General features: G+C 62.8%; 49 protein-coding genes, 1 tRNA gene and 2 riboswitches (2 of these 52 cut by a window edge). Of the genes, 27 read left to right on the forward strand and 23 right to left on the reverse strand.

The annotated features are described in order from the left end of the window. Positions 1-763, forward strand: partial view of an ATP-dependent chaperone ClpB gene (gene clpB, locus BM177_RS08565; protein ID WP_091681128.1) — the 3' portion only. It extends 1838 nt beyond the left edge of the window; the window shows 763 of its 2601 coding nt (coding positions 1839-2601); its start codon lies off the left edge, out of view; it ends in the stop codon at positions 761-763. A 160-nt stretch (positions 764-923) separates the two neighbouring features. Here clpB and BM177_RS08570 read toward each other — a convergent pair whose 3' ends face one another. After that, positions 924-1952: a linear amide C-N hydrolase gene (locus BM177_RS08570; RefSeq protein WP_244532230.1), complete on the reverse strand. Its 1029-nt coding sequence runs from the start codon at positions 1950-1952 to the stop codon at positions 924-926. A 373-nt stretch (positions 1953-2325) separates the two neighbouring features. On the opposite strand from BM177_RS08570, the gene gyrB reads away from it, so the two are divergent. Both gyrB and msrB read left to right on the forward strand, forming a co-directional pair. Next, positions 2326-4791 (forward strand): DNA topoisomerase (ATP-hydrolyzing) subunit B, encoded by a 2466-nt coding sequence (gene gyrB / locus BM177_RS08575; protein WP_091681130.1) that lies wholly within the window; start codon positions 2326-2328, stop codon positions 4789-4791. Between the two features lie 270 nt (positions 4792-5061). Next, positions 5062-5463 (forward strand): peptide-methionine (R)-S-oxide reductase MsrB, encoded by a 402-nt coding sequence (gene msrB, locus BM177_RS08580; protein ID WP_091681133.1) that lies wholly within the window; start codon positions 5062-5064, stop codon positions 5461-5463. 3 nt (positions 5464-5466) lie between these two features. On the opposite strand, the gene BM177_RS20570 is transcribed toward msrB, so the two are convergent. Continuing rightward, positions 5467-5832 carry a hypothetical protein gene (locus BM177_RS20570; protein ID WP_244532214.1) on the reverse strand — a complete coding sequence of 122 codons (366 nt, stop codon included), beginning with the start codon at positions 5830-5832 and terminating at the stop codon, positions 5467-5469. A 174-nt stretch (positions 5833-6006) separates the two neighbouring features. Between BM177_RS20570 and BM177_RS08590 the strand changes: the two genes are divergently transcribed. Next, entirely contained in the window at positions 6007-6702 is a 696-nt protein-coding gene (locus BM177_RS08590) for an alpha/beta hydrolase (protein ID WP_091681136.1), read from the forward strand. Here BM177_RS08590 and BM177_RS08595 read toward each other — a convergent pair. Then, positions 6699-7466: a class I SAM-dependent methyltransferase gene (locus BM177_RS08595; RefSeq protein ID WP_091681340.1), complete on the reverse strand. Its 768-nt coding sequence runs from the start codon at positions 7464-7466 to the stop codon at positions 6699-6701. The genes BM177_RS08590 and BM177_RS08595 overlap by 4 nt on opposite strands. Positions 7467-8037: 571 nt before the next feature. Here BM177_RS08595 and gloB point away from each other — a divergent pair. Together gloB and BM177_RS08605 are read left to right on the forward strand one after the other, a co-directional pair. Then, a complete protein-coding gene (gloB, locus tag BM177_RS08600) occupies positions 8038-8811 on the forward strand; it encodes a hydroxyacylglutathione hydrolase (RefSeq protein ID WP_091681138.1) in 774 nt (257 codons plus the stop codon). A 13-nt stretch (positions 8812-8824) separates the two neighbouring features. Then, a complete protein-coding gene (locus tag BM177_RS08605; RefSeq protein ID WP_091681139.1) occupies positions 8825-9265 on the forward strand; it encodes a cupin domain-containing protein in 441 nt (146 codons plus the stop codon). A 17-nt stretch (positions 9266-9282) separates the two neighbouring features. Here BM177_RS08605 and phaR read toward each other — a convergent pair whose 3' ends face one another. Next, entirely contained in the window at positions 9283-9891 is a 609-nt protein-coding gene (gene phaR, locus BM177_RS08610; RefSeq protein WP_091681141.1) for a polyhydroxyalkanoate synthesis repressor PhaR, read from the reverse strand. 426 nt (positions 9892-10317) lie between these two features. Here phaR and BM177_RS08615 point away from each other — a divergent pair, with 426 nt between their 5' ends. From BM177_RS08615 to BM177_RS08625, 3 genes are all read left to right on the forward strand, one after another. Continuing rightward, positions 10318-11493 carry an acetyl-CoA C-acetyltransferase gene (locus BM177_RS08615; RefSeq protein WP_091681143.1) on the forward strand — a complete coding sequence of 392 codons (1176 nt, stop codon included), beginning with the start codon at positions 10318-10320 and terminating at the stop codon, positions 11491-11493. A gap of 109 nt (positions 11494-11602) precedes the next feature. Beyond that, positions 11603-12328 carry an acetoacetyl-CoA reductase gene (gene phbB, locus BM177_RS08620; protein WP_091681145.1) on the forward strand — a complete coding sequence of 242 codons (726 nt, stop codon included), beginning with the start codon at positions 11603-11605 and terminating at the stop codon, positions 12326-12328. A 35-nt stretch (positions 12329-12363) separates the two neighbouring features. After that, positions 12364-12798, forward strand: a complete 435-nt coding sequence (locus BM177_RS08625; RefSeq protein WP_244532215.1) for a DUF4260 domain-containing protein — start codon at positions 12364-12366, stop codon at positions 12796-12798. A 25-nt stretch (positions 12799-12823) separates the two neighbouring features. On the opposite strand, the gene thiC is transcribed toward BM177_RS08625, so the two are convergent. The 4 genes from thiC to BM177_RS08645 all read right to left on the reverse strand — a co-directional run bounded on the left by thiC (position 12824) and on the right by BM177_RS08645 (position 18130). Further along, positions 12824-14671 (reverse strand): phosphomethylpyrimidine synthase ThiC, encoded by a 1848-nt coding sequence (gene thiC / locus BM177_RS08630; RefSeq protein ID WP_091681150.1) that lies wholly within the window; start codon positions 14669-14671, stop codon positions 12824-12826. A 57-nt stretch (positions 14672-14728) separates the two neighbouring features. Continuing rightward, a riboswitch (TPP riboswitch) is annotated at positions 14729-14828 on the reverse strand. 131 nt (positions 14829-14959) lie between these two features. Then, entirely contained in the window at positions 14960-15532 is a 573-nt protein-coding gene (locus BM177_RS08635; protein ID WP_091681152.1) for a hypothetical protein, read from the reverse strand. 46 nt (positions 15533-15578) lie between these two features. Continuing rightward, positions 15579-16184, reverse strand: a complete 606-nt coding sequence (locus BM177_RS08640; protein ID WP_091681154.1) for a DUF7676 family protein — start codon at positions 16182-16184, stop codon at positions 15579-15581. Further along, positions 16181-18130, reverse strand: coding sequence for a TonB-dependent receptor plug domain-containing protein (locus tag BM177_RS08645; protein WP_091681156.1), 1950 nt, complete (start codon positions 18128-18130; stop codon positions 16181-16183). Before BM177_RS08645 ends, BM177_RS08640 begins: the two co-directional genes overlap by 4 nt. 110 nt (positions 18131-18240) lie before the next feature. Continuing rightward, a riboswitch (cobalamin riboswitch) is annotated at positions 18241-18431 on the reverse strand. Positions 18432-18598: 167 nt separating this feature from the next. Here BM177_RS08645 and BM177_RS08650 point away from each other — a divergent pair. After that, the gene (locus BM177_RS08650; RefSeq protein ID WP_091681343.1) at positions 18599-19096 is read left to right on the forward strand and encodes a DUF2165 family protein; all 498 of its coding nucleotides are present in this window, start codon (positions 18599-18601) and stop codon (positions 19094-19096) included. Positions 19097-19154: 58 nt separating this feature from the next. After that, entirely contained in the window at positions 19155-19730 is a 576-nt protein-coding gene (locus BM177_RS08655; protein ID WP_244532216.1) for a nucleoside deaminase, read from the forward strand. A 43-nt stretch (positions 19731-19773) separates the two neighbouring features. Here BM177_RS08655 and BM177_RS08660 read toward each other — a convergent pair whose 3' ends face one another. Beyond that, the gene (locus BM177_RS08660; protein ID WP_244532217.1) at positions 19774-20589 is read right to left on the reverse strand and encodes a DUF5765 domain-containing protein; all 816 of its coding nucleotides are present in this window, start codon (positions 20587-20589) and stop codon (positions 19774-19776) included. A gap of 131 nt (positions 20590-20720) precedes the next feature. Next, entirely contained in the window at positions 20721-23741 is a 3021-nt protein-coding gene (uvrA, locus tag BM177_RS08665; protein WP_091681158.1) for an excinuclease ABC subunit UvrA, read from the reverse strand. Positions 23742-23941: 200 nt separating this feature from the next. On the opposite strand from uvrA, the gene dctA reads away from it, so the two are divergent. Beyond that, the gene (gene dctA, locus BM177_RS08670; RefSeq protein WP_175492537.1) at positions 23942-25264 is read left to right on the forward strand and encodes a C4-dicarboxylate transporter DctA; all 1323 of its coding nucleotides are present in this window, start codon (positions 23942-23944) and stop codon (positions 25262-25264) included. Positions 25265-25274: 10 nt separating this feature from the next. On the opposite strand, the gene BM177_RS08675 is transcribed toward dctA, so the two are convergent. Next, positions 25275-25898 (reverse strand): nucleoside 2-deoxyribosyltransferase, encoded by a 624-nt coding sequence (locus BM177_RS08675; RefSeq protein ID WP_091681162.1) that lies wholly within the window; start codon positions 25896-25898, stop codon positions 25275-25277. A gap of 221 nt (positions 25899-26119) precedes the next feature. Between BM177_RS08675 and BM177_RS08680 the strand changes: the two genes are divergently transcribed. After that, entirely contained in the window at positions 26120-26827 is a 708-nt protein-coding gene (locus BM177_RS08680) for a hypothetical protein (protein ID WP_091681164.1), read from the forward strand. A 24-nt stretch (positions 26828-26851) separates the two neighbouring features. Here the strand turns inward: BM177_RS08680 and BM177_RS08685 are convergent, their stop codons facing one another. From BM177_RS08685 to purE, 4 genes are all read right to left on the reverse strand, one after another. Next, on the reverse strand, positions 26852-27712 hold the full coding sequence (locus BM177_RS08685; RefSeq protein ID WP_091681166.1) for a tetratricopeptide repeat protein: 861 nt from the start codon (positions 27710-27712) through the stop codon (positions 26852-26854). 102 nt (positions 27713-27814) lie between these two features. After that, the gene (rpsU, locus tag BM177_RS08690) at positions 27815-28054 is read right to left on the reverse strand and encodes a 30S ribosomal protein S21 (protein ID WP_091681168.1); all 240 of its coding nucleotides are present in this window, start codon (positions 28052-28054) and stop codon (positions 27815-27817) included. 177 nt (positions 28055-28231) lie between these two features. Next, positions 28232-29392: a 5-(carboxyamino)imidazole ribonucleotide synthase gene (locus BM177_RS08695; protein WP_091681170.1), complete on the reverse strand. Its 1161-nt coding sequence runs from the start codon at positions 29390-29392 to the stop codon at positions 28232-28234. After that, positions 29389-29865, reverse strand: coding sequence for a 5-(carboxyamino)imidazole ribonucleotide mutase (gene purE, locus BM177_RS08700; RefSeq protein WP_244532232.1), 477 nt, complete (start codon positions 29863-29865; stop codon positions 29389-29391). The genes BM177_RS08695 and purE overlap by 4 nt, the downstream gene beginning before the upstream one ends. 443 nt (positions 29866-30308) lie before the next feature. Between purE and rimP the strand changes: the two genes are divergently transcribed. The 7 genes from rimP to BM177_RS08735 all read left to right on the forward strand — a co-directional run bounded on the left by rimP (position 30309) and on the right by BM177_RS08735 (position 40857). Further along, positions 30309-31124, forward strand: coding sequence for a ribosome maturation factor RimP (gene rimP, locus BM177_RS08705; RefSeq protein WP_091681348.1), 816 nt, complete (start codon positions 30309-30311; stop codon positions 31122-31124). Positions 31125-31134: 10 nt separating this feature from the next. Next, positions 31135-32742, forward strand: coding sequence for a transcription termination factor NusA (gene nusA / locus BM177_RS08710; protein WP_091681174.1), 1608 nt, complete (start codon positions 31135-31137; stop codon positions 32740-32742). Next, a complete protein-coding gene (locus BM177_RS08715; protein WP_091681176.1) occupies positions 32708-33556 on the forward strand; it encodes an RNA-binding protein in 849 nt (282 codons plus the stop codon). Before nusA ends, BM177_RS08715 begins: the two co-directional genes overlap by 35 nt. Next, entirely contained in the window at positions 33553-36207 is a 2655-nt protein-coding gene (gene infB / locus BM177_RS08720; RefSeq protein WP_091681178.1) for a translation initiation factor IF-2, read from the forward strand. The genes BM177_RS08715 and infB overlap by 4 nt, the downstream gene beginning before the upstream one ends. A 105-nt stretch (positions 36208-36312) precedes the next feature. Continuing rightward, the gene (gene rbfA / locus BM177_RS08725; protein ID WP_091681180.1) at positions 36313-36777 is read left to right on the forward strand and encodes a 30S ribosome-binding factor RbfA; all 465 of its coding nucleotides are present in this window, start codon (positions 36313-36315) and stop codon (positions 36775-36777) included. Next, the gene (truB, locus tag BM177_RS08730; RefSeq protein ID WP_091681182.1) at positions 36774-37676 is read left to right on the forward strand and encodes a tRNA pseudouridine(55) synthase TruB; all 903 of its coding nucleotides are present in this window, start codon (positions 36774-36776) and stop codon (positions 37674-37676) included. The genes rbfA and truB overlap by 4 nt, the downstream gene beginning before the upstream one ends. 124 nt (positions 37677-37800) lie before the next feature. After that, complete coding sequence (locus BM177_RS08735) at positions 37801-40857, forward strand: O-linked N-acetylglucosamine transferase family protein (protein ID WP_091681184.1); 3057 nt, start codon at positions 37801-37803, stop codon at positions 40855-40857. A gap of 120 nt (positions 40858-40977) precedes the next feature. Here BM177_RS08735 and BM177_RS08740 read toward each other — a convergent pair whose 3' ends face one another. The 3 genes from BM177_RS08740 to coaBC are packed head-to-tail and all read right to left on the reverse strand — an operon-like array spanning position 40978 to position 43162. Next, the gene (locus BM177_RS08740) at positions 40978-41427 is read right to left on the reverse strand and encodes an RrF2 family transcriptional regulator (protein ID WP_091681186.1); all 450 of its coding nucleotides are present in this window, start codon (positions 41425-41427) and stop codon (positions 40978-40980) included. Further along, positions 41424-41906 (reverse strand): dUTP diphosphatase, encoded by a 483-nt coding sequence (gene dut, locus BM177_RS08745; protein WP_091681190.1) that lies wholly within the window; start codon positions 41904-41906, stop codon positions 41424-41426. The genes BM177_RS08740 and dut overlap by 4 nt, the downstream gene beginning before the upstream one ends. Further along, the gene (coaBC, locus tag BM177_RS08750) at positions 41903-43162 is read right to left on the reverse strand and encodes a bifunctional phosphopantothenoylcysteine decarboxylase/phosphopantothenate--cysteine ligase CoaBC (RefSeq protein ID WP_091681192.1); all 1260 of its coding nucleotides are present in this window, start codon (positions 43160-43162) and stop codon (positions 41903-41905) included. The genes dut and coaBC overlap by 4 nt, the downstream gene beginning before the upstream one ends. 342 nt (positions 43163-43504) lie before the next feature. On the opposite strand from coaBC, the gene BM177_RS08755 reads away from it, so the two are divergent. Then, on the forward strand, positions 43505-43804 hold the full coding sequence (locus BM177_RS08755) for a hypothetical protein (RefSeq protein ID WP_091681194.1): 300 nt from the start codon (positions 43505-43507) through the stop codon (positions 43802-43804). A gap of 110 nt (positions 43805-43914) precedes the next feature. On the opposite strand, the gene ubiB is transcribed toward BM177_RS08755, so the two are convergent. Continuing rightward, positions 43915-45495 carry a 2-polyprenylphenol 6-hydroxylase gene (gene ubiB / locus BM177_RS08760; RefSeq protein WP_091681196.1) on the reverse strand — a complete coding sequence of 527 codons (1581 nt, stop codon included), beginning with the start codon at positions 45493-45495 and terminating at the stop codon, positions 43915-43917. Positions 45496-45570: 75 nt separating this feature from the next. Further along, positions 45571-46320, reverse strand: coding sequence for a bifunctional demethylmenaquinone methyltransferase/2-methoxy-6-polyprenyl-1,4-benzoquinol methylase UbiE (gene ubiE, locus BM177_RS08765; RefSeq protein ID WP_091681198.1), 750 nt, complete (start codon positions 46318-46320; stop codon positions 45571-45573). A 278-nt stretch (positions 46321-46598) separates the two neighbouring features. On the opposite strand from ubiE, the gene BM177_RS08770 reads away from it, so the two are divergent. Then, positions 46599-47618, forward strand: coding sequence for an exostosin domain-containing protein (locus BM177_RS08770; protein ID WP_091681200.1), 1020 nt, complete (start codon positions 46599-46601; stop codon positions 47616-47618). Positions 47619-47746: 128 nt separating this feature from the next. On the opposite strand, the gene BM177_RS08775 is transcribed toward BM177_RS08770, so the two are convergent. After that, the gene (locus BM177_RS08775; protein ID WP_175492538.1) at positions 47747-49339 is read right to left on the reverse strand and encodes a glycosyltransferase; all 1593 of its coding nucleotides are present in this window, start codon (positions 49337-49339) and stop codon (positions 47747-47749) included. A 96-nt stretch (positions 49340-49435) separates the two neighbouring features. Beyond that, the gene (locus tag BM177_RS08780) at positions 49436-49654 is read right to left on the reverse strand and encodes a hypothetical protein (RefSeq protein WP_175492539.1); all 219 of its coding nucleotides are present in this window, start codon (positions 49652-49654) and stop codon (positions 49436-49438) included. Positions 49655-49765: 111 nt separating this feature from the next. Here BM177_RS08780 and BM177_RS08785 point away from each other — a divergent pair, with 111 nt between their 5' ends. Next, entirely contained in the window at positions 49766-50668 is a 903-nt protein-coding gene (locus BM177_RS08785; protein ID WP_244532218.1) for a DUF6502 family protein, read from the forward strand. After that, positions 50665-52020, forward strand: coding sequence for a DUF5666 domain-containing protein (locus tag BM177_RS20920; protein ID WP_175492540.1), 1356 nt, complete (start codon positions 50665-50667; stop codon positions 52018-52020). The genes BM177_RS08785 and BM177_RS20920 overlap by 4 nt, the downstream gene beginning before the upstream one ends. A gap of 206 nt (positions 52021-52226) precedes the next feature. On the opposite strand, the gene BM177_RS08795 is transcribed toward BM177_RS20920, so the two are convergent. Next, positions 52227-52303, reverse strand: a tRNA-Arg gene (locus BM177_RS08795). A 581-nt stretch (positions 52304-52884) separates the two neighbouring features. Here BM177_RS08795 and ffh point away from each other — a divergent pair. The 3 genes from ffh to BM177_RS08810 form a co-directional block, all read left to right on the forward strand. Next, entirely contained in the window at positions 52885-54495 is a 1611-nt protein-coding gene (gene ffh, locus BM177_RS08800; RefSeq protein WP_091681350.1) for a signal recognition particle protein, read from the forward strand. 122 nt (positions 54496-54617) lie between these two features. Continuing rightward, complete coding sequence (gene rpsP / locus BM177_RS08805; protein WP_091681208.1) at positions 54618-54974, forward strand: 30S ribosomal protein S16; 357 nt, start codon at positions 54618-54620, stop codon at positions 54972-54974. Positions 54975-55059: 85 nt separating this feature from the next. Further along, positions 55060-56975, forward strand: the 5' portion of a protein-coding gene (locus BM177_RS08810; protein ID WP_091681210.1) for an AI-2E family transporter. The gene runs 70 nt beyond the window's last position; 1916 of the gene's 1986 nt are visible here — the first part of the coding sequence; the start codon lies at positions 55060-55062; its stop codon lies beyond the right edge, outside the window.

A 56975-nucleotide genomic window follows, 5' to 3' on the forward strand; every position in this document is an offset into this window, starting at 1 on the left:
ACTGACCAAGGCGCTCGCGGGGTTTCTGTTCGACGACGAAACCGCGCTTTTGCGGATCGACATGTCCGAATACATGGAGAAACACTCGGTGGCCCGCCTCATCGGGGCGCCTCCGGGCTATGTCGGCTACGAGGAAGGCGGCGCCCTGACGGAGGCGGTCCGGCGGCGGCCCTATCAGGTGGTGCTCTTCGACGAGATCGAGAAGGCGCATCCGGACGTGTTCAACGTCCTGTTGCAGGTCCTTGATGACGGACGCCTGACCGACGGGCAGGGCCGCACCGTCGATTTCCGCAACGTGCTGATCGTGATGACCTCGAACCTTGGCTCGGAATTCCTCGTCATGCAGAAGGAGGGCGAGGAGTCGAGCGCGGTCTACAACGAGGTGATGCAGGTGGTGCGGGCGCATTTCCGGCCCGAATTCCTCAACCGCGTCGATGAAATCATCCTGTTCCACCGGCTTCGGCGCGAGGATATGGGCGCGATTGTCGATATCCAGTTCAAACGCCTCGCCAGATTGCTCGAAGACCGCAAGATCGTTCTTGATCTTCAGTCCAAGGCGCGGGCGTGGCTCGCCGACAAGGGTTATGATCCGGCCTATGGCGCGCGTCCGCTGAAACGGGTGATCCAGAAGAACGTCCAGGACCAGCTGGCCGAACTGATCCTCGCGGGCAAAGTCCACGACGGCGAAACCGTCGTCATCGGCGCGGACGACAAGGGCCTCGTGATCGGCGAGACGGCCGTCGATCAGATCGGCTCGATCTGATCGGAATATGCTCTAAAGCGCTTTCCGATCGAATGACCTCATTCGATCGATCAGAAATCGCTTCAGATTCAAAACTTTGAGCATATTCCTATCGATCAGATCGGCTCAATCTGATCGGAATATGCTCTAAAGCCGTGCGGCGCCGTGACCGCGGAGCCGGCTATTTTGGCGCGGCGGGCAGGAACTTGAACGGCGCGGCGGCCTCGAATTTATCGGCCGTCTCGCCGGAAAACACTTGGCCCTTGTCGATCGTGAGTTTCTTCACCGGCGCGCCGGGCTTGAAATCGACGTTGGCGAGCGACACCCAAAAGGTGTTGGGCCGTGTGGCGGAGTCGAAATAATAGACCAGGTTTTTCTGGTCGGCGATCGTGCGCCAGATCGTCGAGGAGATGTTGGGCTGATCGGGCGTCGTAATTCCGAGCGGAACGCTCACCGCGCGCTGAACGGAAAGGACGGAGGCCACGGCCTGATAGTCGAACGATTGGTGCGGGACGCTTTTGATGTAGGCTGGATCGATCTTCGTCGGAATGGCGCCGATCAGGAACGAGGCGCGGGCGAAGCGGTCGGCGGCGCGATTCGTGCCGGGCAGAAAGGTCAACCCGCCAATGTCTTTCCAATAGGCGTTGAGGGCGAGCTGCTCGGAATAGATCGGCGAATTCGTCATGACAGTATAGTTTTTGCCGTGATGGATCGTCAGTTTGCCTTTGACGTACTCGAAGATCGCGGAATCGCCCGAGCTGTCGGAAATCGAAAGGTGCAGCGCGGCAGGCGCGCCATTCGGCAGCGTCGGCGCGAGAATATCGAACGGCTCCTTGCTCAAGGCGGCCACGGCTTCCGCGACATTTGCGTAATTATCGAGCGCATATTGCGCCCAAAGCGAGATCGAGAGCAGCGGGCGTTTCCAGTCCGGCTGGCCGTAGTCGCTTTCCGCCAGATAGAGCAGATTGGCGGCCAGCCCCTTTTCATTGAGGCCGTCGGTGGTTCCGGCCTCATAGCCGGACACGATCACGCTGCCATACCGGGCGGTCCATTTGATGGATTTCGCTCCCGCCGCGCCGTCGCGCGCGATCCCGGCCGGGAATATCCACAGATTGGAGCCCATATCCTCCTTCCAATCCATGTTTCGTCCTGTAATCACAAGACGCCCGTCGCCGGTGTAAAGCGTCCTGGTGCAGGCCATGGCTTGCATCGCGGCGCAGAAGCTCGCCGCGGCGCAAGCCGCGATTGCGGCGGCCTTCAAGGAATTCGAATTCAATGGTCGTCTCCACGTAAAGCAGGCGCGATTGCGGCTGAACTCGCAGGGAATAGCATAGACGCGAACGCAAGGAACCTCGCTGACCCCCACGCGGCCGGAAAACCACCTAGAATCAGCCGGAAAGCCGGGTTTTCGGGAGAAATTCGCGCCGCCGTCAGACGTGAAAGGCGACGGGATGTGGAAAGACCTGAGAACGCGCCGTCCAAAGCGCGGGAATCTATTAAAAAACATGATTCTGCGACGGGCTTCCGCTATAAGAACCACACGATTGAAATATTCTTCTTCAACTTGAAAGTTTGCTGATCCCATGGCCGAACCCGCCGCCGCGTCCCCGGTCGCTCAAAACGCCGGAACCGAAGGCTATTACGGCGCAGATTCCATCAAGGTGCTGCGCGGCCTCGACGCCGTTCGCAAGCGGCCCGGCATGTATATCGGCGACACCGACGACGGTTCCGGCCTGCATCATATGGTCTATGAGGTCGTCGACAACGCCATCGACGAGGCGCTTGCGGGCCATGCGACGCGGGTCACTGTGACCCTCAACCCGGACGGCTCCGTCACCGTCACCGACGACGGGCGCGGCATTCCGACCGACATCCATTCCGAGGAGGGGGTGTCGGCGGCCGAGGTCATCATGACCCAGCTCCACGCCGGCGGAAAGTTCGATCAGAACTCCTACAAGGTTTCCGGCGGCCTGCACGGCGTCGGCGTCTCCGTCGTCAACGCCCTTTCGACCTGGCTGCGCCTGCGCATCTGGCGCGACGGCAAGGAACATGTGCTGTCGTTCACGAATGGCGACGCGGCCGCGCCGCTCGAGGTCGCCGGGCCGGCGCCCCTCGTCGACGGCAAGCCCAAACGGGGCACTGAGGTCACCTTCATGGCCTCGCCCGAGACCTTCACGATGGTCGATTACGATTATTCCACCATCGAACACCGCCTGCGCGAACTCGCGTTCCTGAATTCGGGCGTGCGCATCGAATTGACCGACGCGCGGGGGGCGGAAACAAAGACCGAGGAGCTTTATTATGAGGGCGGGCTGGAGGCGTTCGTCCGCTTCCTCGACAGGGCCAAGTCGCCGCTGATCGCCAAGCCGATCCTGATCAGGGGCGAGCGCGACGCCATCACCGTCGAGGTCGCGCTCTGGTGGAACGATTCGTACCATGAGCATGTCCTCGCCTTCACCAACAACATCCCGCAGCGCGACGGCGGCACCCATCTCGCGGGCCTTCGCGCGGGGCTGACGCGGCAGGTGACCGGCTATTCCGAGCGCTCCGGCCTCACCAAACGGGAGAAGGTCGATCTCACCGGCGACGATTGCCGCGAGGGGCTGACCTGCGTCCTCTCGGTCAAGGTTCCGGACCCGAAGTTCTCCTCGCAGACCAAGGAAAAGCTCGTCTCCTCCGAGGTGCGCCCGGTGGTCGAGGGTCTCGTCAACGAAATGCTCGGCTCCTGGTTCGAGGAGCATCCTCAGGACGCGCGCACCGTCGTCGGCAAGGTTGTCGAGGCGGCGCAGGCGCGCGAGGCGGCGCGCAAGGCGCGTGAACTGACCCGGCGCAAGGGCGCGCTCGACGTCGCCAACCTGCCGGGCAAGCTCGCCGATTGCCAAGAGCGCGACCCGGCCAAGGCCGAGCTTTTTCTGGTCGAGGGCGATTCGGCCGGCGGCTCCGCCAAACAGGGCCGCAATCGCGAATATCAGGCGGTGTTGCCGCTGCGCGGCAAGATCCTCAACGTCGAGCGGGCGCGGTTCGACAAGATGCTGTCGAGTCAGGAGATCGGCACGCTCATCACCGCGCTCGGCACCGGCATCGGGCGCGATGATTTCAATCCCGACAAGCTGCGCTACCACAAGATCATCATCATGACGGACGCCGACGTCGACGGCTCGCATATCCGCACGCTGTTGCTGACATTCTTCTTCCGGCAGATGCGCGAATTGATCGAGCGCGGCCATCTCTATATCGCGCAGCCGCCGCTCTACAAGGTGAAGCGCGGCGGCTCGGAGCAATATCTCAAGGACGAGCGCGCCCGGGAGGATTACCTCATCGGCAACGGCCTCGACGGCGCGGTGCTGCGCCTCGCCAGCGGAGTCGAGCGGGCCGGAGCGGATCTGCGCGCCATCGTCGAGGAGGCGCGGACCGTCCGGCAGCTGCTGAACAACCTGCACTCGCGCTACCATCGCGCCGTGGTCGAACAGGCGGCCATCGCCGGAGCCTTGAAGCCGGTTACGCTCGAGAACGAGGCCGAGGCCGAAGGTTTCGCCGCGACGATCGCGGAGCGGCTCGACGCGCTCGCCGAGGACATGGAGCGCGGCTGGCAGGGCCGCGTCGAGAACGGCGGCTATGTGTTTTCGCGCGAGATCCGCGGCGTGCGGCAGGCCTCAAGCCTCGACGCCGGGCTTCTCGCCTCGGCGGAGGCGCGCCGCCTCAACGAACACGCGAGCCCGCTGCACGATATTTTCGCGGCCCCCGCCATGCTCGCCCGGCGGGGCGAGGAGAAACAGGCCTCCGGGCCGGGCGAATTGCTCGATGTCGTCATGGCGGCCGGGCAAAAGGGCATTTCCCAGATGCAGCGCTACAAGGGCCTTGGCGAAATGAACCCGGACCAATTGTGGGAGACGACGCTCGACCGCGACGCGCGTTCGCTGTTGCAGGTCAAGATCAAGGAAGGCGACGAGGCGGACGATATTTTCGTGAAGCTGATGGGTGATGTGGTCGAGCCGCGCCGCGAGTTCATTCAGGAAAACGCGCTGAGCGTCGCCAATCTGGATGTGTGAAAAAATTTCGTTGGCACCCTCATCCTGAAGAGCCATTTCATGAGAAATGGCGTCTCGAAGGATGCATCGCGCTACGAAAGTCCCGACCGACGCCGGATTGCTCCAATCATCTCACGGCCGGCATTCTCGGCGAGGCGGAGTCGTCCCTGTCAAGGATGCGGAGCACCGGCTTCGCCGGCGCGAGCGTAGCTCGCGTCCTTGACAGGGACGATCCGCTCGTCACACTCGCCGCCATGGGATGTATGGCGGATTGGGATTTTAGGGCAGATTATGCAAACGAAAACCTTCCCCGTCACCCGCACCGAATCCGAATGGCGCGAGCGCCTGACGCCGGAGCAATATTTCGTCATGCGCGGGCATGGCACCGAGGCGCCCGGCAGCTGCGCGCTCAATCATGAAAAGCGCGCCGGAACCTTCGTCTGCGCCGGCTGCGACCAGCCCCTGTTCGCCGCGCGACAAAAATTCGAGAGCGGCACCGGCTGGCCGAGCTTCAACGATCCGATCGAGGGTGCGGTCGAGGCGTCGGAGGATGCCAGCCACGGCATGCGCCGCACCGAGGTCCATTGCAGCCGCTGCGGCAGCCACCTCGGCCACGTCTTCCCGGACGGCCCTCCGCCGACCGGCCTGCGCTATTGCATCAACGGAATCGCGATGAATTTCCTCCCGGACTGAAGCTTACCGGATATACACCGCCTCGATCACCTTCAGCTCTTCGCCCATCGGATCGGCCTCCATCCGCACGACCTCGGCCATCAGCCGGTCGCGGAATTTATAGGCCCGGCGCCAGCCGTCCTCGGTCACTGGCGGCCAGGGCGTGAAGGTCTTCTTGTCCACCATCAGGGCCTCGCATTGCAGGCGGGGGCCCTTGATGTTGCGGGCGATGATGTACATGCCTGAGCCTTTCGAGCCCGTTCGCGGCCTGGAAGGGCGGGGCGCCTGAGCCGGCGGCCTTTCCGCGGCGCCGGGATCCTCCCCGCGCACCCTCCGGAAACGAGCATTAACCCGGCTGACGAGGCCGGTAAACGGGAATTTGAACGCCATGAGCTTCCTCCCGGAGCGCAGCACAGCATAGCGGAATTTAACCTAATTTGCAGGCGGAGAAGCGGTTCCGCTCCGGTCGCAAATGCTCTACTGATTGAGGCTCGACGGCAAGACCCGCCGGTTTCCGGCGGGGGCATCCTCCCGGACGATTCACAGACGATTCATGGACGGCGCATGGCAATGATCGATGGTCCGCGCATCGCGGCGAAATCGCGCGCGGCGAAGCAACTCGTGGTCTTCCTTCATGGCTATGGCGCCGACGGGAACGATCTCATCGCCATCGGCAAACAATGGCAGGCGTTCCTGCCCGACGCGGCGTTCGCGTCGCCGCATGCGCCTGAACCATGCGGCCAGGCTCCGGGCGGGCGGCAATGGTTCCCGCTGACCCTGCGCGATCCCAACGAACGCTGGATCGGGGTCAACAAGGCGGCTCCGGGTCTCAACGCGTTTCTCGACGCGGAACTGGGGCGGCTCGGACTCGACGACCAGCATCTCGTTCTGGTCGGCTTCAGCCAGGGCGCGATGATGGCGCTCCATTCCGGGTTGCGGCGCCCGCGAGGCGTCGCCGGGATCCTCGGTTATTCCGGCGAACTCGTCGGGCCCGAACATCTCCACGAAGCAACGGCGGCGCAGGCGGGCGCCAAGGCTCCTCCAGTGCTGCTGATCCACGGAAATCAGGACGAGATCATCGAACCCGAAGCCTTGTTCGTGTCGGCGGAGGATCTGGCGAAAGGCGGGATTCCCTGTCAATGGCACCTCTCCCCCGGCCTTGGCCATGGGATCGATCCGGCCGGTCTGATGCACGGCGGCCTGTTTCTCGCGCAATGTTTCGGCGTCAGGCTCGGCGGCGACGCCAAGGTGCGCCTCTAGGGTTCGAAGCGGTCGCGCTCGCTGCTGCACGACGCTCCGATCGCTTCGGGCGCCAGCGCGGGTTGGAATTGCGGCGCGACCTGCCGCGCGGCCTTGCGGACGCCGACGGGACGATAGAGCTGCTTCGTCGCCTCGACAATCAGAACGCCGGCGCCTGGAAGTGAAAAATAGGCGCCGATCGCCTCCACGGCGGCGGCCGAGTGCAGCAAGGTGCGGCTGCGGAATGGCGGAACATAAAGCGCTTCCGCCCATTGGGTCGGCGAAAACAGCGCCTCGCGCATGAGATCGCGCAATTGCCCGAGCGAATAGGGCTGGCCGTGTCCGAACGGGGTGCTGTCGAGACGGGCCCACAATCCCGAACGGTTGGGCGTCACGACGATCACGCGGCCGCCCGGCGTCAGAATGCGCCAGATTTCGGAAAGCAGGTCATGGGGATGTTCCGAAATCTCGAGCGCGTGGACGACGATCACGCGATCGATCGAGGAATCGGGCAACGGCATTCTGGTCACTTCGACAAGGGCCGAGGCGGAATGTCCGGACGAAGGCCAGTTCACGACGCCTTGTTCCGACGGCATGAAGGCGAGAACGCGGACGGCCTCGTCGCGGAAAACGCCAAGGTAGGGCGTCGCGTAGCCAACGCCGAGAATCGAATAGCCGGTGCAGTTCGAAAAGCGCGAACGCACCACCCGGACGATGAACCTCCGGGCGATGTCTCCGAGGGGAGAACGGTAGAAGGATCGAAGATCGACGATGTCGACGGGCATGGATCTCTTCGTGGTTCGATCGCCGGCGACCCGCTCTCCGGGTCGAAGTGAATAATGATCCTCTCCCCGAAGCCGAAAATAAAGTCTCTTTTTCGACAACCGGGCGGGGGATCTTTTGAAACTGCCGCGACTTCGGCGCGGCGGGCTTCTCGCCGACCGCGATCCCCTGGGTTTCAGCGAAGCGGGCGCGCCGACGGGCCTTGCGCAATTGACCTTCCTTGCCTGACCCCCTAGAGCATATTCCGATCGGATTGAATCAATCCAATCGACAAGAATATGCTCAAACCCTTGAATCTGGAGCGATTTCTGATCGATCGCATGATTGCATGCGATCGGAAAGCGCTAGAGCATATTCCGATCGGATTGAATCAATCCAATCGACAAGAATATGCTCAAATCTTTGACTCTGGAGCGATTTCTGATCGATCGCATGATTGCATGCGATTGGAAAGCGCTCTAGTGGTCCCGCCCCAAGGATGAGTCGCATCCCTTTTGAACGGCCCTTTGCGGACGGTCCGATCGGGCGGTTCGTCCGGCCCGGGCCAGAAGCATTTCAACGGAACGCAAAGCCATGTCGGCGCAGATCCATCAATTTCTTTGCCTCAGCGACAATTTCGGCGTGCTTCTGCATGATCCCCGCACGCGGGCGACCGCGGCGATCGACGCGCCGGACGCAGCCCCGATCCTCGCCGCTCTCGCCGGCCGCGGCTGGGAGCTGACCGACATCCTGATCACCCACCATCATCAGGATCACGTCCAGGGCGTCGCCGGACTGAAGGCCGCGTTTCCCAAGGCGCGCGTGACGGGCCCGGCGAAAGAGGCGGCGAAGATCCCCGGCGGCCTCGACGCCGGCGTCGGCGAAGGGGACAGGGTCGATATCGGCAGCCTTGGCGGCAAGGTCATCGACGTTCCCGGCCATACTTCGGGTCATGTCGCCTATTGGTTCCTTCAGGATGATCTCCTTTTCGCCGGCGACACCCTGTTCGCCATGGGGTGCGGGCGCGGCTTCGAGGAGCCGCCCGCGGTGCTGTTTCATTCGCTGATGAAGCTTGCGAGGCTTCCCGGGGAAACCCAGGTGTATTGCGGACACGAATACACGCTCGCCAACGCCCGCTTCGCTTTGACCGTCGATCCCAACAATGCTCTCCTGACGGAGAGGGCCGAAAAGGTCGCGGCGCTCCGGAAGGCGGGAAAGTTTACCCTGCCGACGACGATCACCCTCGAACTCGCCACCAATCCGTTCCTGCGCGCGGATGATCCCAGCGTCAAAGCCGCCGTCGGGATGAGGGGGGGCGATCCAACCGCAGTGTTCGCCGAACTGCGCGAGCGCAAGAACAGGGCGTGAGGCGGCGCAGGGCATGGACAGCGTGAACGGCCGGAGCGCCGCGGAAATTATCGAATGCCTCGGCTTGCTGCCGCATCCCGAAGGCGGATTCTATCGGGAGACGTTCCGCGATCGCGCGCTGGCGCCGTCCGGGCGATCAGCCTCGACCCTGATCTACTTTTTGCTTGAAGCGCGCCAGTCTTCCCATTGGCATCGGGTTGACGCGGTGGAAGTCTGGCATTTTTACGCGGGCGCGCCTCTGATTCTTGGCGCCGCCGCCGATGGAGGGAAGACCGTCGAGCATCGTTTGGGCGCGGATCTTTTCAACGGCGAGCGCCCGCAGGCCGTCGTTCCGGCGGGATGGTGGCAGAGCGCCCGCAGCGCCGGCGCGTGGACCCTGGCGGGATGCGGCGTCGCTCCCGGATTCGAATTCGCCGGGTTTGAACTTGCTCCCCCGGGCTGGAGCCCCGGCTAGGCCCGCCGCAGCGGGCGTCAGTCCTTCGAGGCCAGCCCTTCGATCTTTTTCTGCAATTCCTGCAGCTGCTGCTTCATCCCTTCGAGATCGGTCTTGGCGGCGGACCCGGCGGACGGCTCCTCGTGCGACTCCTCGGGCGACTTTTCGGATGTCGCGCCGGGAGGCGTGAACGGGGTGAACATCGCCAGCGCCTGATTGAACAAGGCGAGGTTTTTGCGGGTCTGCTCCTCGATGGGGCCGAAAACCGGTCCGGCCAGAGGAGCTCCAAAGCCGCCGGCGACCTTGTCGCGGAACTTCGCCTGGTCGCTGGTCAGCTTCTCGATGGTGAATTCAAGGTAGCTCGGCACGAGCATCTGCATGCTGTCGCCGTAAAAGCGGATCATCTGCCGCAGGAACGTGATCGGCAAAAGACTCTGCCCGACCTTGCTCTCCTGCTCGAAGATGATCTGCGTCAAGACCGAATGCGTGATTTCGTCTCCGCTCTTGGCGTCGAAGACGACGAAATCCTCGCCCTTCTTGACCATGGTGGCGAGATCCTCAAGCGTGACGTAGGCGCTCGTGCCCGTATTGTAGAGCCGACGGTTCGCGTATTTTTTTATTGTGATGGGATTGTTTTCTTTTGCCATGGTCGATACCCGTCTTGTGAAATTCTTTCGGAAGCCTGTTGGCCGCCGGGCCTGATTTTCGAGGTCCGCAGACCAGAAAGCTTAAGCGTACGAGGCGCGCCGAGGTTGGGACGAGGCGGATTTGACGCCGCTCGCTTCCTGGTACCCGACGTTTTGAAATTCATGACGAATTGTAGATCGTCCATAACCTTCCGCCGGATCGCGCAATCGCAGGGCTCTCCCTTCACAATAATCGTATCCGTCACAATAAGCGTATTTATCTCGAAGCGAAAACCGGTTGCCAATTTCTCTTCGGCCGCTGTTTATGGCCGTCGCGTCGTCTCAATGGTCGGCGAGGGGTCGCGGGCGGCCTTCGCCATATGCTAAACACTATCGTCTTAGAGCCGGGGGAAGCCCGTGCCAAGGCCGAACCCAAGGAGGTTTTCGATGTCAAGTGATGTGGTGGTCGTCAGCGCGGCGCGTACGGCGGTCGGCTCTTTCAACGGAGCCTTCGCTTCTATCCCCGCGGTCGAGCTTGGCGCGGCCGCGATCAAGGCGGCCCTCGAGCGCGCCAAGGTCGATCCGTCGGACGTGGATGAAGTCATTCTCGGCCAGGTCCTCACCGCGGGACTGGGGCAAAACCCGGCGCGCCAGGCGGCGATGAAGGCCGGAATTCCCCATGACAAGACGGCATGGGGTCTGAACCAGATTTGTGGTTCGGGCCTGCGCGCGGTCGCCGTCGGCCTCCAGCAGATCGCCAATGGCGACGCCACGGTCGTCGTCGCGGGCGGCCAGGAAAGCATGTCGCAGTCGAAACACGCGGCCTTTCTGCGCGCCGGCGTCAAGATGGGCGACGTCAAATTCATCGACACCATGCTGAGCGACGGTCTGACCGACGTCTTCAATAATTATCACATGGGCCAGACCGCCGAAAACGTCGCAACGAAATGGCAACTCAGCCGCGAAGAGCAGGACAATTTCGCCCTTGCTTCACAAAACAAAGCCGAGGCGGCGCAGAAGGGCGGCAAATTCAAGGAAGAAATCGTCCCATTCGTCATCGCCGGCAAGAAAGGCGACGTTGTCGTGGATGCGGACGAATATATCCGGATTGGCGCCACGCTCGACGCGCTGGCCAAGCTGAGGCCTGCGTTCTCGAAGGAGGGCACGGTCACCGCCGGCAACGCCTCCGGCATCAATGACGGCGCCGCCGCCGTCGTGCTGATGAGCGCCAAGGACGCCGAGGCGCGCGGCCTGACCCCGCTCGCCCGCATCGTTTCCTGGGCCACGGCCGGCGTCGATCCCGCCGTCATGGGCACGGGTCCGATTCCGGCCGCGCGCAAAGCGCTGGAAAAGGCCGGATGGAAGCCAAAGGATCTCGACCTCGTCGAGGCCAATGAGGCCTTCGCCGCGCAGGCCCTCGCCGTCAACAAGGACATGGGCTGGGATCCGGCGATCGTGAACGTCAACGGCGGCGCGATCGCCATCGGACATCCGATCGGGGCGTCCGGCGCCCGCGTTTTCACGACCCTTTTGTATGAAATGCAGCGTCGGGGCGCGAAAAAAGGCTTGGCTACGCTGTGTATTGGTGGCGGAATGGGAATCGCCATGACGGTCGAACGCTGACGCGCAGCATCGGCCGCTCAGGTCAAGGCGTCGCCGTTCGAGGCGGCGCCTGGGAAGATTCGTTTGGGGCGCCTCAAGGGCCTCCGAAAATAATTGAAGGGTGGGGAAAATGGCTCGGGTAGCGGTAGTGAGCGGTGGTTCGCGCGGGATCGGCGCCGCCATCAGCAAGGCCTTGAAGGCGGCGGGGTATGTTGTCGCCGCGACTTACGCGGGCAATGACGAGGCTGCAGCCAAGTTCAAGGCTGAAACGGGCGTCCCGGTCTACAAATGGGATGTCTCGAACTACAAGGAATGCGCCGAAGGCCTGAAAAAGGTCGCCGAGGATCGTGGCCCCATCGACATCCTGATCAACAACGCGGGCATCACGCGCGACACGATGTTCCACAAGATGACCCCGGACCAATGGTACGACGTCATCAACACCAATCTGAACTCGCTGTTCAACATGACCCGTCCGGTGATCGAGGGAATGCGCGAGCGCGGCTTTGGCCGGATCGTCAACATTTCTTCGATCAACGGTCAAAAGGGCCAGATGGGCCAGACCAATTACACGTCGTCGAAGGCCGGCGATATCGGCTTCACGAAGTCGCTTGCCCAAGAAAACGCCGGCAAGGGCATCACGGTGAACGCGGTCTGCCCCGGCTATATCGCCACCGATATGGTCAAGGCGGTGCCGAAAGAGGTGCTTGAGAAGTCCGTGCTTCCGCTGATTCCGCTGCGCCGCCTTGGCGAACCGGAAGAGGTCGCGCGCACAGTGGTGTTTCTCGTCGCCGAGGAATCGGGCTTCATCACCGGTTCGACGCTGAGCATCAACGGCGGACAATATATGATCTGAGCGTCCGTTTGGAATACTCAGAAAGGAAAGGGTTAGTGTTGGACGTTCCCGTTTCCCACACCCTTGGCGCGGGGCAAACTGGAGAAGTTCAAGGCTCGCCCCGCATTTTGCTGCGGCTTGAGGGGCTTGCCGTTCTCGCCGCAGCCGCCCTCGCATATAAAGCCGCAGGCGCGAGTTGGACGTTCTTCGCGCTGTTGTTTTTTGCCCCGGACCTTTCTTTCGCTGGCTATCTCGTCGATCCGCGAATCGGAGCCGCCACCTATAATTCGGTCCATACCTATATCGCGCCTATCGGCCTTGGCCTCGCGGCTCTTGCTTTTGCGTGGCCGACGATCTGGCTCTTAAGCCTCATTTGGGCGGCTCATATCGGATTTGATCGCTCCTTGGGTTATGGCCTCAAATATCCGACGGCCTTTGGCGATACTCACCTTGGCGCGATCGGCCCGCGCGACAAGATGAAGACGTTGTAAAAAGTCGCGCGCCGCCCCGCCCCTCTCAAACGTAAAGCCGGCCGCCCTTTTCCAGAAACTCGGCGCTTTTCTCGGCCATTCCCTTGTCGCGCCCGGCCATCTCCAGCACTTCCTCGCGGATGTCCTGCGTGATTTTCATCGAGCAGAATTGCGGCCCGCACATCGAGCAGAAATGCGCGGTCTTGTGCGCGTCCTTCGGCAGCGTTTCATCGTGGAACAACTTCGCCGTTTCGGGGTCGAGGCCGAGGTTGAACTGATCCTGCCAGCGGAAATCGAACCGCGCGCGCGAGACGGCGTCGTCGCGCAGCTGCGCCGCCGGATGGCCCTTCGCGAGATCGCCGGCATGGGCGGCGATGCGGTAGGTGATGACGCCGACCTTGACGTCGTCGCGGTCTGGCAGGCCGAGATGCTCCTTCGGCGTCACGTAGCAGAGCATGGCGCAGCCGAACCAGCCGATCATCGCCGCGCCGATGCCCGAGGTGATGTGGTCGTAGCCGGGCGCGATGTCCGTCGTCAGTGGTCCCAGCGTATAGAACGGCGCCTCGTCGCATTCCTTCAGCTGCTTTTCCATGTTGATCTTGATCTTGTGCATCGGCACATGGCCGGGGCCTTCGATCATGACTTGACACCCCTTCGCCCAGGCGATCTTGGTCAATTCGCCAAGCGTTTCGAGTTCGGCGAATTGCGCTCTATCGTTGGCGTCGGCGATCGAGCCCGGACGCAACCCATCGCCCAGCGAAAATGAAACGTCGTAGGCGCGCATGACGTCGCAGATCTCGTCGAAGCGTTCGTAGAGAAAGCTCTCCTTGTGGTGCGCGAGGCACCAGCGCGCCATGATCGAGCCGCCGCGCGAGACGATGCCGGTGGTGCGCCGCGCGGTGAGCGGCACATGAGCGAGCCGCACCCCGGCGTGAATGGTGAAATAGTCGACGCCCTGCTCGGCCTGTTCGACCAGCGTGTCGCGGAAGATCTCGAAGGTGAGTTTCGTCGGGTCGCCGTCGACCTTCTCCAGAGCCTGGTAGATCGGCACTGTGCCGATCGGGACCGGTGAATTGCGCATGATCCAGTCGCGGATGTTGTGGATGTTGCGCCCCGTCGAGAGGTCCATCACCGTGTCGGCGCCCCAGCGGATCGCCCACACCATTTTTTCCACTTCCTCGGCGACCGAGGAGGTCACCGCCGAATTGCCGATGTTGGCGTTGACCTTGATGAGGAAATTGCGGCCGATGATCATCGGCTCCAGTTCAAGATGGTTGATGTTGGCGGGGATGATCGCCCGACCGCGCGCGATCTCGTCGCGCACGAACTCAGGCGTGATGAAGGCCGGAATGGACGCGCCGAAACTCTGCCCGTCGGCGAGGCGCGCCTCGGCGCCCTCGACCATCGCTTCCCGGCCAAGATTTTCCCGAGCGGCGACATAAATCATTTCCTCCGTGATGATCCCGGCGCGGGCGAATTCGTACTGGGTGACGAGCGCGCCTTCACGGGCCTTGCGCGGCGACGTATTGGCCGGGCAGGGCGGGACCAGCTGGTCGGGCGCGACGGCGCCATTGTCCTCGGGGCGCACCGGGCGGCCCTGGTAGAGGTCGAGGCCCGCCCGCGCGACGATCCAGGGCTCGCGGAGTTTGGGGAGCCCGGCGGCGAGGTCGATCCGGACGGCCTCGTCGGAATAGGGCCCGGAGGAATCATAGACGCGCACCGGCGGCTCGTTGGCCGACGGGTCGAGCACGATCTCGCGCAGGGGCACGGCGATGCCGGGGCGGCCTTCGGGATGGACATAGATCTTTTTCGACCCCGGCAACGGTCCCGTGGTCACGCTTTGCGGGGCGGAGGTTTGCCGGGAAATCGAGTTCGGCTTGTCCTGAATGTTCATGAGGTCCTCCGCCTGCCGGTTTTTCGGGGGCGCAAGAGGCGGGCAGGCGTATGGGGACTAGCCCCTGGCCGCCGGTCCCTGCGCTGGCATTATCCAGGTTCAGGTTCGATGGGTATGATCTCAGCCGCCGCAATCGGCAGCACCCCAAGGCGAACGTTCAACATAGGACGGGCGGGAGACGAGAGCAAGCGGGGCGAGGGAGCCTTTGAGCCGACCGGCTTCCGCCGGGCGACGCTCAAGGTTCGCGATGCGATCCGCATGCGGAACAGAAGATATGCAGGCCGGGCTTTACCCGCGCCTGCCGGCCATGACAGGCTGCCGCCCCGGCTCGAAGGCGAGGCCGACCGACGCGCCTATTTTATTCATCGCGAGCAGCCCGATGAAGGCGGCGGCGTTGATGGCGAAGATGCGGCCGACAATCGCGGGAGCATAGTCTTCGACGCCGCTCTGGAAGGTCACGGAGGCGATGAATAATAGACCTTCATAAACGCCAAAGGCGAAAACGAACGCCGCGCTTGACGCGAAGAGCCTGTTCGAGGCGATAAAGCGTTTCGCTCCAAGTTCAGCGCCCATGACGGACAAAAGCGCAATAACGCCAAGAGCTGCGCCCCAGGCCAGACATTCCGCCGTCCACGGATAGTGCAATACGCCGAATCCGACGGTCTGGTTGGCGAGCCAGACGAGGCCGATGAGCGACAGGGCGTCGCGGCGCGCCAGGGTCATCGCGGCGACCGCCGCAAAGGCGGCGAGCGGCGTCGCGCAGGCGAAGCCGAGCGTGAAGGCGACGCTGGCGGCGACCAGCAGGGCGATCCAGGCCGGTTTGCGCCAGCTTGCCGCGCTCAATTCGGATTGAAGGCTCATCGATATCTCCTTGGTTGGGTCGAAAGTCGTCGTCAGTCGGCGGCGTCTAGTCATGGCTAAAACCTCTGCCCGATCGATCGAGAGGGTCGCCCTCGCCCTGCCCGAGCCAGCGCGCCCTGAGATGGTCCCAAAGCGCGAGGCGCTCCCATTGCGGCGTCTTCAGAACCTTATCGCTGTCCTGATCGAGAAACGGATTGGGCAGAAGCACGGTGATCTGCTGTTCGCCTTCTCCGTTGAACAGACGGAGGCCCCAGGACACCGGCGCGCCTGACCGGTCGAGGCGGCGGTAAAGCTCGGCGCGCGAGGTCTGGCGATGACGCGCCAGGGCGGGCGGCGTCGGATGACGCAGGGCGCCCTTGTGAGCGCCAATGCAAAGGTGAAAGTGAGGCGCCCCGAAAGCGACAGTCAGATAGCCGTCGAACATGCCGACATGAGTCGGCGGCGACGGCGCCTTGAACTCATAGGCGGCGCCCTGGATGATCGGCCCGAAGGTGATCTCGCGCCAATGGTTCTCGAACAGATCCCGAAGCAGTTCTTCGAGCGTCTCTTCGTCCGCCGGCAAGGCGAAGATATCGACGGGGGAGCCGTCGACATCGACCTCTCGCCGCGGCTGCGCCTCATCGGCGGATTTCGTGCGCTCCTCATGCGTCAAAGAAAGCCCTCCGGTCCAAAAGCGACTTTGACTCCGCCGAAAGCGCCGAGACCCGGCTGATCAAAGCCCAGGGGGTTTTGATATTGGACATTAAGCGCATTTTGTACGCGGGCAAAGCCGGATATGCCGTGTCCAAAATCGTAAGTCGCGGCGAGATTAAGCAGCGTGTAGCCCGGCGCGACAATGTTCGTGGCGGTCCCCGCGCGATTGGTGTCGACCCACGGTCCGGTATAAACAAAGGTCGCGGAAAGAAGCAGCGCGGGCGTCGCCTGAAGCGTCGCGCTCAGGCTCAATTTGTCGCGCGGCCGGCGCAACAGGTCGATCTGCGTGATCTCGTTCTTCGCCACCGTATAGGTATAGTCGGCGCGAAATGTGAATCCGTTCCATGGCGACAGGCTGAGGAAACTTTCAAGGCCGGACGTTCTCGCCTGCCCGATATTCGCGTAGGATGTGAACGTGTTGTTGATGTTGATGAGATTTTTTATGTTGTTGGCGAAATAGGTCGCTCCGAACGAAATCCGATCCGGCAACAGCGTCTGTTCGAACCCGGCGTCGAAGCCGATGCTGGTTTCGGGCCGTAGGTTCGGATTGGCGAAGAATCCATAGGCGGGGTAATTGTTATAGAGCTGATCAAGGGATGGCGCCTTGAAGCCGGTGCCGACGCTGCCCTTGAGTTTTGTTCCCGTTTCGGGAATGAGAAAAGCGGGAGCGACGCGAAAGGTCGTCGCGCTTCCGAACTGATCGTCGACGTCGTAGCGAACGCTCGCCGCATTGAAGAGGCGCCCGCCAATGCTGGATTGCAGTTCGACGAACCCCGTCGTATCGCCGTCGACCGCATAAGTCGGATTGCTGTTGACGAGGCGGTTTACTTGGCGCTGGGCGCCAAGGACGAGGGTTTCGCCCTCGATGAGGCGGAGATTGCCCTGGTAGTCGACCTTGATGCGCGATCCCTCGTAAAAACTCGGGACTGAGGCGAAAAAGTTGGGGTCGAGGTAGCTCCGGTCGTAATGCGTATAGGCGAGACCGAGCGTCTGATCGAAACGTCCGTCGAAGAGACTGTTATGGACGAAAGCCCGGCTGAACGATTGATCGGAGCCATTGTCGCTTCGAAGGTTTTCCGGCCCAAGGAAATCGTCGCTCGTCGACAACAATGTGGTGTTGATGAAGCGGCTGGTCAGTCCCACGTCGAGCCCGTCGGCGAGTTGCGCGCTGATCCGAAAGGAGAACGTGCGGTTGTCATAGGAATTCGGGTTGATGGCGCGGCCGATTGGAACGAGGGACGGCGGCGTAACCGGCGTATCGGTCGTCGAATAATGACCGAACCCGAGAAAATAGCTTAGCCAATCGGCCGAACCCGAGACTTTGGCGGTCTGGTTGAAGGTCCCAAACGAGCCGCCTTCGACATTCGCGGTCGCGCGCATCGGGCCGGCGCCCTTTTCCGTCGTGATGTTGATGACGCCGCCGATCGCATCCGAGCCGTAAAGCCCGCTTTGCGGTCCGCGAAGCACCTCAATGCCGCCGAGATCGAAATTCAGGATATGCGCGAAGTCGAAGCCGCCGTTCGGCGAACTCGGGTCGCTGACGTCGATCCCGTCAAGAAGAACCTTGGTCTGGTTCGCATTGGCGCCGCGGATGAAAACCGAGGTAAGGCCGCCGGGGCCGCCGGTTTGCACCACATTCAGTCCCGGGACGTCGAGCAGCGCATCCGGCAGCAGGCGTTGCTGCTTGGCCGCGATCTCCTCCGCCGTGATCACGGTGACGCTTGTGCCGAGCTCGGATTGAGGGGTGGGAATGAGGGTCGCGCCAGCGACGACGGGCGGAAGCTCGACGGGTGGGGCGGGCGCATCCTGGGCATGGGCCCGTGTCGCGTTGGCGGACAATGCGGCAAGAAAAACAGAGTGAGTAAGGGCGCGTCGGCCCGGCAGAAGTGAGCGGCAGGAGGACATGGCGATCTCGCAGCGACGTGGTGCGTCACTGCGAACCAAAGTCGAGGCGCCTCCTGAAATTCAGGCGAGGCTCCTGTTCCCCATCGAGACACCCCGCCCAATGTGTTCGCACGTGACCACGGCTGATGGCAGGTCTCCTGGCTCGCGGGTCGCTGCCTTGCGCCGCCTTCCCGGTTACCCAGTGGCTTGATTGGCGCGCGGCTCGCCGCTTACAGTTGCGGGGACAGCCTCGGTATTGGCGGTAAAGCCTCACCGTGTTCCCTTTTGATCCCCGAAGGGAACCATCAAAATCAGGATAGGATCAAAAAGACTTCACGGTCAAGCCGCCGTTTGACGGCGCGCGACGGTGTGAGATCGCTCCGCGAGTGAAAATTCGGCGAGATCTCTGCTTTGATGAGTTTCATCTTCGCGATATTTCAGCGTTGATTCATGGTAGCGGAAACCAGGTCAACAAGAGGAGGGCCGAACGTGCTCGCCATTCGCATCGCCAAAATCGCCTGCGTCGCCGCCGTCACCTTCTATGTCGCGCTCGTCGCCTTCGACAACGTGCTCGACTACGGGACGAATTTCGTCTTCGTCACTCATGTGCTCAACATGGACCAGGTTTTTCCGGACAATACCCTGCGCTGGCGGGCGCTGACTTCGCCCTCGATTCACCATGCGAGCTATGCGCTCATCATCGCCACCGAATATGCCGTCGCGGCGCTCGGGGCCCTTGGCGTCGGGGCGATGGTAAGGAAAGTTCGGGCCGACGCCACATCCTTCCAGCGCGCCAAGACCTTTTCGATCCTCGGCCTCGCTTTGGGGTTTTTGCTTTACGAAGGCGGCTTCATCGCTGTCGGAGGCGAATGGTTCGGCATGTGGGAGGCGCAGACCTTCAACGGCGTCGACAGCGCGTTCCGGGTCGCGCTGACCATGCTTGCCGTTCTGATTTTCGTCTCGATGAAGGATGAGGAACTGACCTGAAACGTTCCTTGGGGATCCTTGGCGGATCAATGAAGGGCGGATCCATGGAGGAAATGACATGAGCGCGGACATTTGCCGCTGCGGGCGGCATGGATTGAGCCTCGACCGACGCCAAAGCCTGTCGGCCCTGATGGGCGTGGGGCTTGGAGGGGTTTTCTTGGGCGCCCCGCGCGAGGCCTCGGCGGGAGCGACGGAGGCACCGCCGCGTCCGGAGGATGAAGGGTTCATGCGGCTGGCTCTCGACGAGGCGGCGAAAGGAGACTTTCCCTTCGGCGCGGTGATCGTGCGTGATGGCAAGGTCGCCGTCGCCGCGCGCAATCTCGGGCGCACCAACAACGATCCAACGGCGCATGCCGAGATGATGGCGATCCGCAGTTTCGTCACGACGCGCCCCGCCGCCGAACTCGCCGGCGCGACCATCTACGCCTCCGGCGAGCCGTGCCAGATGTGCATGGGAGCGATCCTCTGGTCAGGGTTCGGGCGATTGGTTTTCGCAGCGTCCATCGAACAATTGGCGACGAAGATCGGGCAGATCATGCTGACCAGCCGGGACATCGCGGACAAGGCGCCCTTCGCAAATATCACGATCACTGGCGGCGTTCTCGCCGCAGAGTCGCTCGCGCTGTTCAAGTGATCGCAGGGTTCAAGCGAGTGCGAGGATCGAGCCGGTGCAAGGATTAAGTCAATGAAGGCGTCGCGTCGGATTTGGGCGCGGTTTCGGCGTTTTCCTTGATCGGGGCGGGCGCCGGGCCGCGGATCCATTCTGTGGCCCGGCGCCAGTAGGGCGTTTCGACATGGAGACGTCGCCGCAGCGGGGTCTTGATGATCGTCAGGCACAGCACGATGCTGAACAGGCACCAGACGGCAGGCCATTCGTTGATGTTCGATGTCGTCAGTCCTGCCGCGAGCGGTCCGGCGACATAGGAAAACAGCATGAACCGCCAGCTGCCGTAAAGGAGCGGCAGGAGGAAGCCGGTGAAGGCGTAGCCGGGATGGCCGAACCCGAGCCAGCGGTTGTCGATGAAACTGTTGCCGAGACCGTTGACGGGAAGGTTCCAGGCGAGATGCCATTCGCCCCGCACCGTGCAGAGGATCTCGCCGCAGAGTGGGCGTCCCGGCGCGCAACGCCCGGCCCATGCGAAAGGATAAAGCTGCACGATCATGCTGAGCGCGCCGATGAAACAGGCCGCGTAGACGAAGGGCGCGAGCCGCCGCGCTACATCCTTCGGCATGAAGTAAAGCGCGACCGCGTTGATGAAAAACGGCTGGAAGGAGATATGGAGATAACCCAGAAGCGTCAGCACCTGGTTGAGCGGGTTGCCGCACTGGTTGATGACGGAATAGCTCGCGGCCTGGAGAACCTCCATGCTGGAAAAATAGAGCAGGCAGCTCCACAGCGCGACAGGCTCCGGATTTTTCTTCAATGCGGCGTAGCCCGCTCCGGCTACGCCGACCGCCGCTAAAGCGGCCGATGCTTCTCCGCTCCAGCACATCCGCCAGCTTCCTCCCTTTGACGGCCGGTTTTCTTCGCCGCGCGCGAACTTCGCCGCCGCCTGCTTGAACCTTGCTTTAGATCATAGGGAAAAGACGGATTTTTGAAACGCGACGAAACAGCCCAGCCGTTTTATTCCGCCGCCTTGCGCACGGGCGAGCGCCGCTCCAGCACTTCGCGTAGATATTGGCCGGTGTAGCTCTTTTTCACCTTGACGATGTCCTCGGGCGGCCCGGCCGCGACGATCTCGCCGCCGCCGTCGCCGCCCTCCGGTCCGAGGTCGATGACCCAGTCGGCGGTCTGGATCACTTCGAGATTGTGTTCGATGACGACGACGGAATTACCCTGATCGACAAGCTCCTGCAGCACTTCGAGCAGTTTGGCGACATCGTGGAAATGCAGCCCTGTCGTCGGCTCGTCGAGTATGTAGAGCGTGCGTCCGGTCGAGCGTTTCGACAATTCCTTGGCGAGCTTCACCCTTTGAGCTTCGCCCCCCGACAGCGTGTTGGCCTGCTGGCCAACCTTGATGTAGCCGAGGCCGACGCGGGTGAGCGTCGCCATTTTTTCCCGGATCGAGGGCACGGCCTTGAACAGATGCGCCGCCTCCTCGACGGTCATGTCGAGCACGCCGGCGATCGACTTGTCGCGATATTTGACCTCGAGCGTCTCGCGGTCATAACGTTTGCCCTTGCAGACGTCGCAGGTGACGTAGACATCCGGCAGAAAGTGCATCTCGATCTTGATGACGCCGTCGCCCTGGCAGGCCTCGCAGCGGCCGCCCTTGACGTTGAACGAGAACCGGCCGGGCGAATAGCCGCGCGCCTTCGCCTCGGGCAAGCCGGCGAACCATTCGCGGATCGGCGTGAAGGCGCCGGTGTAGGTCGCGGGGTTGGAGCGCGGCGTGCGGCCGATCGGCGACTGGTCGATGTCGATCACTTTGTCGAGATGTTCGAGGCCGTCGATGCGCTCGAAAGGGGCCGGATGTTCGAGCGCGCCGTTCAGCCGCCGCGCCGCCGCCCTGTAGAGCGTATCGACGATGAGCGTTGATTTGCCGCCTCCCGAAACCCCGGTGATGGAGGTGAAGAGGCCGAGCGGAATCGACGCCGAGATGTTCTTCAGGTTGTTGCCATGCGCCTTCACGATGTCGAGTTTTCGTCCGGGCTCTGGCTTGCGGCGCGGGCGCTGCGCGGAGACCTGCCGCGCGCCGGTGAGATATTGACCGGTCAGCGACTTCGGATCGGCCATGATCTCCTGCGCCGTGCCCTGCGAGACGATCTCGCCGCCGTGGACGCCCGCGCCGGGCCCGATGTCGACGACGTAATCCGCGGCGAGGATCGCGTCCTCGTCATGTTCGACGACAATCACGCTGTTGCCGAGGTCGCGCAGCCGCCGCAAGGTGTCGAGAAGCCGCGCGTTGTCGCGCTGATGCAGGCCGATTGACGGCTCGTCCAGAACATACAGCACGCCGGTGAGGCCGGAGCCGATCTGCGAGGCGAGCCGGATGCGCTGGCTCTCGCCGCCGGACAAGGTGCCCGCCGCGCGCGACAGGGTCAGATAGTCGAGGCCGACATCGACGAGGAAGGACAGGCGTTCCCGGATTTCCTTCAGGATCCGGCTGGCGATCTCGTTGCGTTTGGCGTCGAGCTTTTGCGGAAGCGCCGCGAACCACGCATGCGCCGCGCGCACCGAGAGCGACGTGACCTCGCCGATGTGGCGCCCGTCGATCTTGACCGCGAGGGCCTCGGGCCGCAGCCGGTCGCCGCCGCAGACGGCGCATGGCGTCGCCGTCATGTAGCGGCCGATCTCTTCGCGCGACCATTCGCTTTCGGTCTCGCGGAATCGCCGTTGGAGATTGCGGATGACGCCCTCGAAAGGCTTGTTCACCTCATAGGCGCGGGCGCCGTCCTCATAGAGGAACCGCACGGATTCCTCGCCCGAGCCGTAGAGGATGACATCCTGGATTTTCTGGGGAAGCGACTCGAAACGGGTGTCGAGGCGGAACTTGAAATGCCGTCCGAGAGCTTCGAGCGTCTGGATGTAATAGGGCGACGATGAGCGCGCCCAGGGCGCGACGGCGCCTTTGCGCAAGGTGAGTTTCGGATCGGGGACGATGAGGCCCGCGTCGACGGTCTGCTCGACGCCGAGGCCGCCGCAACTCGGACAGGCGCCGAACGGGTTGTTGAAGGAGAATAATCTCGGTTCGATCTCCGGAATCGTGAAGCCGGAGACGGGGCAGGCGAATTTCGCCGAGAAGACGATCCGCTTCGTCGCGCCTTTTTCGTCGCGCTCGTCGGCGAATTCCGCGATGGCGATCCCGTCGGCGAGTTCGAGCGCGGTCTCCAGACTTTCCGCCAGCCTCGCGCCAAGGTCGGGCCGCACCGCGATGCGGTCGACGACGACGTCGATGTCGTGCTTCAGTTTCTTGTCGAGCACGGGCGCGTCGCCGATCTCGTAGAATTGCCCGTCGATTTTCAGCCGTTGGAAGCCGCGTTTTTGAAACTCGGCGATTTCCTTGCGGTACTCGCCCTTCCGGCCGCGAATGACCGGGGCGATCAGATAAAGCCGGGTGCGTTCGGGCAGGGCGGTCACCCGGTCGACCATCTGGCTGACGGTCTGGCTTTCGATCGGCAGGCCGGTCGCGGGCGAATAGGGAATCCCGACGCGCGCAAAGAGCAGCCGCATGTAATCGTAGATCTCGGTCACCGTGCCGACCGTCGAGCGCGGGTTCTTCGAGGTCGTTTTCTGCTCGATCGAAATCGCCGGCGAGAGACCGTCGATCTGGTCGACATCCGGCTTCTGCATCATCTCGAGAAATTGCCGGGCGTAGGCGGAGAGCGATTCGACATAGCGGCGCTGGCCTTCGGCGTAGATGGTGTCGAAGGCGAGCGAGGATTTGCCGGAGCCAGAAAGCCCGGTGAAGACGACGAGCTTGTCGCGCGGGATCGTCAGGTCGACGTTCTTCAGATTATGTTCGCGCGCGCCCCGGACCGCGATCGTTCGGCCGCCGAAGAGTTTTTCAACGGGCTCGGGCGGCGGGGTCGTTTTCTGCGCCTTGGGCGAGGGCGACAGTTTCTTCGCAGGGGCCGATTTGATCGCAGGCTGGGGACGTTTCGCCTTGGAATCGCGCGGCTTCAAGGGAGCAGGTGTCTTCATGCATGCCGTCTGTTGTGATGGACGTGCGGCGCCAGAGGCGGCCATCGTCGCAATCTAATGGGCCGCCCGCGGTTTGCCATTGATTTTCTGTGTTTGTTTCCTTTTTCCGTCGAGAGTTGGGGCATTCCTATGGCGGGCGCGGGCGAAATCCACGATAATCGAGGCCGATCCGCCCGAAGGCGGACAAAATGGGGGGAAGCATGACCGCGAAGTCGCCAGCTTCGAGCGCGCACAGATCGAACTGGTCCTTGCGGACGCTCTACGTCCAGGTTCTCCTCGCGGTCGCGCTGGGGGCGCTCCTTGGCTGGCTCGCGCCCCACGCGGCGACGAACGACTGGGTGAAAGCGCTCGGCGAGGGCTTCATCAAGCTGATCAAGATGGTGATCGCGCCGATTATTTTCTGCACCATCGTTTCCGGCATCGCGCACATTTCCGAAGCCCGCAAGGTCGGGCGCATCGCCGTCAAGGCGCTGCTTTATTTCGAGATCATTTCCTCGTTTGCGCTTGTGATCGGCCTCGCGGTCGGCAACCTCGTCCGTCCGGGCGCGGGATTTTCGGGAACGGCCGATCCGGCGGCCGTCGCGGGATACCTGAAACAGGCCGAGGCGCAGCATTCGGTCGATTTCTTTTTGAACATCATTCCCGACAGCGCCGTCGGAGCCTTCGCGAGGGGCGACGTTCTTCAGGTTCTTCTGTTTTCGATCCTGTTCGGGTTCGCCCTCATGGCGCTTGGCCAGCGCGGCCATGTCCTGCTCGCGCTCATCGACGATCTCGCCCACGCGATTTTCGGGGTGATCGCCATTGTGATGAAGGCCGCCCCGATCGGCGCGTTTGGCGCGATGGCCTATACGGTCGGCAAATATGGTCCGCAATCGCTGGGCAATCTCGCCGGTCTCGTCGCGACATTCTATCTGACCTCGGCGCTGTTCGTGATCGTCGTGCTTGGAGCCGTCGCCCGAATCGCCGGCTTCAGTATTTTTAGATTCCTGAATTATATCAAAGCCGAGTTGCTGATCGTCCTTGGCACCAGTTCGTCCGAAAGCGCGCTTCCGGCGCTGATGGAAAAGCTGGAGCGGCTCGGCTGCTCGAAGCCGGTTGTCGGATTGGTCGTGCCGACGGGCTATTCGTTCAACCTCGACGGCACCAATATCTACATGACCCTGGCGACGCTGTTCATCGCTCAGGCGATGGGCGTCGATCTCACCTTCGGCCAGCAGATGACGATTCTCGGGGTCGCCATGCTGACCTCGAAAGGCGCCAGCGGGATCACCGGCGCGGGTTTCGTGACGCTCGCCGCGACGCTCGCCGTGATCAGTCCGGCGCTCGTTCCGGGCATGGCGATCGTGCTCGGAGTCGATAAATTCATGAGCGAATGCCGCGCGTTGACGAACATCATCGGCAATGGCGTCGCGACGATCGTCGTCTCGTGGTGGGAAGGCGAACTCGATCGCGGCAAGCTGTCCGAGGCGCTCGCGAGAAATGTCGACGCGTCGGACGTGACGACAGGGATCACGACGGGTTAGCGGCGCCTGCCTAACTCGCACTCGCGGCCATTTTGACGGGATGCAAGGCGAGAAAATGGCTTCGGGCCAATTGCAGGCATTCGAGATATCCGCCCAGATCGGCGAATCGCTCGGCGAGGGATGTTTTTCGCCTCACCAGGGGATGGCCTTGTTCGGCGAGACAAGCGTCAATCATCAAGTTGTCGCTGTTGCCGTAGTCTTCGATGAACATATTGTTCCGGTCTCGCCATTCGGCGACGCTCGTGTCGAAAAACGCCATCTTTTGGCTTTTCAGACGGTCCAGAAGCGATCTGCATTCATTGCTATAGGCGAAGGCAGGTTTTCCGAGGCCCGTGAGAAGACCCAGTTCAAAGACCGTTCCGACGTCGGCGCTCGGTCCACGAAACGGCGTCAGATTGAAAATCCCGCAATCGGCCGCTTTGATCATGGCGAGATTCGCGCGATAGATGTCGCGATCGACCGGCCCGCCATCTGCGCCTGGACGAATTTCGTTGTCGAATGGAAAGAGCCCGATCAATTCCAGCCGATCGCAGCTGAATTGTTCACAAAGCCGCTTCTTCCGCTCTCCAATCTCAATAGCATTGGGCAAAAAGACATCAGGGCCTGCAAGATAAATTTTGCGACGCTTCAGCATGCCAGCTCCGCGAATCAGCGCCTAGAGCGCTTTCCGATCGCATGATGTCATGCGATCGATCAAAAATAGCTCCAGAATCAAAGGCTTGAGCATATTCTTGTCGATTGGATTGATTCAATCCAATCGGAATATGATCTAGTTCCGCTTCCCGATAAAGGCTACTCTAACACAGCTATCCGGGCTAAGATTTCATTGTCATTTTTTGCCGGGAGGCCGGAACGATGACAGCGAACGATATTGGAAACGATATTGTAGATGAGCAGCAGGCCAAAACCGAAAGGTCTCGCCTCGTCGATCATTTCAAGCGAGTTTATTCGATTATAGCGGGCCTGGCGATTACGGAAGCTTGCAAGAACCTATGGCCGTTTTCCCCGGCGAGCATTGGCGATTACCGGCTCTGGATGTTCGCCGCATTTTTCATCACCATCGTGCCAATTTTCCATGGCGGCGACCGATCTTTGGACCGCAAATACATAGATCACAAACCGGAAAGCGGATGGCAGAGGGCGTCTTACATTTGGGATGTCTATATGCTTCTGATCACGGCGATTTTCTTCGTCGGACTTGCGGAAGCTATCCCAAAAACCCCTACCCCTGCTCCGAAACCTCCTGAATTAGCGTATTTTTATGATTTTATGGCGATGCTGTTCTTATTCGATGCAGGCGTGCTCTGGGTCGATTACGCGAAATCGAATGTTGACCGAAGACGAAAACTTGCGAATTCTTATAAAAAATGGATTCCAATCAATTTGATACTGTGTATATTTTGCGCGGGCGCCGCTTACGTCATCGACCCCACAGGCCCTGTCGCTGGTTTTTTTGGCATGTCGCCGTCCACGCCGATCGCCGTCAGCATCGTCGTCTTTCTCGCGGCCGCGGCGCGGACCTTCGCCGACTATTGGTTCGGCGATGATTTTATGTTTCCCTGACCGCGCGGCGAACGAAGCCCCGACCTAACCCCGGCCCACCCTGGCCGAGCCGTCCTTCGCGATCTGGTTGCCGGGGTCGAACGACAGCGCCCGCTGGTAGGATTCGGCGGCTTTGCCGCGGTTGCCGGCTTTTTCATAAGAGAGGCCGAGCCCCGCCCAGGCGTCGGGGTTCTTGTTGTCGACGCTGAGCGCCGAGTTGAAATCCTCGATCGCCTTGTCGTATTTGCCGATCGCGAGAAGGCTTTGTCCGCGCGCCAGGTAGGGTGCCCCCGCAAAGGGGTCGCGATCGATCGCGTTGTCGAAATCGGTGATCGCCAGCGGATGGTTGCCCTCGCGCTGGTAGATCAGGCCCCGCGCGTGAAAGGCCTGCGCGTTCTCCGGATTGAGCTTGATCGCCTTGTCGAGGTCGCCGTGGGCTTCCTCGAGATTGCCTTGCGCGCGCAGCAGATTGGCGCGGCCGAGGTAGGCCGGCGCGTGGTTCGGATCGGCGGCGATGGCGTGGTTGAAGTCGGCGAGGGCCGCGTCGTTGCGATTCACCTGCCGGTAGGCAAGCGCGCGATTGGTCAGCGAGGCGGCGCTTTCGGGATTGATCTTGATCGATTGATTGAAGTCGGCGATCGCTTCCGGATATTTGCCAATACGGGCGTAGGCGACGCCGCGGGTGTTGAATGCTTCCGCGCTGTTGGGATTGCGCTGAACCACGTCGCTCAGGGACGCAAGATTGGCGGACGCCTCCTGCGGCGATTGATTGGCGACTTCGGCGACGCCGGGGCCTCCCTTGCCCATGAGCGCGGGAGATTCACACCCTCCCAGCGCCAGCAATGTAAAGAGGACGGCGAGCCGGGGCGTGAGCGTGGCGTTCGGACCGAGATTTACGAAAGCCATCGTCCGATCATCCTTGTCCGGTCACTTTTGGCCAGCCTGAATGACCCGGCCCCAATTCCCGCACAGCCCCTCGAGGCTCGATCGCGGCGAAGCGTCTGTAACTCAGCGAACGCCGATCACAGGCTTGGGCTTCATCGGAAGCAAACCTTCCCGCTGCAATTTCTTGCGGGCCAGTTTGCGGGCGCGGCGCACGGCTTCCGCCTTCTCGCGTGCTCTCTTTTCGGAAGGCTTTTCGTAGTGTCCGCGGAGCTTCATCTCACGGAAGATGCCTTCGCGCTGCATCTTTTTCTTCAGCGCCTTGAGAGCCTGATCGACATTATTGTCGCGAACGAGAACTTGCACGCAGGAGTCCTTAAGCTATAGCGCCAAGTCATCGCTCGAGGCGACGGACCCGGACTGAATTCATGGGACATGAAGCCGGGCGCCCGCAAGCGCCTGACGACAAGACAGTTGCGATAGCAGACGCGGCGAGTCCTGTCCAGCGGCGAGCACCTGATCCTGAAACAAGTCCGTCGCGTCTCAGGCACCCGGAATGATCCGGGTCACATGCCCCATTTTCCGGCCCGGACGCGCCGCCGCCTTGCCGTAGAGATGGAGCCGCGCTCCCGGCTCCGCCAGCAGACTCCCGTAGGCGAAGACCTCCTGGCCGATCAGATTGTGCATCTCGACATGTTCGCCGCCCTGAAGATCGCCGAGGCGCACGGCGGCTCCAAGGGGCCAGCCTGCGATGGCTCTGACGTGCTGTTCGAATTGCGAGGTGGCGGCGGCGTCGAGCGTCCAGTGACCCGAGTTGTGAACCCGAGGGGCGATCTCGTTCACGCGAAGAGTTTCTGAGCCGCCTTCGACCAGAAGGAACATCTCGACCGCGAGGACGCCGACATAATCGAGGGCGTCCGCGATTTTCTTGGCGAGCGAGACCGCCTCGGCCGCCGTTTGCGGCAAAATGCGCGCGGGCGCGCGGGTGACCTTGAGAATATGATTCTCGTGCGTGTTTTCGCAGACGTCGAAAGCGGCGAAGGCGCCGTTGACGCCGCGGGCGGCGACGACGGAAATCTCTTTGCGGAACGGAACGATTCCTTCGAGGATCGACGGCGCGCCTCCAAGCGATCTGAAGGTCACGGCGAGATCGGCTCCTTCCCGGACGAGCACCTGGCCCTTGCCGTCGTAGCCGAAGCGGCGCGTCTTGAGAATCGACGGGCGCCCGACCTGGGCGACCGCGCGGGCGAGGGCGCCGGCGTCGTCGACGCGCATATAGGGCGCCGTCGCAATCCCGAGGCCGGCGAGAAATTGTTTTTCGAGGAGCCGGTCCTGACAGGCGGCAAGCGCTTCAACGCCTGGCCGCACGAGGCCGGTTTCGGCGAGGATCGCCACAGCGCGCGCCGGTACGTTCTCGAATTCGTAGGTGACGACGTCAACCTTCGCGGCGAATTCCGCGAGCGCCCTTTCGTCGCCGAACGAGGCGAGAGTTCTGTCTGCGCTGACGTCGAAGGCGGGACTGTCCGCCTCGTCCGTATAGATATGGGATTTGAGGCCGAGCCGCGCGGCGGCCATGGCGAGCATTCGGCCCAATTGGCCGCCGCCGAGAATCCCGACCGTGGCGCCCGGCGCGAGGGGAGCCGGCGCGGGCGCTGGGGAAACCGGATCATGCTCGGGCGAAGCCGCGTCGTTTGAAAGCGTCATGGAGCGGTTATCTCTCCGTCCGAAGGCCGTTCCGCAACGGCGCCGGTCTGGGCGGAACGCCAGGCCAGGAGCCGAGCTTCGACCGCTTTGTCCGCCAGCGCAAGGATCGCGGCGGCCAGCAGCGCCGCATTGATCGCGCCCGCCTTGCCGATCGCCAGGGTTCCGACGGGGACGCCTGCCGGCATCTGAACAATAGAATAAAGAGAATCCTGCCCGTGCAGAGTTTTTGATTCGATCGGCACGCCAAGGACCGGAAGGTCGGTCAGCGCGGCGGTCATGCCAGGGAGATGGGCGGCACCGCCCGCGCCCGCGATGACCACCTTGAAGCCAGCCCCCTTGGCGGTCCTGGCGAAATGATAAAGCCGGTCCGGCGTCCGGTGCGCCGAAACGATCAAAGTCTCGAAGCCGACGCCGAGTTCGACGAGGATCGCCGCCGCGTGCCGCATCGTTCCCCAGTCCGAGTCGCTGCCCATGATAATCGCGACGGGCTTTGCTGAATCGGACAAAGGGCGAGCCTGGAAATCTGGTTGCGGCGAAGGCAGCGGCATAGACGAAGGGCGCCGCAGGCGCAAGCCGGGGAGGTATGTTCCAGGAGCGCAACCTAGTCCGGAAGAATGGATTTGCGGTTTTCCGGCTTGCGAAATCCGTCGGAAGCTTCTATTGTCCAAAAAGTTGGTAAAATGTTTTGGGAGTGGGTCCTGCCGGATCCGCTCTTTTTTGTTGTCCGCCTGCGGTTTGCTGATCGCCTGCTGTTTGACACCGCGCGGTGAAGATTGGCCGCTTGAAACGGATTGGCGCCGACGGCGCCTCGATCGAAGAATAGCCGCGAAGAACAATAGCTTCGAATAAAATACGCCTCGAATACGATACGCCTCGGACGCAACAAGCCTCGGACAAAAAAGCCTTGGACAAAAACGTGGATAAATCCCCAGATCAGCCTTCGCCGGATCTTTTGCCGGCGGTGGATTTGCTTGAGGAGCCCCGTTTCGCCGTGGAGTCGGGCGTCGCCGCCCGTGTTGCAAACATTATCCAGCCTGTTCTCGCCGATCTCGGCTTCAGGCTGGTGCGGGTCAAGCTGACCGCGCAGATGGGGCCGACCTTGCAGATCATGGCGGAGCGGCCCGACGGTTCGATGAACGTCAACGATTGCGAGATCGTGAGCGCCGCGCTGTCTCCGGTCCTCGATGTCGAGGATCCCGTGCAGCAGGCCTACCGTCTGGAGATTTCCTCGCCGGGCATTGACCGGCCGCTGGTGCGCGCCTCGGATTTCAGCCGCGCCCTGGCGCAGGAGGCGCGCATCGAGATGGGCGTTGGCGTCGAGGGGCGCAAGCGCTTCCGCGGCACGATCCTCGCTGTTGAGGGCGAGGGCAGGGCGGCCTCGGTCAGGATCGAGCGCCTCGATGCGAAACCGGGAGAGAGTCTCGACGCGCTGCTGCCGCTCAATGACATTGCCGAGGCGAAGCTGGTTTTGACGGAGGATCTGATCCGCCGCTCGCTCAAGGCGGCGAAAGAGGCGGAGGGAGAGCCAGGGCCTGACGAGGCGGCGGAGGCGGATGCGGGGGCTGGTTCTCTGAGGGGCGGGCCGCAGCGCGGTCCGGGCCGTTTCGCGGGCCGGAACGCCGGCAAGGCGAAGCCTTTGCTTCCGGCCGGGGTAAGAACCGAATTCAAGAAAACCAGATCCGGCCCGCCGGGGGCCGCGCCGCGCGGTCCCATCCGCCCGGATCGGACATAGGAGAGACAATATGGCCGTCAGCGCCAACCGGCTCGAACTTCTGCAGATCGCCGACGCCGTCGCTCGCGAAAAGTCGATCGACCGGCAAATCGTGCTTACCTCGATGGAAGACGCCATCCAGAAGGCGGCGCGCTCCCGTTACGGCCAGGAGACGGAGGTTCGCGCTGAAATCAATCCGAAAACCGGCGAAATCCGGTTCTCGCGGCTGCTTCTCGTTGTCGACCAGATCGACAATGACGCGATCCACATCACCATCGAGGACGCCCGCAAGAAAAACCCCGCGGCGCAGATCGGCGACTGGATCGCCGAAACCCTGCCGCCATTCGATTTCGGCCGGATCGCCGCGCAATCTGCGAAGCAGGTGATCGTTCAGAAGGTCCGGGAAGCCGAACGCGAGCGCCAGTACCAGGAATATAAGGACCGGATCGGGGACATCGTTAACGGCGTCGTCAAGCGCGTCGAATACGGCAACGTGATCATCGATCTTGGCCGCGGCGAGGCGACGATCCGGCGCGATGAAATGATTCCGCGCGAGGTTTTCCGTCCGGGCGACCGCGCCCGCGCCTATGTGTACGACGTGCGCCGTGAACAGCGCGGGCCGCAGATTTTCCTGTCCCGGACCCATCCGCAATTCATGGCGAAGCTGTTCCAGCAGGAAGTTCCGGAAATCTACGACAATGTCATCGAGGTCAAATCGGTGGCCCGCGATCCTGGTTCGCGCGCGAAAATCGCCGTCATTTCGCGAGACGCCTCGATCGATCCGGTCGGGGCCTGCGTCGGCATGCGGGGATCGCGCGTGCAGGCCGTCGTGAACGAATTGCAGGGCGAGAAGATCGACATCATCCCGTGGTCGCCGGATGCGGCGACCTTCATCGTCAACGCGCTTCAGCCGGCGGAAGTCGTCAAGGTCGTGCTCGACGAGGATTCCGCCCGTATTGAAGTCGTCGTTCCCGATGACCAATTGTCGTTGGCGATCGGCCGGCGTGGCCAGAACGTCCGGCTCGCCTCCCAGCTAACGGGCTGGGATATCGACATCCTCACCGAGGCCGAAGAATCCGAGCGCCGGCAAAAGGAATTTGTCGAGCGCACGAATATCTTCATGAAGGCGCTCGACGTCGACGAGGTCGTTGGGCAATTGCTGGCCTCGGAAGGCTTCCGGTCTGTTGAGGAACTGGCTTTTGTCGAACCGGCCGAGGTCGCCTCGATCGAGGGGTTTGACGAGGACACCGCGGTCGAGATCCAGACCCGGGCTCATGATTATCTGGCCCGCATCGAGGCCGAACAGGACGCGCGTCGAATGGAACTTGGGGTTTCTGATGAATTGAAGGACGTCGCCGGGGTGACGACGGCCATGCTCGTGAAATTCGGCGAGAATGACGTGAAGACCGTCGAGGATCTCGCGGGTTGCGCGACCGACGATCTCGTCGGCTGGACCGAGCGCAAGGACGGCGAGAGCGTCAAGCACGCGGGAATTCTCGACGGGTTCGAGATTTCCCGGGAGGAGGCGGAGGCCCTGATCATGACCGCGCGCGTCAAGGCGGGATGGATCGAGGCGGCGCCGGAGCCGGAGCTGGAGGTTGGGGATGAAGAGTCCGTTTCAGCCGGATCTGGCGGCTGACAATTCGGGAGTGACGGATTTGGCGCAGGCCGACGTCGCCGCAACAGAAGCCAAGCTGGAAACAGGGGGCTTTGAAATTGGCGGCCTCGACACAGTCGATCCGGAAACCGGACCGGAGCGGACGTGCATCCTCACGCGCGCGAAAGGCTCGCCCGACGACATGATCCGGTTCGTGGTTGGGCCCGGAGCGGCGGTCGTTCCTGATATCAGGCGGAAATTGCCCGGCCGCGGCGTTTGGGTGACGGCGAAGGCGGAACGCGTCGCTGAAGCTGTTGCGCGGAAGTCGTTCGCCCGGGCGTTCAAGACGAAGGTGGCCGTGTCCGAGGATCTCGCCGCGGAAATCGAGGCGCTTTTGTTGAAGGATTGCCTGCAGTCGCTGTCGGTCGCCAACAAGGCGGGTCAGGTCGTCGCCGGTTTTGGTAAGGTTGAGGACGTGATAGGGGCCGGAACCTTGGCGGCTTTGATCCATGCGCTGGGCTGCGGCGAGGACGGAGTCAGGAAATTGGGGCAGAGTCTGCGGAAGCATTTCGGCTCCGCCGACGCCAGGCCTCGGATCGATCTGTTCCAGTCGAGCCAATTGGATTTGGCATTGGGGCGGGCAAATGTGATACATGCAGCGCTTGTGAACGGCGCGGCGAGCGAGGCTTTCATTGCGCGATGCCGCCGGTTGGCGGCGTACCGCTGCGGAACGCTTCCGGCGCCGCTGTCCGCGCAGGGCGCGAAAGCGAATGAATCTGACGTCAGGCGCCGGCCTTCCGAATCCGGCGATAGGGAATTTGAATGGGTGAGAGCCCTGGGAACGCAAGACTTATGAGTGACACGAAGAACCCCGTTGACCACACTTTGACTGTCGCTCCCACCAAGACGCTTTCCCTGAAGCGTCCGGTGGAGTCCGGCATCGTGCGCCAGAGCTTCTCGCATGGCCGCACGAAGGCTGTCGTCGTTGAAAAGGTCAAGCGCCGCACGGTGACCGGCGAAGCGCATCCGCCTCAGCGCGAAAGCGCGCCTCCCGCCGCCACACCTGCTCCGGTTCCGGCGTCCACGGCGCGCGCCCAGCCCGCCGCGCCGGCGCGGCCAAGCCCTGGCGCGCAACGGTCATCCTCGGGAGTGATCCTGAGATCCCTGACGGATGAAGAGCGCGACGCCCGTTCGCGCGCGCTTTCCGGCGCTCGCGAGCGTGAGATCGAGGAGCGCAAGCGCGCCGAGATCGAGGCGAAAGCGCGCGAAGAGCGCGAAGCGGCCGAAGCCATCGAGCGAGCGGCGGCTGAAGAGCGCAAGCGCGAAGAGGACGTTCGCCGCGCCCAGGATGCGGAGACCAAACGGCGTTCGGAGCAGGAAGCCAAGCGCCGCCTCGCCGGCGGCGAACCTGCGCCGGCCCCGCCGCCTTCGGCGCGCGCCGCTTCGCCGTTGCGCAAGGACCAGAGCCCTCAATCAGTCGCTCCAGCCGCGGCGCCGGCGACGCCCGCCGCCGCCCGTCCGGCCGCGGTCGAGGACGAAGAGGCCAAGCGGATCATTCGCCGGCCCGGAATGCCGACCAAGGTCATCGTTCCGCGCCCGGTCAAGGGCGCCGAGCAGAAGAGCCGCGGCCGCCTGACGGTCGCCAGCGCGACCGGCGAGGAAGATGAGCGCACCCGCTCCATCGCCGCCTTCCGCCGCCGCACCCAGAGGCTGAAGGGGCACGTCAGCGAAACCAAGGAAAAGCTCGCCCGCGAAGTGATTTTGCCCGAGACGATCACAATCCAGGAACTTGCGAACCGGATGTCGGAGCGCGGCGTCGACGTCATCAAATTGATGATGAAGCAGGGGCAGATGGCGAAGATCACCGATGTGATTGACGCCGACACCGCTCAGCTCATTGCTGAAGAGCTTGGCCATACCGTCAAACGGGTCTCCGAATCCGATGTCGAGGAAGGCCTCTTCGACACCTCCGACGTCGACGAAAATCTGTCGCCGCGTCCCTCTGTCGTGACGATCATGGGACACGTCGACCACGGCAAGACGTCTCTTCTCGACGCGATCCGTCACGCCAACGTGGTCTCGGGCGAGGCGGGCGGAATTACGCAGCATATCGGCGCCTACCAGATCGTCGCCCCCGGCGGAGCCAAGGTGACGTTCATCGACACGCCAGGTCACGCGGCCTTCACCGCCATGCGCGCGCGCGGCGCGAAAGTGACCGATATCGTCGTTCTCGTCGTCGCCGCGGACGATGGCGTCATGCCGCAGACCGCCGAGGCGATCGCTCATGCGCGCGCCGCCAACGTCCCCATCATCGTGGCGATCAACAAGATCGACAAGCCGGACGCCAAACCCGAACGCGTCCGCAGCGAATTGCTGCAATATGAAGTGCAGGTCGAATCTCTCGGCGGCGAAACGCTCGAAGTCGAGGTTTCGGCGACAAAGAACATCAATCTCGACAAGCTGCTCGATCTCATCGCCTTGCAGGCGGAGCTACTCGACCTGAAGGCCGATCCGACGCGTCCGGCGGAAGGCACCGTGATCGAGGCGCGGCTTGACAAGGGCCGCGGCCCCGTCGCGACGGTGCTTGTCCAGCGCGGCACGCTGAGGCCCGGCGACATCATCGTCGGCGGCTCGCAATGGGGCCGCGTCCGCGCGCTTCTCGATGACCAGGGCGAGGTGACTCCCGAGGCCAGTCCTTCGACGCCGGTCGAGGTGCTTGGCTTTTCCGGTTCGCCGGAGGCCGGAGATCGTGTCGCCGTCGTCGAAAGCGAAGCCAGGGCGCGCGAGATCACGGAATATCGCGAGCGCCAGAAGCGCGACAAGGCCGCCGCGCGAGGCAACTTGGCGCGCGGCTCGCTTGCCGACATGATGAGCCAGCTGAAAACGGCAGGCCGAAAAGAAATCCCGCTCGTCGTCAAGGGCGACGTTCAGGGCTCGGTCGAGGCGATCCTCGCCACCCTGGAAAAGCTCAATACGGAGGAGGTCGCGGCGCGCGTCATCCATGCCGGCGTTGGCGGCATCACGGAGTCCGACGTCACGCTGGCGGAAGCCTCCGGCGCGATGGTGATCGGTTTCAACGTCCGCGCGCACAAGGAGGCGCGGGCGCTCGCCGAGCAGTCAGGCCTTGAGATCCGCTACTACAACATCATCTATAATCTCGTCGACGACGTGAAGGCGGTGATGTCCGGCATGCTGTCGCCGACGCTGCGTGAGGAGATGCTCGGCAATGCCGAAATCCTCGAAGTGTTCACGATCTCGAAGGTCGGCAAGGTCGCCGGCTGCAGGGTTACCGACGGCACTGTTCAGCGAGGGGCGAACGTGCGGCTTATCCGGGACAACGTCGTTGTTCACGAAGGCAAGCTGTCCACCCTCAAGCGGTTCAAGGACGAGGTCAAGGATGTGGTCGCCGGTCAGGAATGCGGCATGGCTTTCGAAAATTACCAGGACATGCGCGCTGGCGATGTCATCGAATGCTATCGAATCGAGGAGATTCAGCGCTCCCTCTGACCTTGGGCGTTAGAGCGATCGAACCCGGGGCCGCGCATGGCGCGAATCCCGGGGCGCGTTGAAGCAACACCGAAAATAAGCGCCGGAAGGGTGCTGGAGTTTCTCATGTCCAGAGTTCATCAACGGGGCGGCGAGCCGTCCCAGAGGATGTTGCGCGTCGGCGAACTCATTCGCCACGCCATGTCCGACCTTTTGATCCGATCGACGATCAGCGATCCGGTTCTTGAAGGCGAGGTGGTCACCGTGCCTGACGTTCGCATGAGCCCCGACCTCAAGCTCGCGACTGTCTATGTCATGCCGCTCGGCGGCAAGAACGTCTGCGAGGTCCTGGCCGCCCTCGATCGGCACAAGAATTACCTGCGCGGTGAAATCGCGCGCCGGATCAATCTCAAATTCGCCCCCGACGTCCGGTTTAAATCCGATCCGGGCTTTGAGGCCAGCGCCAAGATCGACGCTCTTCTCCGTTTGCCCGAGGTGAAACGCGACCTCGAGCCGCATTTGGACGAATCTCGTGCGGATGAATCTCACGCGGGCGAAACTCAAGCGGACAAATCGGAAAAATCAGAATGAACGCGCCGGTCTCCACCCGCAGATGCGTCGACGGCTGGGTCGTTCTTGACAAGCCGATCGGGATGACGTCGACGAGCGCCGTGTCCCGGCTGAAGCACATCTTCAGCGCCAAGAAAGCGGGGCATGCGGGCACGCTCGATCCTCTCGCCTCGGGCATTCTCCCGGTGGCGTTCGGAGAGGCCACCAAGACGGTCCCCTTCGTTCAGGACGGAGAAAAAGCTTACCGATTCACGGTCCGCTGGGGAGCCGAGACCAATACCGACGACGCCGACGGAACGATCACGGCGCAATCCGATCGTCGCCCCGCCGAAGCCGAGATCCTCGCGCTGCTGCCGGGGTTTGTCGGGACGATTCAGCAAAAGCCGCCGGCTTTTTCGGCGATCAAGATCAATGGCGAGCGCGCCTACGATCTTGCGCGGGATGGGGAAACGCCGGATCTGGCCTTCCGTCCTGTCACGATCCATACGCTCGACCTGATCCGCAGCGATGAGGATCAGTCTGTTTTCGAGGCCACCTGCGGCAAGGGCACCTATGTGCGCGCGATCGCCCGGGACCTTGGGCGGACTCTAGGGTGTTATGGCCACGTCACGGCCCTCCGGCGCACCCGCGTCGGCCCGTTCCGCGAAGCGGATATGGTGACCCTAACGGAGCTGACGGAGGGCGTGTTCGATGGCCGGGCGATGCGCCGGGTCGAGGCGGGCCTCGGCGAAATGGCGCGCATCGCCGTGGACAGGGACGCGGCGGCGAGACTCCGGCGCGGCCAGCCCGTGCTTTTGCGAGGCGCGGATGCGCCCGCGGACGGGTCCGCCTACGCCGCGTGCGGCGGAGTCGTCATCGCCGTCGGCGCCATCGAGAACGGTGAACTGGTGCCGGCCCGCGTCTTCAACCTGCCTTTTTAGCGGCTGGCTCCGGGCGAGGGCTTCGCCTCTTTTTGGAGGGGCGGCGGCTGGAGGGGCTCACGTTTGAGGCAAGGGCCGCCTGTTATTTCTGCACGCTCAATTCAGGAGCGGCGCAGTGACGACCATGGCTTTGACGCAACGTGAGACCAACACCACGGCGCGCCCCGAGGATCCGAGTCGCGCGGCGGAGATCCAGCAGGACCTCGCCAACGCGCTCGAATATTATCGCGCCGGCCGCTACGGCGAAGCCCATCGCCTTTATGCCGATGTCCTCGCGGCGCAGCCGGATCATTTCCTTTGTCTTCATCATCTGGGGCTGATTGCGCACCAGCGCGGAGACCATGAGTCCGCGGCGCGGCTTGTCGCGCGGGCGGTCGCAGCCAAGCCCGATTATGTCGAAGCGCTTTCCAATCTCGGCGCCATTTTCCGGGCTTTGCGCAGACCGGATGATTCCATCGCCGCGACACGGCGGGCGATCGACCTCGACCCGAATTGCGCGCAGGCCTATTCAAATCTGGGCAATGCGTTCGAGGACCAGGGTTTGTTGGGCGACGCGCTCGACGCCTACCGGCGGGCCGCCGCCCTCAATCCGCGGTTCGTCGAGGCGCACGCCAACGCCGCCAATGTATTGCGCAAGCTGAATCGGCCGCAGGAAGCGGTCGCCGTCTGCGAGGCGATCATATCGCAACGGCCGGACGCGCCCGAGCCCTATTTCAATCTCGGCAATGTGCTCCGGGAGCTTTGCCGGCCGGGTCCGGCGATCGAGGCGTATCGGCGCGCGATCGCGCTGCGGCCGGATTTCGCGGAGGTCTACGTCAACCTTGGAAACGCGTTGCAGGACGAGGAGTACGAAGAGGCTAGCGCGGCGTATCGGGAAGCGATCGCGCTGCGTCCGGCAATGGCGGAAGCCCACGCCAACCTTGGCGCCGCGCTCGAGAACCTTGGTCGTCTCGGCGAGGCGATCGATTGCTTCGCCGCCGCCGTCAAGCTTGATCCGGAGATGCTTCCGATCAGAGTCTGGCTGCAACATAAACGGCGCCTCGTCTGCGACTGGGACGGGATCAAAAACGAAGAAGCCGAACTGAGCGCCCTCATCGCGCAAAATTGCGAGGGCGTGCATCCTTTCGCCGTCTTGAGCATGGCGACGACCGCCGCTGATCAGCTTCAGATCTGCCGCTCGCACGCGGCGGCCGTTTCGACAAGGCTTGAACATTTTACGCCCGCGAGGGAGGTTTACGAGGGCGGCCGGAAGCTCCGGATCGGTTATCTTTCCTCCGACTTCTGCCGCCATGCGACCGCGCTTCTCATGGCCGAACTTTTCGAGCGTCACGACAAGACCCGTTTCGAGATCATCGCCTATTCGCATGGGCCGGACGATTTCAGCGCGCTGGGGGCGCGACTGCGCGCGGCTTTCGACGAGTTTGTCGATGTGAGAGCGCTCTCGGACGATGCGGCCGCTGCGCGCATCCATGCGGACAGGATCGACGTCCTCATCGAATTGAAAGGTTACACGAAGGGCGCGCGCACCGGGATTTCGGCGAGGCGGCCAGCGCCGGTACAGGTCAACTTTCTCGGCTTTCCGGGGACGATGGGCGCGACTTTCATCGACTACATCATCGCCGATCCTTTTGTCCTGCCCTTCGACCAGCAGGAGTTTTTCAGCGAAAAGATCGCGCATCTGCCGCATTGCTATCAGCCAAACGACACGCAGCGGGTGATCTCCGAATTGACGCCGACGCGCGCGGCCTGCGGTCTGCCCGAACATGGCTTCGTGTTCTGCTCGTTCAACAACACCTACAAGATCACGCCGGATTTCTTCGACATCTGGATGAGGCTCCTGGCCAACATTCCGGGGAGCGTCCTCTGGCTGCTCGACGCCAATGCGCTCGTCAAAGACAACCTTCGCAAGGAAGCGGCCCGCCGCGGGCTCGATCCGGACCGGCTCGTTTTTGCGCCGAAGCAGGCCTCGCCCGAGCATCTTGCGCGTCACCGCCTGGCGGACCTGTTTCTCGACACATCGCCCTACAATGCGCATACGACGGCGAGCGACGCTTTATGGGCCGGCCTGCCGCTGCTGACCTATGCGGGCGAGACATTTGCCGGGCGCGTCGCCGGAAGTCTGTTGCGCGCCGTCGGATTGCCGGAACTGGTGACGGATTCGCCCGCCGCCTATGAAGCCATGGCGCTGCGTCTCGCCAGCGCGCCGGGGCTTTTACAGACATTCCGGCATCGGCTACTTGGCAATTTGAGGCGAACACCGCTCTTCGATATTGAGGCCTACACGCGTCATCTCGAGGCGGCGTTGACGCAGATGTGGGAGACCTGGGCGAACGGCGGCGAGCCCCGCGCCTTCGCTGTCGCGCCATCCCCTGGAGCGCCGGCGCGGCATACGGAGCCGCGACGGATCGAGCGCATCGATTATCCGGCCTGTCCGCTCTGCGAAAGCCGCGATATTCCGCTTGTGCTCGGCGCCGATTGCACGGCCCACGCGCTCTATCAGCCATCGCTGCCGCCGGTCATGAACTGGCGCGAATGCGGGGCTTGCGGCCATGTCTTTACGCAGGGCTATTTTGGTCCCGAGGCCGCAGCGTTGATTTTCGAAAAGATCCACCCCAATCAGACCGTCGGACACGACATGGAGCGCCAGCGCCCGGTGTCGGGCCGGATGGTCGAGCGCATCGCCCGCCATGTTCCCCGCGGCCGTTGGCTCGATGTCGGCTTCGGCAACTGCTCGCTGCTGTTCACGGCCGAGGAATGGGGTTATCAGCCGGTTGGCCTTGATCTCCGCGCGGCGAATGTCGAAACCCTGAACCGCCTCGGTCTCGAGGCGCATTGCGTTTCGATCGAGGATCTCGATCACGCCGGACGTTACGACGTCATCAGCATGGCTGATGTGCTCGAACACCTGCCCTTTCCCAAACGAGGGCTTGCCGCCGCCTATCGCCTGTTGCGGCCGCGCGGAGCGCTGTTTTTGTCGATGCCAAACATGGAGAATATGGTTTGGCGCCTGTTGCACTCCAACAAGGTCAATCCCTATTGGGGAGAAATAGAGCATTACCACAATTTCACCCGCAGGCGGCTCTACGCGCTTCTGGACGCGCACGGGTTTGAGCCGGTGGAATATGGCGTCAGCGAACGCTACCGGCTCTGCATGGAGGTCATCGCGATCAGACGGGAGTAGAAGTCTTCAGTCTGCTTCAGGCGGTTGATTTAGAGCGGAGCGTCTCAGTTTGATCGATGAGACTATCCTCAAGGTTTTCAAACTGGAGCGATTTCTGATCGATCGCGATCGGAAAGCGCTCTATATCGTGAAATCTGGACCGAACGCGGTTTCGTCCAGCAATTTAAGTTCTTCCGCTCGCTGGCAGATATCGTCGATCGTGATGCGTTCGAGTTCCTTCAGAAATGCGGCGGCGGCCGTTTCGACCATCGGGGCGATGACATGCGCGACCATCCGGCAGTCTGCTTCCTCGCCGGGTTCGTCTTCGCCGCCATCGAGGACGGCCCGCAGCACCGCCGCCGCCGTGATCCTGCGCCGTTCGCGCGCGAGTTCGTAGCCGCCTCGCGGGCCGCGCACTCCCTTTAAAATATTGGCGCGGACCAGCGCCTGCAGCAGCGTTTCAAGCCGGCGGGGTGGCAGTTCGAGCCGGCCTGCGAGCGCCTTGGCGGCGACCGGGAGCGGACGCGCGTAAAGGGCGATATCGAGCACAGCCGCCAGCGCGAGATGGCCGCGGCGCGAGAGCAGCATCATCCTCCGCCTCCCTCGCCGGCCATCTGCCCGGTCGATCCGAACCCCGCCGCCCCCCGCGCGGTCGCCGTCAGATCGCGCGTCGCGACCAACTCGGCCCGAGACACGGGCGCGACGACAAGTTGCGCGATCCGCGCGCCGCGGACAATGTCGAATGGCGCCTCGCCGAAATTGATCAAAAGCACCCCGATTTCGCCCCTGTAGTCGGAATCGATCGTCCCCGGAGCGTTCAGCACCGTGATGCCGGACTTGAGCGCCAGTCCCGACCGTGGCCGGATCTGGGCTTCGTGCGTGCGCGGAAGTTCAATCGCCAGCCCGGTCGGAACAAGGCGTCTTTGGCCGGGGCCGAGAGTGATTCTGGTTCCCTGAGGCAGCGCGGCGAGGAGATCAAGCGCGGCGGCGCCCTCGCTTTGATATGCGGGCAAGGGCAATCCTTCCCCATGCGGCAGGATCTTCACTGCTATGGCGATCGCGACGCTCATGTGGCGGCGCCCGGAAGCAGCTTCGAGAGCGCAACAATCAGCCGCTCGCCGATCTCGCCCTTTGTCAATTCCGGCCAGGGGTCGACGCCCGCGGCGGTGACGACGGCGACCTTGTTTCGCTCACCCCCGAAAGTTCCGGCTTCGGAGCGGACCGAATTGGCGATGATCATGTCGCAGCCTTTGCGGGCGAGTTTGGCCTTGGCGTTGTCAATCAGGTTTTCAGTCTCGGCGGCGAATCCGACGACAAGCGCGGGACGCCCGCCGCCGCGCCGCGCGACCGCCGCCAGAATATCGGGGTTTTCCACCAGAGTCAGGGCGGGGCGCTGGTCTGGATCTTTTTTGATCTTCTCGGGCGCGCTTTCTTCAGCGCGCCAGTCGGCGACCGCCGCCGCGCCGACAAAGATGTCGGCGGGCAATGCCGCCTCGACAGCCCGGTACATCTCCCTCGCCGTTTCGACATGGATGCAAGATGCTCCCGGAGGATCGGGGAGATTGACCGGTCCCGTCACCAGCGTCACCGAAGCGCCCGCGGCCAGTGCGGCTTTGGCTATGGCGTGGCCCTGCTTTCCCGACGAACGGTTGGCGATATAGCGCACCGGGTCGATCGGCTCATGGGTCGGTCCGGAGGTGACAATGACCCTGCGGCCGGCGAGAAGCCCGGCGGAAGGCGTCCGCCAGACGTCGGCAGGCAAGGGAAGGGACGTGTCCTGCGAAAGCGCCGCCTCGATCGCCGTGACGATGGCGAGAGGTTCGCTCATCCGGCCGGGGCCGTATTCGCCGCAGGCCATTTCGCCGTCGTCGGGGCCGACGAACAGGACGCCGTCTCCGCGCAGCGCCGCGATGTTGCGCGCCGTCGCGTTGTGCAGCCACATGCGCAGGTTCATCGCTGGCGCGACGAGGATTTTCTTGTCGGTGGCGAGAAGCAGCGTCGAGGCGAGATCATTGGCGAGGCCAGCCGCCATTTTGGCGATGAGGTCAGCTGTCGCGGGGGCGACGACCACGAGGTCCGCCGCGCGGGACAGTTCGATATGGCCCATTTTGGCTTCTCTGGTCAGCGAAAACAGATCGTCGAACGGCTCCTCGCCGGTCAGGCTCGCGACCGACAGGGGAGTGACGAACTGCTGCGCCGCAGCGGTCATGACCGCGCGGATCAGGATGTTCCGTTCGCGCAGACGACGGATGAGATCGAGGGTCTTATAGGCCGCGATGCCGCCGCCGATAATGAGAAGGATGCGTTTTTGCTCTGATCTGCTCATGCGCGGCGACCTTTCCCGCCTTGGCCAGCACGTCGACGGCAACCCCCGGATAAAAGGAGTACAAGCGGGCTTGAGTGTTTGACGCCGCCAAAGGGGCGGCGCTAGAGCATATTCCGATCGGAGTGAATCAATCCAATCGAGAAGAATATGCTCAAGCTTTTGACTCTGGAGCGATTTCTGATCGATCGCATGACTTCATGCGATCGGAAAGCGCTCTAAGGCTTGACCAATGCGTGCGTCGGTTTATGGTCGCGCCGTTTCTGAATTCCCGCCCTATCGCGGCGGGTGTCCTGCCGCCCGCCAACCTGTCGCTAAACCTACCAAGAAGAGGCTGCGAACCTAATGGTACGAGAATTTCAATATCAAGGGGAAACGTTCAGGGTCAACGCGCACGGCGTTCCAGGCCATGAAGAGGTCTTTATCATTTATCTCGTCGATGGCGAAGAAATCGAGGAAGCCTCGATCGACCGCATGACCGAGGAGAACGACACCAGCGCGCCGCTGGAGGACATTTGCGTCATGTTGTGCGACCGCCTGATCGGGGAGCATGACATCGCTTGCGCGTCTCCCGGATCCGGCTTCGCCTGGGTCGAGGGCAAGGTTCGCGCCGGCGTTCACAGCGGCGTTCAGGATCTTCATTGACCGTCTGAAATCTCGGTTGATTTCCGAAGCTTTAGTCAATGGCGGGTCAAGGGGCCCGCCATTGGCGTTTTTAGCGAAGGCGCGGCGACCGCGAAATTTCGACGCGATCATCATTTCACGCGCCACAAGAGCAACAGGCCGATCAGCGCGATGATCCACAGCGCCAGATCCCCGAATCGCGACTGACGCGCGTTCGCTTCGCCGAGCATTTTGATCGAGGCCTCGGACACTTCAAGGCCGTCGTCCGCCATCCGTTCGAGTTTGGCGACCAGATTTTCGGCCCGCACGAGGGCGACGGGCAGATTGGCGGCGAAACGCGACAGCGTCGCCGCTGCGCGTCCGGCGTCCTGCAGCTTGCCCAGGGGACCGAGATTGTCCTCGATCCAGGCGCGCACCACGGGCTCCGAGGTCGACCACATGTCAAGCTTCGGATCGAGCGTGCGTCCGACTCCTTCGACGACGACCATGGTTTTTTGCAGGAGAACGAGTTCGATCCGGGTCTTCATGTCGAAAAGGCCGGTGATTTCGAAGAGAAGCGTCAGCAGCTTCGCCATCGAAATCTGGTCCGCCGTGCGTGAATGAATCGGCTCGCCGATCGCCCGGATCGCCTGCGCGAAATCCTCGACCTTGTGGATGCGCGGCACATAGCCCGCCTCGAAATGCACCTCGGCCACGCGGCGGTAATCGCGGGTGATGAAGCCGTAGAGGATTTCGGCGAGGAAGCGCCGCTCGTTGAAGCCAAGTCGCCCCATGATGCCGAAATCAACGGCGGTCAATTTGCCGTCCGCGTCGACGAACAGATTGCCCTGATGCATGTCGGCGTGGAAGAAGCCGTCGCGCATCGCGTGGCGTAGGAAAGACTGGATGACGGTCGCGCCGAGGCGGGGCAGGTCGTAGTCCTTGCGCGCCAGCGCCTGAATGTCGGACAGCGGAATGCCGTCGATCCATTCGAGCGTGAGAACTTCTTTTTCGGTCCGCTCCCAGTCGATCGCCGGAACCCGGAAATCCTTGTCGCGGGCGGCGTTCTCGCGAAACTCCGACGCCGCGGCCGCCTCAAGCCGGAAGTCCATCTCCATCTTGACGGAGCGCGCCAGCGTGTCGACGACCTCGACGGGCCGCAGTCGCCTCGCCTCGTCGCTCCAGCGTTCGGCGAGACGGGCGGCGAAATACATGTCGTTGAGGTCGCGCCGGAATCGCCGCTCGACGCCAGGGCGAAGCACCTTGACGGCGACGTCGCGTTCGCCCTCCAGATCCTTCACCCTCGCTTTGTGGACCTGGGCGATGGAGGCGGCGGCGACCGGCTCGCCGAAGGCGATGAAGATCTTGTCGATGGGCAGGCCAAAGGCCGCTTCGACCGTCGCAATGGCGACATCGTGCGGGAAGGGCGCCATCCGGTCCTGCAGCCTTTCGAGCTGCTCGACCACGCGGGCGCCGACCACGTCGGGGCGGGTCGCCAGGAACTGCCCGAGTTTGACATACGAGGGGCCGAGTCGGTTGATCGCTCCGGGAAGATTGGCGAGGCCCCGCTTGCCGCTTTTGCCGCCGCCCTTGGCGATCAGCTTCGCCAGCGCGAGCGGAATGCGGGCGGGAGGCGGAAGATTGGCGGGGACGACGTCGCTGAAGACGCCGGCGCGCGCCAGCACGTATCCGGCGCGGCCAAGACGCAGCAAGGAGCCTATCGAAAAACGCACGAGGTCCGCCCGCGGATGTCTGATGTCGGGAGGGCCGGCGCCCCGACCCCGTTCAAGGACGCGCGCTTCATCCGGCTAAAGCTTCCAGCCCGAATGAATGGCGACGATGCCGCCGGACAGCCTTGTGAACGAGGCCCGGTCAAATCCGGCGTCCGTGATCCTTGCGGCGAAGCTTTCGGCGTCTGGGAATTTCGCGATGGATTCAACGAGATAACGGTACGATTCTTCGTCTCCCGTCACGAGCCGGCCGAGGAGGGGAATGGCGTGGAACGAATAGGCTTCATAAAGCCGGTCGAGGCCCGGAATGTTCACGTTGGAGAATTCGAGGCAAAGAAAATGCCCGCCGCGCTTCAAGACACGCTGCGCTTCCTCCAGCGCCTTGTCGATGCGGGGCACGTTGCGGATGCCGAAGGCGATCGTATAGGCGTCGAAACTATTGTCCTCAAACGGCAGATCCTCGGCGTTCGCCTCGACGAAATCCAGCTTCGCCTCGAACCCGCGCCGGGCGGCGCGCTGGCGGCCGACCTCCAGCATGTCGTCGTTGATGTCGAGCACCGTGATTTCGGTCTTGCGTGACCCCGCCTTCGCCACCCGGAACGCAATGTCGCCAGTGCCGCCCGCGACGTCGAGATGGCGGAACTTCACGTGCCGCGGCGGTTTGACCCTCGCGACGAAAATATCCTTCCAGACCCGGTGCAGGCCGCCCGACATGAGATCGTTCATGAGGTCATAGCGCGAGGCGACCTTGTGAAACACCTCGTCGACCTTCGCCTGCTTGTCACCAAGCGGCACGCGGGAAAAGCCAAAATGGGTTTCGTCGGACATGGGTTTTGGCGCTCGATCCGGCTCGGCGGGTGAATGGTCACGGACGGATAAAGCCCGCCGCGCAGCTATGGCCGCGCGCCGGAGCTTTTGCAACTCCCCCTGCGCGATCGAGGAAGCCGCCGCTTTCGATTCTGGCGGAAACGGCGAAGCGAGGCTGCCCTTAAAAGGCGTAATTCGTTCCGAATCTCGTCATAGTATAACCGTTATGTCGTTAGAGTATATTTCAGTCGTATGGCGGATGAATATGAATATTTATCATATATACGGGGTGATAAAATATGATAAACATATGCGTTCAGAGCGTACAGAAGAAGGCATCCTATCATGATCTTCTAAGCGTTCTTAAAAATATCGAAGAGATTCGCATTCTTTCTGGTCCTGAGGACGCAGAGGCGATTCTTTTACCGGATGATGAGCCGGGATATATTCGAAAAGATCCGGCGTTCAGGCAATTCAGGTCAAAATGCATCGCTATATCTGACGGAGATCATCTGAGTTATTATATCCCGGCGCTTTACGCTTCCAATTTCAAATGCATGTTGTCGAAGGGCCGAGCGCAGACGGTGATCCACTATCTCTATTCGATCGAAAACGAACCCGGGAAACGAAATATATGGATCAACAGGCTTAAAGGGTCCGATTTTGAAAAGCGCTGGCTTTACTCTTTCATGGGCGGAAGCACATGCTGGACGAGAAAGCGCCTTTTGAAACAATATAAAAACAGCTCCCCTGAAGATGTCCTGGTCAGAGGGACGGATTTTTACAAACACTGGAATTCGACTGGAAATCCTGAAGCGCGCAGTGAACAGCAACGCGTCTATGTGGAAACCCTGCTGTCCTCGAAATTCGCGCTTTGCCCGCGCGGCTCAAGCTCTTCTAGCATTCGTCTCTTCGAGGCTATGGAGCTCGGATGCGCGCCAGTCGTTATGGCGGATTCCTGGATCCCTATCGAAGGCGTGGATTGGAGCTTCTGTTTATTCGTCAAAGAATCCGACGTGACCCGACTCGACGACATCATAAGAGCGCACGAGGGGGAATGGCGGGAGCGCGGCGCGCTCGCGCGACGGACGTTCGATGAAACCATTTCCGCTGCAAAACTCGGAGCTTTGCTGGAAAAACAGATCCGGCATTTGCTCGAGACCAGAAACGAGACTCGCGAACGTCTGATCCAGACGATTTATCCTCTGCGTCGAGCGCTGGATCAAACCAAAGCGGCCGCCAGGGCGGCGCTGCGCGAGGCCGTGCTGTTTGGATACAAATCGGCGGGAAGAAAATTTCCTTACGAACTCAACCGATGAGGCGCACGGGCTGACGTGGGGAGGGCGTCGCGCCTTATTTATCGCCTCGATCCAAACGATTGCAGACCTTCGCTCGAGCGCTTTCCGATCGCATGAAGTCATGCGATCGATCAGAAATCGCTACAGAGTCAAAGGCTTGAGCATATTTTTGTCGATTGGATCGATTCAATCCGATCGGAATATGCTCTGGAGAGCGCTGCGCTCACGGGGCGGGCTTCCGCGAGCAGGTTTTCGATATCGACGGCAACCTCCGACCAGGTCCGCAAAGGCGCCGCCTCGATCTTGTCGCGGTAATATTCGCGCGTCGACGGCTTGAGCAGGCTCCGGATGGCGTCCTTCATCTCTTCTTTTGAATGTGGCGAAAAGCGCACGCACAGATCACGGGCGACCGGAGCGATGGATTGCGAACTGGAGACGGCGCAGGGTTTGCCAAACCAGAAGCTTTCGCCGACAGGAAGACCCCAGCCCTCAAAGAAGCTCGGAAACACCGTGAATTGGCAGGACGCGTAGAGCCAGCGAAGCTCGGCGTCCGACGGCGCTTCGATGAACATCAGGGGATCGTCGCCGACCAGCGCGTCCAGCTCTGCCTGAGCCGCGTCAGCTTTCCAGCCGCGGCGCCCCGCGATGACCAGCTTTGGCAGCGTACAGCCGAGCTCGGTCTCGAGTTCGCGCCAGGCTTCGATCAGAAGTATGTGATTCTTGCGAATTTCGATGGTCCCCACGCAGAGGGCAAAACTCCGGTCAGCCAGCGGTTCGAGCCGTTCCGTCAACGCAATGGCGCGCTGGTTTCGCGCCGAGCCTGGAAACTCGTCGGCGAGGGATATGACGGACGTGCAGGTCCTGCCTGGGACGTCGGCAATCTGCAGGCGGACCTGTTTCAGTTGACTCCGGCTAAGTTCGCTCGTGACGACGAAATGCGCCGGCAGGCGCAGGGCCGCCCGATATTCGGCGGCGAAATCGTGACCTGTGAACGCGGGAATCGTCAGCGGGATGAGATCGTGAAACAGCACAGTGAGATGAGCGCCGGCCGACGCCGCCGCCCTGGCGAGGCGAATGATTTCAGGCTCGATCCAGAAGGCGCCGCCGATGAACAGACGATCTTGCGGGCCGAACGCAGGCGCTTGCGGCTGATGCGGGATCGGCGGACGCCTGCGGCGGCGGGAGATGGCCTTGATCCCAGCGAGGCTGAATTCGGCCTTTGTGAAACTTTCCTTGAGCAGTTTGAAAAGCAGATCGATGTCGCCATCGGCCTCTCTGATCAACGATCCCAGCGCCCACCACTGGGATCGATGGCGGCCAAAGACGCAAACATCAGAGTCCGACCTGTAAAGCCGCGTCGCGATTTCCAGCTGGACGCGCGGGATGCCGGCGCACGAGTTGTGCCAGATCGCGTGACAGATCACGTCGGTCAGATCGATATAAAGAAGGGGCCTCGAGACGTCGCTCGAAGCCTTGTCCCGCCCGCGATCATCCAGGGTTTTGCCGGCCTGAGCCTGCAAGCGATCGGGCGCGGCGGCGCCCAGTCGCGCCACGACGCGAGGAAGCGCTTTGGCGATCGCGTGCGGCAGCACAGCCAGAATGGTCGGGCCAAGCCTGAAAGCGGCCGCTGTCAGACGATGCTTCGAACCATGCGCTTTTGCGCAGGCATGGCGCTCGGCCCGCGGCGTTGGCGCCAGAAGCCGAAGGCGGGCGCCAAGGATCGGCATGAATTTCATTTCCATCTGGGCTGTCCTCAAGAAATGGGCGCGCCGTTCCTCGCCTCGCCTCATGGCGTGGCGGGCCTGATTGGGCGGCCGGGTGATCGGGAAAGGGAGAGATTAGCGGGCGGGGCCGATGGCCATCGTGAACGACGGAAGCCGCGCCTGGGCCGGGTCGTGAGAGGCGTGGTGCGTGGCGACGGCTAACGGGACGGTCAGCAAAAGCGCTGCTCCCGTGAACAGCAATCCGCGCCGCGCCGCCAAAATATGAGGCGACTGGCCGGTGGCCGAAAGCGGCCGCTTCTTGAGTTCAGGGGAGGGACTGAGCTTGAGGGACATCATCGCTCTCACGGTGTGGGAAAATATCACACATGAGGTATATGCGGGAAATTTTCCCACGTCAAGAGCGTGGGATTGAATCCCACGCAGAATTCCTCCATAGGCTGATGCATGAATGAAACGTCGAGTCAGGCGCCGTCCGTCGCGGACCGATTGCAGCCGCCGATCGCGAAGCTGCTTCGACCGCTCGTGCGCTTGTGCATCCGCTGCGGCATGACGTTTCCGGCGCTGGTCGACTTGCTCCGTGAGCTTTACGTGAACGTCGCCGAACACGACTTTTCCCTGCCCGGGAAGGAGCAGACCGACAGCCGCGTCAGCCTGTTGACCGGAGTTCATCGCAAGGAGGTGCGGCGGCTGCGCGGAGCCGGGGCGCCGATCAGCGCCACGCCGGTGGCGATCTCGCGCGCGAGCCGCATCATCGCGCGCTGGATCGCGGCCCCCGAATTCACCGATGCGCAAGGGCGTCCGCGCCCGCTCGCCCGGATGGATCAAGGCGCCGGGGAGGCCAGTTTCGAAACCCTTGTCGAATCCGTGACGCGTGACGTGCGCCCGCGCGCCGTGCTCGACGAATGGCTGGATCGCCACATCGTCATGATCGATTCCGACGGATGCGTCGTTCTGACCGAGGCGGCGTTCCTGCCGCAGAGCGGCAGCGATCAGCAGCTTTATTATTTCGGCCGCAATCTGCATGACCACGCCGAGGCCGCCGTCGCCAACATACTTGGCGAGGGGCCGCGGTTCCTTGAACGCGCCGTGCATTATGATGGCCTGTCGGAGGATCTCGCCGCCTCGTTGGAGAAGCGCTCAAGCGAGATCGCCATGTCCGCTTTGCAAGAGGCCAATCGTGAGGCTCATGCGGCCTGCGCGACCGATTCAGGCGGCCGTCACCGGTGGATCATGGGGATTTACGTTTACCGGGCGCAGGAAGAGAACGGCGAGGAGGAGAACGCGGCGATTGACGATTCGCCGGCGCAAGAGGCCGAGCGATCCGGCGGTGGGGACAAACCGGCTTGAGCGCTCCTCCTCGCCTCTCTCGTCGGCGCGTTCTGGCCCTATTCGCGGCGACGCACGGACTCCTCTGGCGAGCGTCAAGGGTTCTCGGCGGTCCACGCGATCAAGGCATCGGCGGCACGGGCGCGCAGCTGACTCCGGAATCGGGCGAAGGCGATCGGGGCATTGGCGGCACCGGCTTTGTCGGCACTATCCGCCGCTTTGGCAGTATCGTCGTGAATGGCGCGCACATCGACTATCCCGAGAATGCCGCAGTCCGGATCGACGGTGAGGACGCGAGCGTGAGGGCGCTTAAAATCGGCCAAGTGGTCCATGTTGTGGCGACCGAGAGCGCCGGCCGCTTTTCAACACGTCGGATCGCCGTCACGAGTGAAGTGGTCGGACGCGTCGAGAAAGCCGGCGCCGGAAGCCTCACGGTTCTGAGCCAGACGGTGGCGCTCAATCGGTTGCCGAAAGCGCAGCGCCGCTGGGCGATTGGCGATCACGTCGCTGTCGGCGGTTTGCGCCGACCCGACGGGGTGATCGTCGCGAGCCTCATCGAAAGGCGGGACGGGAGCTTCGAGCAGATCGCCGGACCGGTCGACGTCGCGCCGGATGGCGCGCCGGCGATCGGACGCCTCCGGCTTGCGAAGCTTGACCCTTTGCTGATCGGCCAGCGCGCCGTCTTGCGGGGCCGCCTGATGAACTCCGCCTTCGAGGTCGCCGAGGGGCGCGGCGCGCTGGGGCTGCTTCGCGGGCCTTCGCAGCTCTCGATCGAAACCTATGTCGAACGCAGTCCGGGCGGCTTTCGCCTAGGGTCGGGGTTGTCGGTCACGGCGAGCGCCGACTCGCAGCTTCCGCTCAAACGCGCCGTCCTCGCGGTGATCCAAACGGACTTTGATCGGCATGGCGATTTGCGGGTCACGTCCATCCGCATCGACCATGGCGGAGGCTCGGATCGCGCCGGCGCGCCGGGGGGCGAGGGCGGATCAGGGCGTTTCGACGGGCCGCAGTCTCCCAATGTCGGACCCTCGCCCGGAGCGCCGCAGGGCCCGCATGGCTCGCTAAATCCGCAGGGTGATGGCCGCGGCGCGCCGGGCGATCAAAGATCCGTCCCCAACGGTTCCGGGGGGCCAGGCGGCGGCTCCGCGCCGGCAGGTCCCGGCGGATTTAATGGTCCAGGTGGGTTTAACGGACCTGGCGGGTTTAACGGACCTGGCGGGTTTAACGGACCAGGCGGGTTTAACGGGCCTGGCGGATTTAACGGTCCGGGCGGATTTACTGGACCTGGCGGATTGAACGGACCAGGAGGACCTGGGGGCGGCGGCTCCCCAACGGGAGGAGGCTGGTTCGGCGGAGGAGGCGGGCGGCGTTAGCGTTTCATCTCGGGGGGCGATTCCGGCTGTCTTTGGGGCCTTGAATTCGCTTGCGTTGGCCAAGTCTCCCGCTGCAAGCCTCCCGCCGCCTGTTTCATTTTCGCCAAGCCGCATAACATCAAAAATCGGATGAACGAGAAATGTGACCCGCAGCTGCCCCAACGGCCGCTGGTTTTACGTCATATGTCTCAAGCCATTGATTTTGATGGCGTCCCGGAAGGGATTCGAACCCCTGACCTACGGTTTAGGAAACCGTTGCTCTATCCTGCTGAGCTACCGGGACCTGCAAGTTTAGCCTGCGTCGCGCCGTCGTTCCGGCGCAAATTCCTCCGGAATCGCCTGCTGATTTGACCACCCGCTGATTTAACATGTTCGCGTCCGGGGGGAAATAGCGCGGGTTTCGGTCCGTCGGAGGAGATCCTCGTCCACGCTCCTCGCCCGCTTGACGCCTCGCCGCCCCGCCCCGATCCCCCCGCGCAATTCATGCGGACGCGAAAATTGCGGACACGCGCCGAGCTTGACTTCGCGCGGTGGGCGCGCCAGAACCTTTCCGTCTCCTCAGAAAAAGGGGCTTTGTTTCAGCGAGCCGTCTTGTCCCTCGAGTCAAGCGGTGAACGTCCGGCAGCGCGTTGCGCCCCCGGGCGTGCTTTGCGTTGGCGCGAACGAACCTGAACTGAGCGGGATTCGCCTTGGACGCCTCGCGCCTGATCTTTCGCGCGGACTTCTCTGGCGAAGCGACGGGACGACGCCGATTTTAGTTTGGCCTCGGGTCAAGACGAAGACCCGGGACCCTTGAACCGCCGCCGCCGCGGCCGCCTTCTTCATCCCCGCCCCAGCGGACGGGCAAAGCGACAGGATAGACGCATGTTCGAAGGCCTTTCGGAAAAGCTCTCCGGCATTTTCGATACGCTGACCCGGCGAGGCGCCCTCTCGGAGGGGGACGTCAATGTCGCGCTGCGCGAAGTCCGCAAGGCCTTGCTCGAGGCCGACGTCGCGCTCGACGTGGTGCGCTCCTTTGTCGACAAGGTGCGCGCGCGCGCCGTCGGGGCCAATGTCATCAAGTCGGTGACGCCGGGCCAGATGGTGGTCAAGATCGTCAATGACGTCCTTATCGAGACGCTCGGCGCCGAGGCCGAGCCGATCAATCTCGACGCGGCGCCTCCGGTCGCGATCATGATGATCGGCCTGCAGGGCGCGGGCAAGACGACGACGACGGCGAAGATCGCGAAGCGCCTGAACGAAAAGATGAAACGCAAGGTCCTGATGGCCTCGCTCGACGTGAAGCGCCCGGCGGCGCAGGAGCAGCTCGCGGTGCTCGGCCGCCAGGTCGGCGTTGACACTTTGCCTATTATCGTCGGCCAGACGCCGGTGCAGATCGCCAAACGCGCCGAACAGGCGGCCCGCCTCCAGGGTTATGACGTGGTGCTGCTCGACACGGCGGGGCGCACCCATATCGACGAAGCGCTGATGCAGGAGATGGCCGAGATCAAGGCCGCCAGCTCGCCGCACGAAATTCTTCTCGTCGCCGACGCATTGACCGGTCAGGACGCGGTCAATCTCGCCAAAAGCTTCGATGAACGGGTCGGCATCACCGGCATCGTGCTGACGCGGGTCGAAGGCGACGGACGCGGCGGCGCGGCGCTCTCCATGCGCGCGGTCACTGGCAAGCCGATCAAACTGCTCGGCGCCGGCGAGAAGATGGACGCGCTGGAGGATTTTCACCCCTCGCGGATCGCGAACCGGATTCTCGGCATGGGCGACATCGTCTCCCTCGTCGAGAGGGCGGCCGAGACGATCGACCATGAAAAGGCGCAGAAGATCGCCGAGCGTATGCGCAAGGGCAAATTCGATCTCGAGGATTTGTCCGACCAGCTGGCGCAGGTCGAAAAGATCGGCGGCATGGGCGGCATCATGAGCATGCTGCCCGGCGTCGCCAAGATGAAGGACCAGCTGGCCTCGGCGCGGCTCGACGAAAACGTCATCAAGCGCCAGCGCGCGATCATTTTCTCGATGACCCGTGAGGAGCGCCGCAACCCGGACGTCCTCAAGGCGTCGCGCAAAAAACGCATCGCCGCCGGCTCCGGAATGCGGGTCGAGGACGTCAACAAGCTTTTGAAGCAGCATCGCCAGATGGCGGACATGATGAAATCCATGGGCGGGATGAAGCGCGGCGGCGGCGCCCTCGGCAAGATGGCGTCGATGCTCGGCGTTCCAGGCGCAGGGATGGGCATGGGGTCAGGAGGCAATCCGCTCGCGAAAATGCCGCAGCCGACGCAGGAGCAGCTCGCCGCCCTTCAAAAGCAGCTGGGCCAGAAGCCCGGCGCTCCGCTTGCTCCCGTCGGTCCGAAGCCTTCGGGGGCTGCGCCGCCGCCTGGTCTTGGCGCGGGCGCGCCCAAATTGCCGGGACTTGGCGGAGGGACAGGATCTGGCGGAGGATTTTTGAGCGGGCTGAACCCGTTCGGAAAGAAGAAGTGAGCGGATCGGCCACGAGACTGAAACCGTTGGCGAAACGCGCCATAAGGCGAAGCTAAAAATTGGATTGGACCGGACGAAATCGTTTTTGGACGAAATCGTTTTATTGAAAGGAACCTGAACGAATGCCCCTGAAAATCCGCTTGTCTCGCGGCGGCGCCAAGAAGCGCCCCTTCTACCGCGTCGTCGTCGCCGATTCGCGCATGCCGCGCGATGGCCGCTTCATCGAACGCCTTGGCGTCTTCGATCCCTTGAAGGCGAAGGATTCGGCCGACCGTCTCGTGCTGGATCAGGAAAAGGCCCAGGCCTGGATCGCCAAAGGCGCGCAGCCGACCGACCGTGTCGCACGCCTTCTCGACGGGCTTGGCGTGTTGAAGCGCGAGCCGCAAAATAATCCCAAACAGGGGCTTCCGAAGAAAAAGGCGCAGGAGCGCGCCGCCGCGACGGCGGCCAAGGCGGCCGCGCCCGCCGCCGAGGCTTGATCCTGTTTCCGGCGCCGCCTTAAGCGCGGCGCCGGAACCTCCGTTCCCACGCCGCGTTGCTGCTTTTTCGAAAGCGGGAGCGGTGATGAGCGATTTTTTTGCACGGTCTGCCGCGCGGCCTCAGGTCGAGCCGGATCTGGCCCGAACGCTCGATTTCATGGCGACGCTTTTCGTGGTCGTGCTGGGCGTCGCCGCGCTCTATGTCGGGCGCGAAATTTTCATTCCCATCGCTATCGCGATTCTTTTGAGCTTCGTGCTGTCGCCGCCCATTCTCTTGTTGAGGCGTTTGGGGCTCGGGCGCACGCTCTCGGTCGCTGGCGTCGTCGTCGCGACGCTGACCATGGCTTTCGTCGTCGGCGCCGTCCTGACGCGGCAGGCCGCCGATCTCGCCGCCGATTTGCCGAAATATCAGACGACCGTCAGCGCCAAGGTGCGGAACCTGCGCGACGCCGTCGCCGATAATGCAGCCTTCACGAAACTGGCTTCCGCGATCAAAGGCCTGGGGCAGGCGAGCCCTCATGCGCCGACGCAGCCTAGCGCGGCGGACGCGCCGCGGGACCGGCGCGGAACGTCCCTGAACGGTTCCGCCGCCGCCGTGAACGGCGAAGCCGCCGCCCCGATTCCGGTTGAGGTTCACCAGCCGGACAAAGGGCCATTCGATATTTTGCAGACGATCGCGGGGACCGCGCTTTCGCCGCTGGAGACCACGTTTCTCGTGGTCGTGTTCGTCGTGTTCATCCTGTTGCAGCGGGAGGATCTGCGCAATCGCTTTATCCGGCTCGTCGGCTCCGGCGACCTGCAGCGCACGACCCTCGCAATGAACGACGCCGCCGGCCGCCTCAGCAAATTCTTTCTGGTCCAGACATTGGTGAACGGCTCGTTTGGCCTCGTCGTCGGAACGGGTCTTTTCCTGATCGGCGTGCCGAGCCCGATCTTGTGGGGCATCGTCGCGTTCCTGATGCGGTTCGTGCCTTATATCGGTTCCTTTATTTCGGCGGGCTTTCCGATCATCGTCGCCTCGGCCGTCGACCCGGGCTGGAGCATGGCGCTGCAGACCCTCGCGCTTTTTCTCAGTGTCGAAACGATCGTCGCCTATGTGGTGGAGCCATGGCTTTATGGTCATCACACCGGAATTTCGCCGATCGCGGTCGTGGTTTCTGCGACCTTCTGGACATGGCTCTGGGGAACGATCGGTCTTGTCCTCTCGACGCCCTTGACCGTTTGCCTCGTCGTGCTCGGCCGTCACGTCGACCGGCTCGCCTTTCTCGACGTCATCTTCGGCGACGCGCCGCCGCTCACGCCGGTCGAAACGTTCTACGAGCGGACCCTCGTCGGCGATTCGTCGGAGGTCGCCGAACAGGCCGAAATTTTCTTGAAAGATCATCCTCTCGCCGCCTATTACGACGAGGTGGCGCTGCCCGCCCTTGCGCTGGCGCAGGCGGATCTGCGGCGCGGCGTGCTCGACGAAACGCGGCAGCGCCGGGTCAAGGACACTGTCGATGAAGTGATCGAGGACCTGTCCGATCATGCCGGCGCCGCTGACGCCGCGCCGGAGGATGGTCGCGAAGGTCTGGGGTCTGGCCCGGCCCCGCGCGTCCTCGCGCCGGGCTGGAATCTCGAGACGCCGGTCCTTTGTATTGCGGGCCGCAGCGCTCTCGACGAAGCGGCGGCGGCGCTGCTGGCTCAGCTGCTCGAAAAGAATGGCGTCGGCGCGAGGGTCGAACCGGCCGGGGCGCTCACCGCCGGACGGATTGCGCGGCTGTCGGACGCAAGGGCGCAAATGGCGTGTCTTTCGTTTTTCGACGCCGATGAAAATTCGACGAGCGCGCGCATCGCCATCCGGCGGCTGCGTCGCAGGCTGCCCGGCGTAAAAATTCTGGCGGGCTATTGGGGGATCGGCGCGGCGCGGGCGGGCGAGTTGCGGGCGGAGATGAAGCCGGATTTCTGCGCGACGAATTTCAGGGACGCGCTGACGATCTGCCTCGGGGAGGCGCAACCGCC

The organism is Methylocapsa palsarum (genome assembly GCF_900114285.1).
Taxonomy (GTDB): domain Bacteria; phylum Pseudomonadota; class Alphaproteobacteria; order Rhizobiales; family Beijerinckiaceae; genus Methylocapsa; species Methylocapsa palsarum.

Excerpts from the sequence above, each read along its gene's own strand:
- BM177_RS08570 (WP_244532230.1), bottom strand. The coding sequence starts at position 1,952 with ATGCAAGCCATGGCCTGCACCAGGACGCTTTACACCGGCGACGGGCGT.
- gyrB (WP_091681130.1), top strand. The coding sequence starts at position 2,326 with ATGGCCGAACCCGCCGCCGCGTCCCCGGTCGCTCAAAACGCCGGAACC.
- msrB (WP_091681133.1), top strand. The coding sequence starts at position 5,062 with ATGCAAACGAAAACCTTCCCCGTCACCCGCACCGAATCCGAATGGCGC.
- BM177_RS20570 (WP_244532214.1), bottom strand. The coding sequence starts at position 5,832 with ATGGCGTTCAAATTCCCGTTTACCGGCCTCGTCAGCCGGGTTAATGCT.
- BM177_RS08590 (WP_091681136.1), top strand. The coding sequence starts at position 6,007 with ATGGCAATGATCGATGGTCCGCGCATCGCGGCGAAATCGCGCGCGGCG.
- BM177_RS08595 (WP_091681340.1), bottom strand. The coding sequence starts at position 7,466 with ATGCCCGTCGACATCGTCGATCTTCGATCCTTCTACCGTTCTCCCCTC.
- gloB (WP_091681138.1), top strand. The coding sequence starts at position 8,038 with ATGTCGGCGCAGATCCATCAATTTCTTTGCCTCAGCGACAATTTCGGC.
- BM177_RS08605 (WP_091681139.1), top strand. The coding sequence starts at position 8,825 with ATGGACAGCGTGAACGGCCGGAGCGCCGCGGAAATTATCGAATGCCTC.
- phaR (WP_091681141.1), bottom strand. The coding sequence starts at position 9,891 with ATGGCAAAAGAAAACAATCCCATCACAATAAAAAAATACGCGAACCGT.
- BM177_RS08615 (WP_091681143.1), top strand. The coding sequence starts at position 10,318 with ATGTCAAGTGATGTGGTGGTCGTCAGCGCGGCGCGTACGGCGGTCGGC.
- phbB (WP_091681145.1), top strand. The coding sequence starts at position 11,603 with ATGGCTCGGGTAGCGGTAGTGAGCGGTGGTTCGCGCGGGATCGGCGCC.
- thiC (WP_091681150.1), bottom strand. The coding sequence starts at position 14,671 with ATGAACATTCAGGACAAGCCGAACTCGATTTCCCGGCAAACCTCCGCC.
- BM177_RS08635 (WP_091681152.1), bottom strand. The coding sequence starts at position 15,532 with ATGAGCCTTCAATCCGAATTGAGCGCGGCAAGCTGGCGCAAACCGGCC.
- BM177_RS08645 (WP_091681156.1), bottom strand. The coding sequence starts at position 18,130 with ATGTCCTCCTGCCGCTCACTTCTGCCGGGCCGACGCGCCCTTACTCAC.
- BM177_RS08655 (WP_244532216.1), top strand. The coding sequence starts at position 19,155 with ATGAGCGCGGACATTTGCCGCTGCGGGCGGCATGGATTGAGCCTCGAC.
- BM177_RS08660 (WP_244532217.1), bottom strand. The coding sequence starts at position 20,589 with ATGTGCTGGAGCGGAGAAGCATCGGCCGCTTTAGCGGCGGTCGGCGTA.
- uvrA (WP_091681158.1), bottom strand. The coding sequence starts at position 23,741 with ATGAAGACACCTGCTCCCTTGAAGCCGCGCGATTCCAAGGCGAAACGT.
- dctA (WP_175492537.1), top strand. The coding sequence starts at position 23,942 with ATGACCGCGAAGTCGCCAGCTTCGAGCGCGCACAGATCGAACTGGTCC.
- BM177_RS08675 (WP_091681162.1), bottom strand. The coding sequence starts at position 25,898 with ATGCTGAAGCGTCGCAAAATTTATCTTGCAGGCCCTGATGTCTTTTTG.
- BM177_RS08680 (WP_091681164.1), top strand. The coding sequence starts at position 26,120 with ATGACAGCGAACGATATTGGAAACGATATTGTAGATGAGCAGCAGGCC.
- BM177_RS08685 (WP_091681166.1), bottom strand. The coding sequence starts at position 27,712 with ATGGCTTTCGTAAATCTCGGTCCGAACGCCACGCTCACGCCCCGGCTC.
- BM177_RS08695 (WP_091681170.1), bottom strand. The coding sequence starts at position 29,392 with ATGACGCTTTCAAACGACGCGGCTTCGCCCGAGCATGATCCGGTTTCC.
- purE (WP_244532232.1), bottom strand. The coding sequence starts at position 29,865 with ATGGGCAGCGACTCGGACTGGGGAACGATGCGGCACGCGGCGGCGATC.
- nusA (WP_091681174.1), top strand. The coding sequence starts at position 31,135 with ATGGCCGTCAGCGCCAACCGGCTCGAACTTCTGCAGATCGCCGACGCC.
- BM177_RS08715 (WP_091681176.1), top strand. The coding sequence starts at position 32,708 with ATGAAGAGTCCGTTTCAGCCGGATCTGGCGGCTGACAATTCGGGAGTG.
- infB (WP_091681178.1), top strand. The coding sequence starts at position 33,553 with ATGAGTGACACGAAGAACCCCGTTGACCACACTTTGACTGTCGCTCCC.
- rbfA (WP_091681180.1), top strand. The coding sequence starts at position 36,313 with ATGTCCAGAGTTCATCAACGGGGCGGCGAGCCGTCCCAGAGGATGTTG.
- truB (WP_091681182.1), top strand. The coding sequence starts at position 36,774 with ATGAACGCGCCGGTCTCCACCCGCAGATGCGTCGACGGCTGGGTCGTT.
- BM177_RS08735 (WP_091681184.1), top strand. The coding sequence starts at position 37,801 with ATGGCTTTGACGCAACGTGAGACCAACACCACGGCGCGCCCCGAGGAT.
- BM177_RS08740 (WP_091681186.1), bottom strand. The coding sequence starts at position 41,427 with ATGATGCTGCTCTCGCGCCGCGGCCATCTCGCGCTGGCGGCTGTGCTC.
- dut (WP_091681190.1), bottom strand. The coding sequence starts at position 41,906 with ATGAGCGTCGCGATCGCCATAGCAGTGAAGATCCTGCCGCATGGGGAA.
- coaBC (WP_091681192.1), bottom strand. The coding sequence starts at position 43,162 with ATGAGCAGATCAGAGCAAAAACGCATCCTTCTCATTATCGGCGGCGGC.
- BM177_RS08755 (WP_091681194.1), top strand. The coding sequence starts at position 43,505 with ATGGTACGAGAATTTCAATATCAAGGGGAAACGTTCAGGGTCAACGCG.
- ubiE (WP_091681198.1), bottom strand. The coding sequence starts at position 46,320 with ATGTCCGACGAAACCCATTTTGGCTTTTCCCGCGTGCCGCTTGGTGAC.
- BM177_RS08770 (WP_091681200.1), top strand. The coding sequence starts at position 46,599 with ATGATAAACATATGCGTTCAGAGCGTACAGAAGAAGGCATCCTATCAT.
- BM177_RS08775 (WP_175492538.1), bottom strand. The coding sequence starts at position 49,339 with ATGGAAATGAAATTCATGCCGATCCTTGGCGCCCGCCTTCGGCTTCTG.
- BM177_RS08780 (WP_175492539.1), bottom strand. The coding sequence starts at position 49,654 with ATGTCCCTCAAGCTCAGTCCCTCCCCTGAACTCAAGAAGCGGCCGCTT.
- BM177_RS08785 (WP_244532218.1), top strand. The coding sequence starts at position 49,766 with ATGAATGAAACGTCGAGTCAGGCGCCGTCCGTCGCGGACCGATTGCAG.
- ffh (WP_091681350.1), top strand. The coding sequence starts at position 52,885 with ATGTTCGAAGGCCTTTCGGAAAAGCTCTCCGGCATTTTCGATACGCTG.
- rpsP (WP_091681208.1), top strand. The coding sequence starts at position 54,618 with ATGCCCCTGAAAATCCGCTTGTCTCGCGGCGGCGCCAAGAAGCGCCCC.